The organism is Clostridium tetanomorphum, assembly GCF_017873215.1.
In the GTDB taxonomy this organism is placed as follows: Bacteria; Bacillota; Clostridia; order Clostridiales; family Clostridiaceae; genus Clostridium_AO; species Clostridium_AO tetanomorphum.
Map to the genome: position 1 here is coordinate 1 of NZ_JAGGKA010000011.1, position 56,731 is coordinate 56,731.

At 28.0% G+C, this 56,731-nt stretch carries 68 protein-coding genes, 1 pseudogene and 1 riboswitch (1 of these 70 cut by a window edge); of the genes and pseudogenes, 30 read left to right on the forward strand and 39 right to left on the reverse strand.

Features of this window, described 5'->3' with window-relative positions:
* Window positions 1–520, forward strand: a 520-nt coding sequence (locus tag J2Z24_RS11465; RefSeq protein WP_209795123.1) for an Ig-like domain-containing protein, incomplete at its 5' end; no start/stop codon positions are given.
* A 253-nt stretch (window positions 521–773) separates the two neighbouring features.
* Here J2Z24_RS11465 and J2Z24_RS11470 read toward each other — a convergent pair.
* Both J2Z24_RS11470 and J2Z24_RS11475 read right to left on the reverse strand, forming a co-directional pair.
* The gene (locus J2Z24_RS11470; protein WP_035147144.1) at window positions 774–1,448 is read right to left on the reverse strand and encodes a class I SAM-dependent methyltransferase; all 675 of its coding nucleotides are present in this window, start codon (window positions 1,446–1,448) and stop codon (window positions 774–776) included.
* 534 nt (window positions 1,449–1,982) lie between these two features.
* Window positions 1,983–2,624 (reverse strand): cupin domain-containing protein, encoded by a 642-nt coding sequence (locus tag J2Z24_RS11475; RefSeq protein ID WP_035147141.1) that lies wholly within the window; start codon window positions 2,622–2,624, stop codon window positions 1,983–1,985.
* A 249-nt stretch (window positions 2,625–2,873) separates the two neighbouring features.
* On the opposite strand from J2Z24_RS11475, the gene J2Z24_RS11480 reads away from it, so the two are divergent.
* Window positions 2,874–3,260, forward strand: a complete 387-nt coding sequence (locus tag J2Z24_RS11480) for a hypothetical protein (RefSeq protein WP_035147138.1) — start codon at window positions 2,874–2,876, stop codon at window positions 3,258–3,260.
* A gap of 176 nt (window positions 3,261–3,436) precedes the next feature.
* Here the strand turns inward: J2Z24_RS11480 and J2Z24_RS11485 are convergent.
* Window positions 3,437–3,658, reverse strand: a pseudogene (locus J2Z24_RS11485) (DapH/DapD/GlmU-related protein); the annotation flags it as partial.
* Window positions 3,659–3,778: 120 nt separating this feature from the next.
* On the opposite strand from J2Z24_RS11485, the gene J2Z24_RS11490 reads away from it, so the two are divergent.
* Together J2Z24_RS11490 and J2Z24_RS11495 are read left to right on the forward strand one after the other, a co-directional pair.
* Window positions 3,779–4,105, forward strand: a complete 327-nt coding sequence (locus J2Z24_RS11490) for a PadR family transcriptional regulator (RefSeq protein ID WP_035147136.1) — start codon at window positions 3,779–3,781, stop codon at window positions 4,103–4,105.
* Complete coding sequence (locus tag J2Z24_RS11495; protein ID WP_035147133.1) at window positions 4,098–4,718, forward strand: DUF2812 domain-containing protein; 621 nt, start codon at window positions 4,098–4,100, stop codon at window positions 4,716–4,718. The genes J2Z24_RS11490 and J2Z24_RS11495 overlap by 8 nt, the downstream gene beginning before the upstream one ends.
* A 72-nt stretch (window positions 4,719–4,790) precedes the next feature.
* Here the strand turns inward: J2Z24_RS11495 and J2Z24_RS11500 are convergent, their stop codons facing one another.
* A complete protein-coding gene (locus tag J2Z24_RS11500) occupies window positions 4,791–5,060 on the reverse strand; it encodes a hypothetical protein (RefSeq protein WP_035147131.1) in 270 nt (89 codons plus the stop codon).
* A gap of 34 nt (window positions 5,061–5,094) precedes the next feature.
* Window positions 5,095–5,817, reverse strand: a complete 723-nt coding sequence (locus J2Z24_RS11505; protein WP_372440084.1) for a YoaK family protein — start codon at window positions 5,815–5,817, stop codon at window positions 5,095–5,097.
* Between the two features lie 310 nt (window positions 5,818–6,127).
* Between J2Z24_RS11505 and J2Z24_RS11510 the strand changes: the two genes are divergently transcribed.
* The gene (locus tag J2Z24_RS11510) at window positions 6,128–6,682 is read left to right on the forward strand and encodes a sigma-70 family RNA polymerase sigma factor (protein ID WP_035147129.1); all 555 of its coding nucleotides are present in this window, start codon (window positions 6,128–6,130) and stop codon (window positions 6,680–6,682) included.
* A 4-nt stretch (window positions 6,683–6,686) separates the two neighbouring features.
* Window positions 6,687–7,721: a DUF4179 domain-containing protein gene (locus J2Z24_RS11515; protein WP_035147126.1), complete on the forward strand. Its 1,035-nt coding sequence runs from the start codon at window positions 6,687–6,689 to the stop codon at window positions 7,719–7,721.
* A gap of 82 nt (window positions 7,722–7,803) precedes the next feature.
* On the opposite strand, the gene J2Z24_RS11520 is transcribed toward J2Z24_RS11515, so the two are convergent.
* From J2Z24_RS11520 to J2Z24_RS11530, 3 genes are all read right to left on the reverse strand, one after another.
* Window positions 7,804–8,718: a penicillin-binding transpeptidase domain-containing protein gene (locus J2Z24_RS11520; protein ID WP_242990671.1), complete on the reverse strand. Its 915-nt coding sequence runs from the start codon at window positions 8,716–8,718 to the stop codon at window positions 7,804–7,806.
* A gap of 138 nt (window positions 8,719–8,856) precedes the next feature.
* Entirely contained in the window at window positions 8,857–9,105 is a 249-nt protein-coding gene (locus tag J2Z24_RS11525) for a hypothetical protein (RefSeq protein WP_035147119.1), read from the reverse strand.
* Window positions 9,106–9,593: 488 nt separating this feature from the next.
* Window positions 9,594–10,889, reverse strand: a complete 1,296-nt coding sequence (locus tag J2Z24_RS11530; RefSeq protein ID WP_035147116.1) for a Na+/H+ antiporter NhaC family protein — start codon at window positions 10,887–10,889, stop codon at window positions 9,594–9,596.
* Between the two features lie 148 nt (window positions 10,890–11,037).
* Here J2Z24_RS11530 and J2Z24_RS11535 point away from each other — a divergent pair, with 148 nt between their 5' ends.
* The gene (locus J2Z24_RS11535) at window positions 11,038–11,973 is read left to right on the forward strand and encodes a LysR family transcriptional regulator (protein WP_035147114.1); all 936 of its coding nucleotides are present in this window, start codon (window positions 11,038–11,040) and stop codon (window positions 11,971–11,973) included.
* 309 nt (window positions 11,974–12,282) lie between these two features.
* Here J2Z24_RS11535 and J2Z24_RS11540 read toward each other — a convergent pair whose 3' ends face one another.
* Together J2Z24_RS11540 and J2Z24_RS11545 are read right to left on the reverse strand one after the other, a co-directional pair.
* Window positions 12,283–12,834 (reverse strand): sugar O-acetyltransferase, encoded by a 552-nt coding sequence (locus J2Z24_RS11540; RefSeq protein ID WP_035147109.1) that lies wholly within the window; start codon window positions 12,832–12,834, stop codon window positions 12,283–12,285.
* Between the two features lie 169 nt (window positions 12,835–13,003).
* A complete protein-coding gene (locus tag J2Z24_RS11545) occupies window positions 13,004–13,243 on the reverse strand; it encodes a PF20097 family protein (protein ID WP_035147106.1) in 240 nt (79 codons plus the stop codon).
* 870 nt (window positions 13,244–14,113) lie between these two features.
* On the opposite strand from J2Z24_RS11545, the gene J2Z24_RS11555 reads away from it, so the two are divergent.
* Window positions 14,114–15,214, forward strand: a complete 1,101-nt coding sequence (locus tag J2Z24_RS11555; protein WP_051593214.1) for a PocR ligand-binding domain-containing protein — start codon at window positions 14,114–14,116, stop codon at window positions 15,212–15,214.
* Between the two features lie 341 nt (window positions 15,215–15,555).
* Here J2Z24_RS11555 and J2Z24_RS21940 read toward each other — a convergent pair whose 3' ends face one another.
* From J2Z24_RS21940 to J2Z24_RS11570, 4 genes are all read right to left on the reverse strand, one after another.
* On the reverse strand, window positions 15,556–15,795 hold the full coding sequence (locus J2Z24_RS21940) for a hypothetical protein (protein ID WP_338078424.1): 240 nt from the start codon (window positions 15,793–15,795) through the stop codon (window positions 15,556–15,558).
* Window positions 15,744–16,142: an alpha/beta hydrolase gene (locus tag J2Z24_RS11560; protein WP_338078435.1), complete on the reverse strand. Its 399-nt coding sequence runs from the start codon at window positions 16,140–16,142 to the stop codon at window positions 15,744–15,746. Before J2Z24_RS11560 ends, J2Z24_RS21940 begins: the two co-directional genes overlap by 52 nt.
* Window positions 16,143–16,494: 352 nt before the next feature.
* The gene (gene lepB / locus J2Z24_RS11565) at window positions 16,495–17,046 is read right to left on the reverse strand and encodes a signal peptidase I (protein ID WP_278320926.1); all 552 of its coding nucleotides are present in this window, start codon (window positions 17,044–17,046) and stop codon (window positions 16,495–16,497) included.
* A 166-nt stretch (window positions 17,047–17,212) separates the two neighbouring features.
* Complete coding sequence (locus tag J2Z24_RS11570; RefSeq protein WP_035147104.1) at window positions 17,213–18,262, reverse strand: MerR family transcriptional regulator; 1,050 nt, start codon at window positions 18,260–18,262, stop codon at window positions 17,213–17,215.
* A 193-nt stretch (window positions 18,263–18,455) separates the two neighbouring features.
* Here J2Z24_RS11570 and J2Z24_RS11575 point away from each other — a divergent pair, with 193 nt between their 5' ends.
* Both J2Z24_RS11575 and J2Z24_RS11580 read left to right on the forward strand, forming a co-directional pair.
* Window positions 18,456–18,758, forward strand: coding sequence for a DUF2089 family protein (locus tag J2Z24_RS11575; RefSeq protein ID WP_035147101.1), 303 nt, complete (start codon window positions 18,456–18,458; stop codon window positions 18,756–18,758).
* On the forward strand, window positions 18,751–19,041 hold the full coding sequence (locus J2Z24_RS11580) for a hypothetical protein (protein ID WP_035147098.1): 291 nt from the start codon (window positions 18,751–18,753) through the stop codon (window positions 19,039–19,041). The genes J2Z24_RS11575 and J2Z24_RS11580 overlap by 8 nt, the downstream gene beginning before the upstream one ends.
* Before the next feature lie 220 nt (window positions 19,042–19,261).
* Here the strand turns inward: J2Z24_RS11580 and J2Z24_RS11585 are convergent, their stop codons facing one another.
* From J2Z24_RS11585 to J2Z24_RS11610, 5 genes are all read right to left on the reverse strand, one after another.
* Window positions 19,262–19,975 (reverse strand): histidine phosphatase family protein, encoded by a 714-nt coding sequence (locus J2Z24_RS11585; protein ID WP_035147095.1) that lies wholly within the window; start codon window positions 19,973–19,975, stop codon window positions 19,262–19,264.
* Window positions 19,976–20,445: 470 nt separating this feature from the next.
* Window positions 20,446–21,165 (reverse strand): polyprenyl diphosphate synthase, encoded by a 720-nt coding sequence (gene uppS / locus J2Z24_RS11595; protein ID WP_035147093.1) that lies wholly within the window; start codon window positions 21,163–21,165, stop codon window positions 20,446–20,448.
* A 272-nt stretch (window positions 21,166–21,437) separates the two neighbouring features.
* The gene (locus tag J2Z24_RS11600; protein WP_035147089.1) at window positions 21,438–21,626 is read right to left on the reverse strand and encodes a hypothetical protein; all 189 of its coding nucleotides are present in this window, start codon (window positions 21,624–21,626) and stop codon (window positions 21,438–21,440) included.
* A gap of 109 nt (window positions 21,627–21,735) precedes the next feature.
* A complete protein-coding gene (locus tag J2Z24_RS11605) occupies window positions 21,736–21,918 on the reverse strand; it encodes a hypothetical protein (protein ID WP_035147085.1) in 183 nt (60 codons plus the stop codon).
* 88 nt (window positions 21,919–22,006) lie between these two features.
* Entirely contained in the window at window positions 22,007–22,999 is a 993-nt protein-coding gene (locus J2Z24_RS11610) for a hypothetical protein (RefSeq protein WP_035147082.1), read from the reverse strand.
* 257 nt (window positions 23,000–23,256) lie between these two features.
* Here J2Z24_RS11610 and J2Z24_RS11615 point away from each other — a divergent pair, with 257 nt between their 5' ends.
* Together J2Z24_RS11615 and J2Z24_RS11620 are read left to right on the forward strand one after the other, a co-directional pair.
* A complete protein-coding gene (locus J2Z24_RS11615) occupies window positions 23,257–23,409 on the forward strand; it encodes a TetR/AcrR family transcriptional regulator (protein ID WP_085059035.1) in 153 nt (50 codons plus the stop codon).
* Window positions 23,375–23,488: a TetR/AcrR family transcriptional regulator gene (locus J2Z24_RS11620; RefSeq protein ID WP_085059034.1), complete on the forward strand. Its 114-nt coding sequence runs from the start codon at window positions 23,375–23,377 to the stop codon at window positions 23,486–23,488. The genes J2Z24_RS11615 and J2Z24_RS11620 overlap by 35 nt, the downstream gene beginning before the upstream one ends.
* A 341-nt stretch (window positions 23,489–23,829) precedes the next feature.
* On the opposite strand, the gene J2Z24_RS11625 is transcribed toward J2Z24_RS11620, so the two are convergent.
* Complete coding sequence (locus J2Z24_RS11625) at window positions 23,830–24,459, reverse strand: CatB-related O-acetyltransferase (RefSeq protein ID WP_035147080.1); 630 nt, start codon at window positions 24,457–24,459, stop codon at window positions 23,830–23,832.
* A 114-nt stretch (window positions 24,460–24,573) separates the two neighbouring features.
* Between J2Z24_RS11625 and J2Z24_RS11630 the strand changes: the two genes are divergently transcribed.
* The 3 genes from J2Z24_RS11630 to J2Z24_RS11640 all read left to right on the forward strand — a co-directional run bounded on the left by J2Z24_RS11630 (window position 24,574) and on the right by J2Z24_RS11640 (window position 26,274).
* Window positions 24,574–25,170, forward strand: a complete 597-nt coding sequence (locus J2Z24_RS11630; protein ID WP_085059033.1) for a TetR/AcrR family transcriptional regulator — start codon at window positions 24,574–24,576, stop codon at window positions 25,168–25,170.
* Window positions 25,171–25,187: 17 nt separating this feature from the next.
* Window positions 25,188–25,388, forward strand: a complete 201-nt coding sequence (locus J2Z24_RS11635) for a hypothetical protein (RefSeq protein WP_035147076.1) — start codon at window positions 25,188–25,190, stop codon at window positions 25,386–25,388.
* 79 nt (window positions 25,389–25,467) lie between these two features.
* Window positions 25,468–26,274, forward strand: coding sequence for a flavodoxin family protein (locus J2Z24_RS11640; protein ID WP_051593213.1), 807 nt, complete (start codon window positions 25,468–25,470; stop codon window positions 26,272–26,274).
* 86 nt (window positions 26,275–26,360) lie between these two features.
* Here the strand turns inward: J2Z24_RS11640 and J2Z24_RS21405 are convergent, their stop codons facing one another.
* The 8 genes from J2Z24_RS21405 to J2Z24_RS21420 form a co-directional block, all read right to left on the reverse strand.
* Window positions 26,361–26,573 (reverse strand): hypothetical protein, encoded by a 213-nt coding sequence (locus J2Z24_RS21405; protein WP_241392954.1) that lies wholly within the window; start codon window positions 26,571–26,573, stop codon window positions 26,361–26,363.
* Window positions 26,552–26,776, reverse strand: a complete 225-nt coding sequence (locus tag J2Z24_RS21410; protein WP_241392955.1) for a hypothetical protein — start codon at window positions 26,774–26,776, stop codon at window positions 26,552–26,554. The genes J2Z24_RS21405 and J2Z24_RS21410 overlap by 22 nt, the downstream gene beginning before the upstream one ends.
* Before the next feature lie 380 nt (window positions 26,777–27,156).
* The gene (locus tag J2Z24_RS11650) at window positions 27,157–28,305 is read right to left on the reverse strand and encodes a Coenzyme F420 hydrogenase/dehydrogenase, beta subunit C-terminal domain (protein WP_241392956.1); all 1,149 of its coding nucleotides are present in this window, start codon (window positions 28,303–28,305) and stop codon (window positions 27,157–27,159) included.
* Window positions 28,259–28,753 (reverse strand): GNAT family N-acetyltransferase, encoded by a 495-nt coding sequence (locus tag J2Z24_RS11655; protein ID WP_035147070.1) that lies wholly within the window; start codon window positions 28,751–28,753, stop codon window positions 28,259–28,261. Before J2Z24_RS11655 ends, J2Z24_RS11650 begins: the two co-directional genes overlap by 47 nt.
* 334 nt (window positions 28,754–29,087) lie before the next feature.
* Complete coding sequence (locus tag J2Z24_RS11660) at window positions 29,088–29,957, reverse strand: CPBP family intramembrane glutamic endopeptidase (protein ID WP_035147067.1); 870 nt, start codon at window positions 29,955–29,957, stop codon at window positions 29,088–29,090.
* Window positions 29,958–30,056: 99 nt separating this feature from the next.
* Window positions 30,057–30,818: a class I SAM-dependent methyltransferase gene (locus J2Z24_RS11665; RefSeq protein ID WP_035147065.1), complete on the reverse strand. Its 762-nt coding sequence runs from the start codon at window positions 30,816–30,818 to the stop codon at window positions 30,057–30,059.
* A 610-nt stretch (window positions 30,819–31,428) separates the two neighbouring features.
* Window positions 31,429–31,554, reverse strand: coding sequence for a response regulator transcription factor (locus J2Z24_RS21415; protein WP_162175679.1), 126 nt, complete (start codon window positions 31,552–31,554; stop codon window positions 31,429–31,431).
* Window positions 31,499–34,066, reverse strand: coding sequence for a winged helix-turn-helix domain-containing protein (locus J2Z24_RS21420; protein ID WP_035147062.1), 2,568 nt, complete (start codon window positions 34,064–34,066; stop codon window positions 31,499–31,501). Before J2Z24_RS21420 ends, J2Z24_RS21415 begins: the two co-directional genes overlap by 56 nt.
* A gap of 439 nt (window positions 34,067–34,505) precedes the next feature.
* Here J2Z24_RS21420 and J2Z24_RS11680 point away from each other — a divergent pair, with 439 nt between their 5' ends.
* Window positions 34,506–34,676, forward strand: coding sequence for a carbon storage regulator (locus J2Z24_RS11680; protein ID WP_035147058.1), 171 nt, complete (start codon window positions 34,506–34,508; stop codon window positions 34,674–34,676).
* 142 nt (window positions 34,677–34,818) lie between these two features.
* Window positions 34,819–36,453, forward strand: a complete 1,635-nt coding sequence (locus J2Z24_RS21640; protein WP_035147055.1) for a flagellin N-terminal helical domain-containing protein — start codon at window positions 34,819–34,821, stop codon at window positions 36,451–36,453.
* A gap of 159 nt (window positions 36,454–36,612) precedes the next feature.
* Here the strand turns inward: J2Z24_RS21640 and J2Z24_RS11690 are convergent, their stop codons facing one another.
* On the reverse strand, window positions 36,613–37,170 hold the full coding sequence (locus tag J2Z24_RS11690) for a GNAT family N-acetyltransferase (protein ID WP_035147051.1): 558 nt from the start codon (window positions 37,168–37,170) through the stop codon (window positions 36,613–36,615).
* An 890-nt stretch (window positions 37,171–38,060) separates the two neighbouring features.
* Here J2Z24_RS11690 and J2Z24_RS11695 point away from each other — a divergent pair.
* Window positions 38,061–38,465 (forward strand): GNAT family N-acetyltransferase, encoded by a 405-nt coding sequence (locus J2Z24_RS11695; RefSeq protein ID WP_035147049.1) that lies wholly within the window; start codon window positions 38,061–38,063, stop codon window positions 38,463–38,465.
* 220 nt (window positions 38,466–38,685) lie between these two features.
* On the opposite strand, the gene J2Z24_RS11700 is transcribed toward J2Z24_RS11695, so the two are convergent.
* The 3 genes from J2Z24_RS11700 to J2Z24_RS11710 form a co-directional block, all read right to left on the reverse strand.
* On the reverse strand, window positions 38,686–39,381 hold the full coding sequence (locus J2Z24_RS11700; protein WP_035147047.1) for a TraX family protein: 696 nt from the start codon (window positions 39,379–39,381) through the stop codon (window positions 38,686–38,688).
* Between the two features lie 144 nt (window positions 39,382–39,525).
* Window positions 39,526–39,687, reverse strand: a complete 162-nt coding sequence (locus J2Z24_RS11705; protein WP_156950212.1) for a hypothetical protein — start codon at window positions 39,685–39,687, stop codon at window positions 39,526–39,528.
* 314 nt (window positions 39,688–40,001) lie between these two features.
* The gene (locus J2Z24_RS11710; RefSeq protein ID WP_035147042.1) at window positions 40,002–40,322 is read right to left on the reverse strand and encodes a TfoX/Sxy family protein; all 321 of its coding nucleotides are present in this window, start codon (window positions 40,320–40,322) and stop codon (window positions 40,002–40,004) included.
* Between the two features lie 214 nt (window positions 40,323–40,536).
* On the opposite strand from J2Z24_RS11710, the gene J2Z24_RS11715 reads away from it, so the two are divergent.
* Window positions 40,537–41,379: a TraX family protein gene (locus tag J2Z24_RS11715; protein WP_035147040.1), complete on the forward strand. Its 843-nt coding sequence runs from the start codon at window positions 40,537–40,539 to the stop codon at window positions 41,377–41,379.
* Window positions 41,380–41,696: 317 nt separating this feature from the next.
* On the opposite strand, the gene J2Z24_RS11720 is transcribed toward J2Z24_RS11715, so the two are convergent.
* On the reverse strand, window positions 41,697–42,857 hold the full coding sequence (locus J2Z24_RS11720; protein WP_051593211.1) for a zinc metalloprotease: 1,161 nt from the start codon (window positions 42,855–42,857) through the stop codon (window positions 41,697–41,699).
* Window positions 42,858–42,928: 71 nt separating this feature from the next.
* A complete protein-coding gene (locus tag J2Z24_RS11725) occupies window positions 42,929–43,588 on the reverse strand; it encodes a DUF6518 family protein (RefSeq protein ID WP_051593210.1) in 660 nt (219 codons plus the stop codon).
* 256 nt (window positions 43,589–43,844) lie between these two features.
* On the opposite strand from J2Z24_RS11725, the gene J2Z24_RS11730 reads away from it, so the two are divergent.
* The 5 genes from J2Z24_RS11730 to J2Z24_RS11750 all read left to right on the forward strand — a co-directional run bounded on the left by J2Z24_RS11730 (window position 43,845) and on the right by J2Z24_RS11750 (window position 49,501).
* Window positions 43,845–44,336 carry a M26 family metallopeptidase gene (locus J2Z24_RS11730; RefSeq protein ID WP_035147037.1) on the forward strand — a complete coding sequence of 164 codons (492 nt, stop codon included), beginning with the start codon at window positions 43,845–43,847 and terminating at the stop codon, window positions 44,334–44,336.
* A gap of 262 nt (window positions 44,337–44,598) precedes the next feature.
* Window positions 44,599–45,312, forward strand: a complete 714-nt coding sequence (locus J2Z24_RS11735; protein ID WP_035147036.1) for a response regulator transcription factor — start codon at window positions 44,599–44,601, stop codon at window positions 45,310–45,312.
* Window positions 45,313–46,557, forward strand: coding sequence for a sensor histidine kinase (locus tag J2Z24_RS11740; RefSeq protein ID WP_035147033.1), 1,245 nt, complete (start codon window positions 45,313–45,315; stop codon window positions 46,555–46,557).
* A 65-nt stretch (window positions 46,558–46,622) separates the two neighbouring features.
* Window positions 46,623–47,306 carry an ABC transporter ATP-binding protein gene (locus tag J2Z24_RS11745; RefSeq protein ID WP_035147030.1) on the forward strand — a complete coding sequence of 228 codons (684 nt, stop codon included), beginning with the start codon at window positions 46,623–46,625 and terminating at the stop codon, window positions 47,304–47,306.
* A complete protein-coding gene (locus tag J2Z24_RS11750; RefSeq protein ID WP_035147026.1) occupies window positions 47,303–49,501 on the forward strand; it encodes an ABC transporter permease in 2,199 nt (732 codons plus the stop codon). The genes J2Z24_RS11745 and J2Z24_RS11750 overlap by 4 nt, the downstream gene beginning before the upstream one ends.
* A gap of 200 nt (window positions 49,502–49,701) precedes the next feature.
* Here J2Z24_RS11750 and J2Z24_RS11755 read toward each other — a convergent pair whose 3' ends face one another.
* From J2Z24_RS11755 to ribB, 3 genes are all read right to left on the reverse strand, one after another.
* A complete protein-coding gene (locus J2Z24_RS11755; RefSeq protein WP_035147025.1) occupies window positions 49,702–50,280 on the reverse strand; it encodes a GDSL-type esterase/lipase family protein in 579 nt (192 codons plus the stop codon).
* Window positions 50,281–50,585: 305 nt separating this feature from the next.
* Window positions 50,586–50,771 carry a CPBP family intramembrane glutamic endopeptidase gene (locus J2Z24_RS21945; RefSeq protein WP_085059031.1) on the reverse strand — a complete coding sequence of 62 codons (186 nt, stop codon included), beginning with the start codon at window positions 50,769–50,771 and terminating at the stop codon, window positions 50,586–50,588.
* A gap of 49 nt (window positions 50,772–50,820) precedes the next feature.
* Complete coding sequence (gene ribB / locus J2Z24_RS11765) at window positions 50,821–51,459, reverse strand: 3,4-dihydroxy-2-butanone-4-phosphate synthase (RefSeq protein WP_035147023.1); 639 nt, start codon at window positions 51,457–51,459, stop codon at window positions 50,821–50,823.
* A gap of 351 nt (window positions 51,460–51,810) precedes the next feature.
* A riboswitch (FMN riboswitch) is annotated at window positions 51,811–51,924 on the reverse strand.
* 246 nt (window positions 51,925–52,170) lie between these two features.
* Here ribB and J2Z24_RS11770 point away from each other — a divergent pair.
* Both J2Z24_RS11770 and J2Z24_RS11775 read left to right on the forward strand, forming a co-directional pair.
* On the forward strand, window positions 52,171–52,812 hold the full coding sequence (locus J2Z24_RS11770; protein ID WP_035147021.1) for a DUF4878 domain-containing protein: 642 nt from the start codon (window positions 52,171–52,173) through the stop codon (window positions 52,810–52,812).
* Window positions 52,813–53,160: 348 nt separating this feature from the next.
* Complete coding sequence (locus J2Z24_RS11775) at window positions 53,161–53,517, forward strand: helix-turn-helix domain-containing protein (protein WP_035147018.1); 357 nt, start codon at window positions 53,161–53,163, stop codon at window positions 53,515–53,517.
* A gap of 102 nt (window positions 53,518–53,619) precedes the next feature.
* On the opposite strand, the gene J2Z24_RS11780 is transcribed toward J2Z24_RS11775, so the two are convergent.
* Window positions 53,620–53,916: an HTH domain-containing protein gene (locus J2Z24_RS11780; protein ID WP_051593209.1), complete on the reverse strand. Its 297-nt coding sequence runs from the start codon at window positions 53,914–53,916 to the stop codon at window positions 53,620–53,622.
* Between the two features lie 150 nt (window positions 53,917–54,066).
* Here J2Z24_RS11780 and J2Z24_RS11785 point away from each other — a divergent pair, with 150 nt between their 5' ends.
* The gene (locus tag J2Z24_RS11785; protein ID WP_035147015.1) at window positions 54,067–55,086 is read left to right on the forward strand and encodes a DmpA family aminopeptidase; all 1,020 of its coding nucleotides are present in this window, start codon (window positions 54,067–54,069) and stop codon (window positions 55,084–55,086) included.
* Window positions 55,087–55,197: 111 nt separating this feature from the next.
* On the opposite strand, the gene J2Z24_RS21440 is transcribed toward J2Z24_RS11785, so the two are convergent.
* Window positions 55,198–55,338 carry a hypothetical protein gene (locus J2Z24_RS21440; RefSeq protein WP_241393073.1) on the reverse strand — a complete coding sequence of 47 codons (141 nt, stop codon included), beginning with the start codon at window positions 55,336–55,338 and terminating at the stop codon, window positions 55,198–55,200.
* A 239-nt stretch (window positions 55,339–55,577) separates the two neighbouring features.
* On the opposite strand from J2Z24_RS21440, the gene J2Z24_RS11795 reads away from it, so the two are divergent.
* From J2Z24_RS11795 to J2Z24_RS11805, 3 genes are all read left to right on the forward strand, one after another.
* A complete protein-coding gene (locus J2Z24_RS11795) occupies window positions 55,578–55,718 on the forward strand; it encodes a hypothetical protein (protein WP_156950210.1) in 141 nt (46 codons plus the stop codon).
* A gap of 188 nt (window positions 55,719–55,906) precedes the next feature.
* Complete coding sequence (locus J2Z24_RS11800; RefSeq protein ID WP_035147012.1) at window positions 55,907–56,206, forward strand: Dabb family protein; 300 nt, start codon at window positions 55,907–55,909, stop codon at window positions 56,204–56,206.
* 38 nt (window positions 56,207–56,244) lie between these two features.
* A protein-coding gene (locus tag J2Z24_RS11805) for a sensor histidine kinase (protein WP_035147008.1) crosses the window boundary here: on the forward strand, window positions 56,245–56,731 show its start. Its footprint extends 698 nt past the window's final position; only the first 487 of its 1,185 coding nucleotides appear in the window; its start codon is at window positions 56,245–56,247; its stop codon lies off the right edge, out of view.

Here is a 56,731-nt window from a genome sequence, read left to right on the forward strand (position 1 = left end):
TGAGGCGCCAGCTACACTAGAAGATGGAAGTAGAATAATGGTAGGAATAACCTGGGATACAACAAGTTATGATGGAAGTAAAGCAGGAACATATAAAATAGAAGGAACATTAACACTACCATCAAATGTGACAAACAGTAAAAACTTCAAGGCTGTGCAGAATATAATAGTAGGGAATGCAGAGCCAACACCAGAAAATGCTTCATTAGATAATTTACCAACAGCAGCACCAACAATAAGTGGAACAACAACAGTAGGGGAAACACTAACAGCAATATCAGGATATGCAGATACAGATGGAGATGTAGAATCAGGAACAACCTATGTATTTTACAGATATGATGCAGATGGAACATCAAACGAAACAGAAGTGCAAATAGCATCCACAACAGCAACCTATGTGATAAAAGCAGCAGATGTAGGAAAAGTAATAAAAGTAAAAGTAGTGCCAAAGAATGCAAAGGGAACAGGAGCTCAAGCAGTAAGTGTAGCAACAGCAGTAATTACAGAATCAGTATAAATGAAGAATACAGTATATATGTTTTAGATATCTGGAACATTATTCATATGTAAAATATTTTGACCTAAATTTCTCATGTTATTTATTCCCTCTGTATTATTTAACACATCACCAATATCTTTACCATATTCCAATATGTAGAACCTGCAATAATTACTTCTTTGTTTAGAAAAAAGTGATTCATTGTATCAACTGCTGTCATTACCAAGAAAATTATGTGAAATAAAGTGTTGACTCAAATAAAATATTTGGTCTATTTTTTATGAATAATAAGAAAAACGCTTGATTCATCTACCTCTTGAATTTGATATTTATATCCTGATAAATCTCCAATGATTTTCAAATCTTCTGGAGTATGGGTAATTGCTTTAAAACCGTCTTTACAAATTATAACTCCATCCTTTGTTTTATCTAAATCAAGTTCACCTAGTAAGCCCTTGTCAGCCTGTTCTTTAAACCACATTAATCTATATTCCCAAAATTTTTCACTGTAAGTGCTGAAATAGACTTTTCCACCATCTACAACCATATCCAAAATCTTTTTAATTAAATCTGATGATGTTATCTTCATTGCAGACAAACCGTTTTGGAGGCAAATTATTACATCGAATTTTTCTTCAAATGTAAGATTATTTACGTCCATGGTGATAATTTCTGAATTGAGAGTATCCTTTAAATATTCCTTGCCTAAGGAAACACTTTCATTGGAAATGTCAATGCCAACAATTGATCTACAATTATCTGCTAATTTTTTCACAATACGTCCATAACCTGCCCCTAATTCCAAAACTCTTTCACTACCTGTGAGATTATCTCTAACAAAAGAGATTTCTGCATCTAGATATTGTTTTACTCTGGGAATTTTGGTTTCGTACACATCAAAAAGCTTCTGTGAATTTAATTTTTGTGCATAATAATTTTTTTTCATAATTAATAATCCCCCTTCATAAACATCCAATTTAATTGATTTAGTTTGTGATTTAATACTTTGCTTAATAGAGTACAGTTAACTTATATAATAATTATAGCAGTACTTTTAATATTTTAATATAATGTACATAAAATCCAATTATTTATTTAGTTATATTTTTTAATATTGATGATACTAGGGATTTTTAAGAATAATATAATACTAGAACACACCATAAACAAAATTTATGGCTTCTGTATTAGCTTTAAATTTCGTTTGAAAAAATTAAGTAATTTATTCCTGTTAGCCATAAAATGATAAATGAAGCAATAAATATAAAAAGTAAAGAAAAAATATCAGTAAGTCCTTTATGAATATGTTAATTATAGCAGTATTTTAAATATGATGTATATGAGGGTCATGTGAATACTTAGAATTTATACCATATAGTTGAAGTGATATGAAAAACACTGCAAAATTCAAAGTTAAATAATGCAGTGTTCAAATAAATTAATTTTTTCACAGTAGCTTTTGATATTAGTGTATGAGACTTCATTCAGCAGCTTCTGCATCTGCTTTAGTTTGGTGAACTGTACCATATGGATGCTGAGGTGGTGCGTAGATAGAGTACAATTTAAGTGGTTCATTACCGGTGTTAATTATATTGTGCCATTTACCTGCAGGTATAATAATGGCAATATCATCATAGACTTTTCTTTGAAAATTCAAATTATTTTTTCTATCACCCATTTTAACAAGTCCTTCACCTTCTTCAATACGTATAAATTGATCAAGGTTAGGATGATTTTCTAAACCTATATCTTCCCCAGGTTTAATACTCATCAATGTAAGCTGTAGATGGTCTCCTGTCCATAAGGCTGTACGAAAAGTATCGTTTTGCTTAGTAGCTTCGTTAATATTAATTACAAAGGGTTCAGGGCCATAATCCTTTAATTGAATTAAACAATCACTCCTTTCAGACTTCAAAGAATCAAATCTTGAATAACACTCCATTTCATCAGTAAAAGGAACATGCTCATTAGCAAGTTCATTGAAAGAGTTTTGAGTATACATTGGTGTGTTAGCACAGTAAGGGCATGAATATCCTCTATAAGTATTATACATATTGTTTAAGTTATACATTGGCGTACTCATAAAATAAGGGCATGGATATGTCTCGTAAACATTATACATACTTGCTTATTCCTCTCATAATTATTCATAACATTATTATATGTTCTATAGCTATATAACGTGATTCAACTCACAGAAATGATATACTTTTATATGTTAATATTTAGATTAATACAACATTATTCCTAAATTTGTAACAAAAATCAATAAAGAAGTATTAGTAGTAACATTTTTCTCAATATAGAATATTCTATATTAGAGGTAAGGACATGCTTCTTATCTCCAATATAAAAGTGGATGGTGGATATAATGAATGTATCAGAATATAACGATATAATTGATGATGATATGATGTGTGAAAATGACCCTGTTAGAATTGGAGCAACATGTGTTGCTGAATTAGCTCCAAACGTTTTTGTATTACTTGTTGAAATAGAGATAACTGTATTAGGTGAAGAAATACAAGAAGTACTTGTAATAAGAATAACACCTGCTCAAGCAGCAGAATTAATACAATCAGTTGGACGTTGTCTAATAGTAGGACCAGATGAAATTCCAACTCCAGCACCTGGAAGAGAAGTAAATCTTATTTGTGCATTTGTATTTGGCGAAAATGCATTTTTGGTATTTAACATTGAAACCAGCTCAAGAGATGAGCTTGTTTTAGTTAGAGTTCCTTTATGCCCAATCGTTTAGAAATAATAAACTGAATTGTATCAATATAATATTAAGTAGGCAACATCTATAAAAAAGCAAATATTTTATAGTATCAAATAAAGAGTCAGTGTACTGAGTATAATTCTCAGTATACTGACTCTATTTTAAATTTCTCAATGTTTTAGTGATTGCTAAAATATACGAATAGTGTAACATCAAATAGTTTTAATAGCTCTACAAGGATTTCCTACGGCAATTACATTATCAGATATATCTTTAGTTACGACACTGCCAGCACCAATTGTTACATTATTTCCAATTGTAATCCCTGGTAGTATAATGCTTTCGCCACCACTCCAAACATCATTACCAATTATAACGGGAGCAGTAATTGTTTTAGAAAATGAAAACCCATGGGAAGTTTGTTCGCCAAATCTATACTTAATATAATGATTATAACAATATTTTTAATATAATAGATGAATATTTAGTTGACAGTTATTACGTTTAGTGATATATTTATATTACAGTAAACGTAGTAAACAAGAGGTGAAAATATGAGGGACAACGTAAAAGGTGGTGCTTTAACAGAAACAACATTATTTGTGTTGTTAGCAGTGTATCAGCCCAATCATGGATATGGGATAATGCAGTTTATTGAAGACAAAACAGCAGGCCGCTTATCTTTAGGAGCTGGTACACTTTATGGAGCCATCAATACTTTGGTGAAGAAAAAATGGATTGTTCTTCATGAGGAAGATAGTAGAAAAAAAGAGTATGTTATAACAGAAGAGGGGAAAAGAATTGTTGAACAAGAAGTGGATAGGTTAAAGGAGATTCATGATACTGCTTTAAAGATTATTGGGGAGGGAAGCCATGAATAAGAGGATATATCGTTATTTTGGAGGTTTTTTAGAAAAGCAGGGGAGATTTTTAAATGAAATGTCTGCCAAAGGTTATCGTCTGGTAAAAACAGGGGAATTATTATATGAATTTGAACAGTGTACTCCAGGAAAATATGAGTATTGTGTTGAATTTGTAGCCGATAAATCTTATAAAGAAATAAAGGAATATCAAAGGTTTTTAGATTCATTGGGTTTTAGAAGTTTTAATAAAAATTTAAATTTAAGGTATTCATATGGCAAAATAAAATGGCGACCTTGGGCAAAAGGTATGAGGCAGATTGCTACAAGCCCTGGAAGTTATAACAAAGAAATATTAATTCTTGAAAAAGAGAGAAATGGAAAGCCTTTTAAACTTCATACAGATTTTAAGGACTTGGTAAGTTACTATAAGTCTATTCGAAATATGCATTTAACAAATATAATATTAGTAATAGCTTTTATAATAAGCAGTTTTCTTCCGTATTTTAGAACTAATAATATAATTGCATTTAGAATAGCTATGGCTATATTAGGAGTGATAATTTCAATTCCTACTATTATGTATACAAGAATAGTTTTAAAATATAAAAATGAGTTAAAAACTTATGAATAATAAAAAAGTTAAATGTATTTTTTTAGAGTGCAGAGTAAAAGTGTAGATTTGAACATTGTACTAATGAAATTACTATTTGTCCAAATTATTATTCATTAATTCGTTATATTTTCTTTCATTCCTAGGCCAGTTTATAAGTCCTGCAATTAATCCTCCTACAAGACCTCCGAAAGAAAGTGATAAATGAGAATCAATGTAATATTCATTTCCTCTAACTAATGTGACAATTGTAGGGATTATAGACATTCCTATAGCTATAAAAATACTATTCTCTAATATATATCTTTTCTTACCTTTGCGTCTATATTTTTTCCAATTGCTAATAAACTTTTTATTATTCATTAACTAATCCCTCCAGGTAGACTTATTTGTTTGATTAACATTTGTTCTTCTGTTTGCCAATGCTAAATAATATAGCTGAACAGATCAATATAATGGATGCAACCCATATTGCCTTAACTCCCATAGCTAATGTAGACAATCCACCTAAAAATGCTCCCAGTATAAAGGATAGAATTACCGTAAAAAAACGTACAGCACGTATGGCTGATTCATGGTCCTTTTTTGAGAAGGCAATATAAGCTGCCTGTGAAGCTGTACGCAAGTTTCCTGTGGACATTGTTGTAGCATATGGAGAATCAACTAATTTACGGAAGGAAGTAGACTGAATAGAGGCAACAAAGGAAACTGTAACAGTTACAACAATATTAGGAATAGTATTGGGTATAAATCCTATAATAATAAGCACTATAATTTCAAGAGTTAAGATGGTTTGTGGCCAATCCTGTAAAAATAAACATGATTGTTTATTTCTTATCCATTCAGCAACAATTACCCCAACTATGAAAGCAAGTATAGGTGGAATATGGATTAGTGCTTGCCTCCATTCTTTTTTTGAAGCATATATGCCTAAAAGTACAATATTTCCAGTTTGGGCATTGGCAAAAACACCACCTCTTCCTATGAATGTATAAGCATCTAAAAATCCACCAACAATTGCAAGAAGTATACCAAATGGGACAGATTCATGTATAGCATGGTTAAAAAATAGTTTTTCTCTTTTTTCTTTCACTAAGTAGAAAACCTTGCCAATCAAAATTTAAATCATCCTTTCATAGTCATATAAATTCACCAACACCACTTATATTATGAGGAGAGTATCTTCTATGATTTTACTGATTCTATCATAATTTCTTCCCTTAAAATATAACTCATAAATTTATTAAATAACTCTACAATCATAACTTAATTATAACATATTGCTAAAGAAAAATATGGAAAATTAGTATATGATTTATGAAAAAATATGGATTAAATTTAAACTATTGATAGATATACCAGTCTAACACTCGAAGTATTAAGTGTAGGGGACAAATCAATGCAAGCTTGCTTTAGAAAGAAGGTTAAAAATGAAAATTGATGAAGGAAATTTTATATCTCAGTTAGTAAATAAGAATGAAAAAGCATTAGATTATGTTATAGATAGCTATGGATGGATTATAAAATCTATTGTAAAGAAGCAACTTTATAATTTGCAAAGTGTTCAAGAAGAATGTATTAATGATATACTTCTTGGTATTTGGAATAACATTGATAGTTTTGACGAAAGTAAAAATGAATTTAAAAACTGGGTAGCTGGCATAGCTAAGTTTAAGTCTATAGATTATAAAAGAAAGTATTTAAAAAGTCTGTGGCATGAGAATATAGATGATTTAGAAATAGGGGTCCCAGATACAACTCATGAAGAAGTTGTTAAAAATGAATTAGATGATGATGTGAATGATATATTACATTGCTTAAAGGAAAGGGATAGAGAATTATTTTATAAGTTATATGTGGAAGAAAAGGAAATAGAGGCTGTAAGTAAAGAGACGGGATTAAAGAGAGAAACTATTTATAATAGGTTATCTAGAGGAAAGAAAAAAATAAAAAGTATGTTTAAAATTATGGAAAGTAGGGGGTAGTAATATGAAAAATGATATATATACTATGCTAAATGATGCATATATAAATTTGGAACAGTACAAAAAAGATGATTTTAATGATATTGAAAAGAAGAATCTAAAGGTTAAGTTTAGAAAATCAATTAATAGTAAGAAACTTTATAAAAGAAATATAGCAGTGGCAGCTGCAGTAGCTTTAGTATTAACTGTAGGAATATTAGGTAGTAATGCTTCCGTATATGCCACAAGGGTAAGTAACATTATTGGCAGAGATATAGGTAGTCTTTTAGGAATACAAAAAAATTTAGATGAGTATAAAACTGTTGTAAATAAATCTGTAACTAATAAAGGGATAACAGTTAAGCTAAATGAAGTTATACTAGATGGAAATCAGTTAAATGTTTCTTATAATATAAGCTCTAATGAAAAATTAGAAGATGGTAGATCTTGGATGCCTTTCTTCACTGTCTATATAAATGGTAAGAAAGCAAGTAATGGAGCTGGCGGAAGTGATACAATTGTTGATGACTACACTACAGAAGGAGTAATGACTTATGATTTAGATAAAGTTAATTTAAGTGGAGATTTAAATATAAAAATTTTATGTAAGTCTATGATATTAGATAATAAAGAAAAAAAGGGAATATGGAGTTTTGAGTTTAAAACTAATGGGGATCAGTTAAAAATTGATACTAGAGAAATAGCGCTTATCAATAAATTTACACTTGAAAATGGTAAAGAATATACTTTAACTAAGTATACAGATAGTGCACTTGGTCAAAAAATTTATGCTTTCTCATCAACAGCTAATTTAAAAACAAAATCCGCATATGATATAGAGTTAAGAGGAAATGATGATTTAGGTAATAAAGTTTCGTTTTATATGAACTATGATATAAAAAATGAAGCATTATTTAAAACTGGAAAAATTAATGGAGGTGCCAAGACGTTAACACTAACTCCATATGCAGCTAAATATCCAGAGAAAAGTGGTAGGATGGATGGTGAATATAAAAAGGTAGGGGATAAATTTACTATAGATTTATCAAAACTTAAATAATAAAGAAATTCCTAGAAGTTATAGTCATTGGGGAGCATATATAGATTTGATTTACACAAATTTATATATGCTCCCCAAGTGTCTAATTATTATAGTATCGGTTAATAATTTTAAGTGCAATTTCCCTGGCCGTTGGTCCAGATATATTTTTATTATTTTTATCATTCAAATGAATTGCAAAGAAATATTTTTGTGTATTATGCTCAAGCATTCCTACAAACCAAGCATTATCTGTATACCCTGTACCTGTTTTACCATAAATAGAAATATGTTCATTTTTGTTTACTAGCATTATATCTTTAAGAATTGCAATATTTTGTTTTGAAAAATCTGTTTTACCATTAAAAATATTTGCTAAAACTTCTACTTGTTCTTTAGGTGAAATTTTTAAAGAAGATTCTAACCAAAAACCATTTAGTTCAGGTAATGGATTGATATTTTCGCCGTTCCATTGGCTTACATCACAGTTACCATATGAAAGTTTTTTTAGTGACTTTTCCATGTCATCTTTGCCTATTTTATCTATAACTTTTTTAAAGTACCAAACACAGGATGTTTGAAAAGCTTCTTTTAAAGTTAAATCTTTGTTCCAAGATTTTATAGGATAATCAGTTCCATTATAATTCATTTTTGATTCAGTAGAAGTAAGTACTCCTTTTTGAAGTGCAACTAATGTTGATATTATTTTAAATGTTGAGCAAGGAGATGCCTGTTTTTTACATAATTGTTCATTATAAAATTTATATTCTTTGATATCACTATTATAAAAAACAGCACATCCATCAATACCATTAAAAAATTCACTATAGTCAACAACTTTTTTTGATGTAGAAATGTTCTCTACAGCGTTTTCTTTTGATAATGTATTCTTGTTTTCTGTAATAACTGAGGATGTAGGTTCTTTTTTATGCTCAATTGATTGTTGATTTACATTATTGCATCCAATCATGTAAATATATATGATACAAAGCAAAACAATACCTATAATTTTTTTCACTATAAAACCTCCTTACAATTCAAGATATAAATTAAGAATCAATGTTTAAAATGTTCTTATTTCTTTATATATCAACTTCTTATAGTAACAAGAAATAATATGGAAATACTGCCAAATTACTGACTTAGTTATTATAGATTACGTTAACTTCCTTGTTATAAAAAGTATGAAGTCGATTAAGGCTGAAATGCAAAGCATTGAAAGTCCAATTATTAAAATTTTAATATTTTTGTTTACTACTATTTTTTCACTCTCTGATAAGTAATCATCATTACTTGTTTTTTTATGGTCTTTTTGAAGTTTTTTAAATCTCCAAAATGCAATACCAACTAAAATAACTCCAAAAAGAGTATCAATTGGTAATATAAATTTAAAAACATTTTGCACTATTATTCTCCTTCTATATTTAAAATCTTATATAAAGGGCAACACAAACCATGGCCAATAATAAAATATTCCTATTCCCTTCATTAATTCAATTAACATTTTATTTTCCCACACTAAAATGTGTTTTTGATGCTTCAATCCCATTTAATCTGTAACCTATTCCATATAAATAAACAGATATTAAAATAACTAAGAATACTAAATTAATTATCAATCTTTTATTTATTTTCTAAAGTGATTTCATATTTGCTTAGGTCTGTATCATCTATATATCCAAAATGAATAAAATAATAATTTACAAGTATACCTGTATGTTAATTATAACATTATTTTCAATATAATGTATGAAAATTTAATTGACAGCTATTTTACAATTTAATTAGGAAGCATTTTTGAAGGGGATAACTATTGATTAACACTGAAAAAAGAACAGATTCTGAAAGCAGATTCCGTTCTTTTTTCATTTACATGGCTTTTTTATATTGGTATTATGCTTCCATATATATAGCACGTTTTGTTCTTGAGCGAAAGAAATTATACACTGGCAATATATATAAATAACAAGCAGCTAAAATACAACTTGTCGGTGCTGATATTGTAGTTAATGGTACAGCTGCTGCAATAGACCATGGTATAAGTGGTGCAACAACAACCGCTGTATTTTCTAATGAATTTGCCAGTTGGTAATTATCAGATACAACTTTATTACATAACTGATGAGTCAATATGATAGTCAAAGTTTGATTACAACTTATCAAGCTTGTGAAAAATGAAGTTATAGCAATACTACCAAATGGAGTAATTGTGTTTGAAAGATTATTAATATGTTTTTTTATGCCTTCTAATAATCCTGTTCCTTCAAAAATACTGGCATAAGAAGATGATAAACATACAATGGCAGAAACTTTTAACATAGATTGAATACCTCCACCATTTAACATGATAGATGAGTGATACCCTGTAATAAACATTTTAATGAGTGAGGTAAATTCAACTTTTTGAATGGAAATACAAATAATACTACTGACTATGATACTTAAAAGCATTGTAATTTTTACGTTTACCTTAAATATAGAGGTTACGATGATTAGAATAGCAGGTAAAATAGTAAGCCAATGCAAGTTGAAATTATCTGCAAATAAGGTTTTAATTTCAAGAGAGGCACTTTTACTCTCTAACAAAAAACCAGAAATTAAATAAATTGCACATGTGAATATAAATGGTATAATTGAAGTTTTAATCATAAGCTGAATGTTTTTATAAATATCTGTTTCTGTTAGTTCGCTTATTAGCAATGCACTTGTTGACATGGGAGAACATCTATCGCCAAAATAGATGCCAGATAATATAGCCCCGCCCACCAATATTTTGTTTGCACCTATGGCATTTGATATGGTCATACAAATTATGCCAATGGTAGCAGCTGTGCCAAATGCAGTTCCTGTAAGTATAGATAATATGCAGCAAAGTAAAAATGTTATTAGAATAAATGCTTTTGGAATAATCAATTTTGTAGAATAGTAAACAATAAAGGATATTGTTCCTGATGCACGCCATACTGCTGTAAGCATGCCAATCATGAAAAATATAATTAATATATTTTTAACTGTTTTTATACCTTTAAAACACATTTGTATCATATGTTTTACTGAATTATTCTTCATTAGGCCATATAAGAAGAAGAGAGTAAAACCAAATAATAGAGCATACAGAATGGATAAATTACACCATATACAAACTAAGAGTCCCATAATAAACATGCCAAGAATTATTGCTTCTAACATGTAGCTTCCCTCCATTTATTAGAATAATTTTCTTATAATCACAATGATACAATATGAGAAAAAGCTTGTCTAACTATTGTTTTCAGTTTATAATACAGTAAAAATACTGTTATTTATATATATTATAACAGGAAAAAGAGGTGTAGATTTGAATCTCTTAAGTATGAAGTATTTTCTGGCTGTTTATAAAGAACGTAACTTTACAAAAGCAGCTCAGCATCTATATATTACCCAGCAAACCCTTAGTGCCCATATTGCTTCACTTGAAAAAGAACTAGGGTGTAAACTTTTTATTCGCAGTACTCCATTGAAACCAACTTTTGCAGGAGACATCTTTCTACGTTATGCCAATGAATTTAATACTCTCTATACTTCCATAGAAGAGGAATTTTTAGATATTTGTGATGAAAAAAAAGGTTTATTACGAATAGGTATTGCACATACAAGGGGACGTGTGTTGATGCCAGATATTATTGCAGAATATAAAAAAGATCATTCTGATATTACTATACAGATTATTGAAGGTGAAAATGATGATCTACCATCTTTTCTTATTAATGGAACAATAGATTTAATGATTGCAAATTATTCACAAAATCATCCAGATATTAAATTTGACAATTATTATGAAGAAGAAGTTATTCTTCTTATTTCGGATAAATTGCTTGAAAATACATATGGAAAAAGAAAGAATGAAATTGTAAATATGTTGCACCAAACCTTAAATTTATCTCTGTTGAAAGAGTGTCCCTTTCTACTGAGTAGTAAGGATGATATTGCAGGAAGAATCAGTAGTATATTTTTATCAGAGGTGAATTTTGATTTAAAAGTAGCTGTAGAAGCAAAAAATATTGAAACATTATTGGAAATGTGCTGTAAAGGAATCGGGGTATGCTTTTGCCCAAAAATATTAGTTCACAAGACGCTTGATAATAAACAAATTTCTGCATTACATTTATTTCAATTAGATGAACGTGCAAAATATATGATTAGCTTTGGCTTTATTAAAAAACCTTACTACTCAAAAGCGGTTCGAGAATTTGTAGAAGTTGCAAAAGTATATAAAAGCAAAGATGTTTTTTAAATAGCAGTATCTTTTCAAAGCAATTAAGAGAACTATGGTTGTTGAAATCATGTTGTAATATATTTGAAATGCCACGTAAAAGCACCCCAAAATTCAATCCGTAAATAATGCGGTGCTTAAATAAATTGTTTATTTTTTCTCACAGGAAATAGAATTAGTATCATTCATATATAGTTTCCTTTCACAATGCCTATATGTTATTCTTACTTCGTCCTATTTTACTATTGTAAATTAATTATAACATATTACTAAAGGAAAATATGGGAAAGTTATACATAACAAAACTTTTGAGTTTCAAAGGTAACAATATCAAATACTTTTAATAACTCTACAAGGATTACCTACAGCAATTACATTATCAGGTATATCTTTAGTTACAACACTGCCAGCTCCTATAGTTACATTATCACCAATTTTTACTCCTGGACATATTATTGTTCCACCACCTATCCAAGCATTGTTTCCTATAACAATTGGTTTAGCATATTCCTTACCAGTAAGTCTTTCAGTAGGATTAATAGGGTGAGTAGCGGTGTAGATTTGAACATTTGGTGCTAAAAGTACGTTATCTCCGATTTTAACCTTAGTTACGTCTAATATAGTACATCCATAGTTAGCATAAAAATTTTCACCAACCTCAATGTTATAACCATAATCACAGTTAAATGGTGGTTCAATATAAAAAGAACCCTTAGCAATAATCAATTGTTTTAAAATTTCCTGTCTTTTTTCTTTTTGAGCTGGAGGTGTATGATTAAATTCAAAAGTTAAATTTCTGGCATAATCCCTTTCTTTAATCAACTCTTCATCACCAGCATCATAAAGTTCACCTGCTAACATTTTTTCTTTTTCAGTTTTCATTATTTTTGACCTCCTTTTTATTATTTGGTATATATACATATTAATTTATTTTACTTATCTTATGTATAGATTATATACAAACTACGTAGTTCATAATTTAGTATTTTTCTTATAGCTTTTGATTCGTTAAACAAGAATAATATATCTAAAATATAAATATGAATATTACTTATTTTGTTTGGTTCATATCACAACTACCATCTTTATAATCTATAATAATCTTTTCGCATTTATGGCAGCAGTTGGCTATTACTGTTGAACCTTGGAGCATATATAACTTCGATAAAATAATTGACCCTTTATGGAATTTTGCTGTTCCAATGTAAGATTTTTTATTTTTCCACGCGATTTCATGGGGGCTTTGTATAACGCCTTGTTCCATTTCTTCACCACAATACGGACATTCCATAATTATACCTCCCTCTATAATCTTTACTACGCATATTTTTACTATCGCGAATTAATTATAACATATTACTAAAGGAAAATATGTAAAAGTAATACATTTCGTAATATTTTTTATTAAGATGCAAAAACACAACAAAATTTAATTTCAATAATGTGGTGTCATAAATAAATTGTTTATTTTCTCTAAATTTATTACTTTTTAAATTGGTCTATAATACTATGTTCCGTTAATTCAGAAAGTTTTTCAATCCTTTCATTAATCATGTTTCTAAAACAATTAGGAAGATGGTCTTTGTGTGCTCTATGTATAGCGACACATTCCATACATTTTCCATGATACTTACATGCTTTTTGACATGAGCAATGATCTTCTCCTTTTTATTTACTTTCTCTTAATTCTTATACAAATTCATCTTGAAGTTTATATCCAAGTTCACGTTCACCTTTGTGAAATGCCTGCATGGCTTCCTTTTCTTTTGGATTGTTATCAATAATCATTTTATATCCTCCGTATAATATAAATTTTTGCATATATTTCTTAATTTATTTTACAACATTTTTTCATTAATCTTAAATAAGTAAATTCTCATATTGTTGATGTTTTATTATGATTTCGTTACAATCTCTTATAAATAGAGAGAGATTTATAGGTTTATTTCAATGACAGTAAGTTTATTTGCATACTTTATTACGAATTGGTGGTGAATGAAATGATTTACACTTTATGAATATTAAGTCATATTTTAAATTAGTTTTATGATATTTGATTTATAGAAATAATTATCATCATTGATTGTATAAAACAATTATGGTATAATTTTAAAATACAAATTATATCTTTAATCGACAATAAATGCTAGGGGGAGTACCTATGATAAAAACAGATAATAGTAGTAATTTATATTCAAATATCATCAATTTAGATTCATTAGAAATAAAGGATGTTATTGATATTGATTTACTTCAGAAGTTTCAAGATAACTTTGCTAAAAGTATGGATATTGCTAGCATAACTGTAGATATTAATGGAAAACCTGTAACTAAACCAAGTTCATATACAAGCTTTTGTATGGATCTTACTCAGTCTAGTAATATTGGTACAGATAGATGCGCTCAGTCACATAAAAGGGGTGGAGAAGAAGCTGCAAGAATAGGGAAACCTTATATTTATACTTGTCATGCTGGCCTTGTAGATTTTGCATCACCTATTATAGTAGATGGGAAGCAAATTGGTACAATTTTAGGTGGACAAATTTTAACTTCTACTCCACAAGCATCAGCATATAGAAAAACTGCAAATGAAATAGGAGTTAATGAAGATGCATATGTAGACGCAGTAAATAAAGTGAAGATTGTAACAGAAAAAAATGTAATGGCTGCTGCTGAGGTTTTGTATATTGTTGCAAATTCGCTTTCAAGAATAGGATATGAAGAACTAAAACTTAGAAAAGCGTCACAAATACTTTCTGAAAATTTTAGCCAGATTTCAGCGACAATGGAAGAGCTGTCAGCATCCTCAATTGATGTCACAAACAATCAACATGATTTAGGTGAAGAAATTATTAATGTTAAGAAAATATCAATAGAAATTAATTCAATATTAGACTCAATAAAAAGTATAGCTGATCAAACAAAAATGCTTGGATTGAATGCTGCTATTGAAGCGGCAAGAGCTGGTGAGGCTGGAAGAGGCTTTGGAGTGGTTGCAACAGAAATAAGGAAACTATCAGAAAATTCAAAGGATACAGCTTTGAAAATAGTAGATCTTACTAGTAAGATACAAAATTCTGTAGACAAGACTGTTGAGAAATCAAATGCAACACTTGAAACTACTGAACAACAATCTGCAGCACTTGAAGAGATTAATGCAACTATGCAGGATGTTACCATTTTAGCTGAACAATTATCAAAATCATCCAATCAACATTCCCATCACAATTATGCTGGCAGCACCAATGATAATACTTATTGATTCTATGGTTTACATAATGATATCCATCTCCATGATTTAGCAGAAACAATTATACTTTACATATAACCATTCACAATGAATTCCAATTTTATACTAAGGAAAGTATGTCTATAATATAGTAACGATTGAGAATTAATTATACAACTAGACTCCATTAAATTGCTACTTTTTGAAAGAAACTTTGTAAGTATATTAATGTTGATAAAAAATAGGGGTGTTGTTTGTGTAAACACTCCTATTGATAGTTGCCTTAGCTATTGTTGCTGAATGTAAAATTATATAGTATATTGGTCCCTTTCCCATTGTTTTACATTAACTGCAATTAATGATTCAGCATTCTATTATTTTTCAATAATATCATTTATAAAATCTATCATTCCATTCTCAATTTCATCACTAATATCCCTGTAGTTATGTATTTCATGTCGCCTTTCTGGATAAACTTTTGTTTTTACTTTATGACCTGTTTTGGCAAGCCAATTAGATACAGCATAAACACCTTCTCCTTTACCTTCAGCTATTAGCTTTTTTAAACAGGTATAAGTGGACCTGCATTTGGAAATACACCACAGGTTCCACATAAAATCAAGCGGTAAATTCCTTCCCTGTAAGTAGCAGCATAGCATCTAACAATCATGGATTCCATACTATGTCCATACATGAAATAAGGTAAAGTGGGGTATTCTTCTTGCACAATTTTACGAAGAGTATGGTCATCTTCTGCCATTGACATATAACATTTATGGCTCCAATCACTCCAATTACCTGAATCGTACGCTGTCTTTCCATGTCCTACATGATCATCTGATGCAACTACAAAACCTGCCTCATTTAGCTTTAATATCATATACAGATATCGACGTGGATGCTCACCAAAACCATGTACAAGCTGAACGATTCCACGGGGTTTACGAATTGGGGTGTAAATCTAGGCTTGGATTATATCCTTTAAAAAGAGGTATCTTACCAACAGAGCAATTTAATGTTTTGGCAGAATCTGTTGGATGAGGACATCCTACTGAGAAATAGCACTAAAAAATTCACTATATACTGCTTGTGTGGTAGATGGTAATAAAGTTGTTGCAATAGGAAGAGTGTTTGGTGATAACAGTATGTCTTATTTTATAAAAGATGTAGTAGTTATCCCTGAATATCGAGGCAAAGGCAGTGAGAAGCTTCTTATTAATGATAAATAATATGTAATATTCTTAAACTACAAATTAAGGGAACTCCTTTTAGGAATTCCCTTATAATATTCTATATTATAAGTAATTAAATATTTAAAACATTTTTAACTTGTCAAAGGGTAGAAATCTAATCACAACATGTCCCTTTATATCACTCACATTAATAGGACCTAGCATTCTACTATCAGTACTATTGGTTCTGTTATCTCCTAATACAAATACATATCCTTCTGGAACTATGTATTGTGTTGTAGCTGTAGTAGGTTCCGTAATAGTTTCTGGGGCTAAGTAATCTTCCTTTAGAAGTTTACCATTTAAATATACATGACTATCTTTTAGTTCTATTTTATCTCCAGCTACACCTATTATTCTTTTTACATAGTATTCATGGTTTTCATTTTTAGAATCAAATACAATAATTTCTCCTCTTTTAAAATTTTTCAAGTTTGTAGTTATTTTTTCAATAAAGATGCTATCTTTATCTTGTAATGTAGGCTGCATAGAAGGACCGTCTACATTGGCTCTAGCAAATACATAACTATGAAAAACTAATGCCATAAGGAGAGCCATTCCTATAGAAAATGCATAGTCTTTAATTTCTTTAAATAAATTTTCGTTACGATTTTTTGTTTCATTATTATTCACATTAAACACCCCATCTATATAATATTATTTTTAATATAAGTTCTAAACATAATTAACCATAAGTTAATAATATATTAAATTTATGAAATAATTGTGTAGTTTTTAAAAACATTTTGCTAATAATTGTGAGTAGTAAGTTTAAAATTAAGTGATTCCTAGTTTTATGCTATTTTTTAATTTCTACTATCCATGTAAAATTTACAATATGTTCACTATGGATTTTATAATTTAACGAACTAACATATCGTTTTAATTCCTCTAAATTAGTATAGTATTTGTTATTAATTACATTCCATAGATCTTGTCTACCTTTATCACATAGACTATTTTTATATTTTTCTCTTTCCCCATCATTTAGGAACATAAAATCTGCAATAATAATTTTTCCGTTATCTTTTAAGTAATCTAACATGTAATTAAGAGCTTCTTTTTTTTCATTATGATTTAGACTATGAAAAGCATAGGTGGTTACAACAATATCTATATCATTTTTTCTAAAAGGCTTATCTAAAAAATTACCTAATTTAAATTTCATTTTATTATATTTCTTTTTTGCTTGTAGGATCATTTCTAAGCTTTGGTCTATTCCTAGTATATCTATTTTCTCACTTAAATCTCCACATAGATTACCTGTTCCACATCCTATATCAATTACATTTACAGCCCCGTGATTAATTATTCTACTTCTTATTTCAAATAAAATTTCATCATATTTTTCAAATAAACCTAGTTCATCATTTGATTTATCTCTAACCATTTTATCAAATTTTATTGCCTTATTATCAAAACCCCACATATCTATCCAGCTTATTCTATTAGTTTTATTTTCTTTTAAACTTATATCAATGTTATCAACAAAATGATCATAATCTAGTTTAAAGTCATGTTCAAGCATTTTATCTATACTTGTTTTTAATGTATTCTTTACATTATTTAATTCATCAATTTTTCTTTCTACTGCTCTCAATTGAAGATAAAGACTTCGTGTAAACTGACTATTTCCATAGTTATTTTTATCTATTAAATTTTTTATATCTTTAAGTGAAAAACCCAGTTCTTTTAACAAGATAATGGTTCTTAATTTGAATAAGTCATCTTCACTATAATTTCTATAATTATTTTTTTCTCTTTTAGGAACTACAATCCCATATTGCTCGTAAATTATTAAGGATTTTAAAGTTATATTAAGAATTTTACACACTTGATTTGTAGTCATTAAATCACCCCTAAGAAAAGTATAAACTCTATCCAAAGGGCAGAGTCAATAGTTACTTAAAATTATTATTTCTCTGTCCATGAACAATTATATATTTTTTATTTTACTATTGACTTTAACAATATTAAGGTTATAATTAATATTATTAAAGAATTTATTTAGTAACTGTTGAATAAAGTTAAGGAGGTATAGTATGAAAAAACCACCTAATTGGGTGTTGAATTTAGGCAGTGAGGATTTGGAGTTTATTAAAAAGTTTATACTAGCTTCAGGCTCATTAAAAGAGATTGCAACATTGTATGAAGTATCTTATCCTACAGTAAGACTTAGACTAGATCAGCTTATTCAGAGAATAAAATTATATGATAAGGAAGAATCAGAGCCATTTACTTCTTTTGTTAAAGAATTAGCTTTAAATGAGAAAATAGATTTAGAAACAGCAAAACTAATTATTGAAAAATATAAAAAAGTAAAGGATGGGAAGAAAAATGAATAACACTATTTGGATTTTTATTACTGTAATTATAATAGCAATAGCACAGGTTGTCTTAAGTAATACTAATAAAAGAAAGTATTGGTTTTTAGGAGGAATTATTCCTTTAGCACTATTAGCAGTTGGAATTTATGGAGTAGTGTGTGGTAAAATTGATTCTTCACTTTTATCTATTGTTAAAATAATTGTATTTCCAATTATCATTTCATTACTAATATGGGCAGACGGATATGCAAAAACAAAAAAGAAAGAGTTAGAAAAAATGTATGCTAAAGATATTGACTAAATAAATTATAAACTAATCTAATATTTATTATTGTAGGGAATGGGATTATAGAATTAAGAACTTGAAATAATTTAATAAAAGATGAAGGAATGCTAAGTGAGCACTCCTTTTTTCTTTATATAATATCAGATTAATTATGACAACAGTATGTCATAATACATAAGATGTTAATATAATTAGGGAAAACTATACCATATAATTTAAATTTGTTTATTATTAACTAACTAATTTTTCTTTTTATAGCTTTACCTTTTTCACTATAACTATTATCATTTATAGATTGAACCTTAAAGTTTCCATCTTCATATATAATCTTAGATATGCTTGAATTATCCATATGCCTTACATTAAAACTTTTATCCAAATAATCAATAATCAATCTAATTATTCCTCCATGGGCTACTATAAGCACATTTGATATATTGCCATCAGAATTTTCTATACATATATCTTTTAAGCTTTTCATAACTCTTTTTATTACTGTATCATAATTTTCTGCTTGTTTTGTTTCATCTAGAGCGTAACATGAATTACAGTATTCCTTTTGAAAATTATATTTTTCGTCTGCTTCTTCAAAAGAACTTACATTAAGATAAGAAAGTATATCTCTAAACATTATTTTTTCAAGCTCACCTTCATATTTACCAAAATGTACTTCTCTTAAGTTTTCAAGTTCTTTTAATTGTAAATTGGTACTTGCCTTATTTTCGTTTATAACAATTCTTGCAGTCTTTATTGCTCTACCTAAATCACTACTATAAGCTGCTTTAAATTTAATATCACTAAGCCCAAGAGCAGTATTTACAGCTACTTCAATTCCTTCCTTAGTAAGAACTCCATCGCACCATCCTTGAGTTCTTTTAGCTTTGTTTAAAATGGTTTGTCCATGTCTCATTAAATATAAAATAACTTTTCCTTTATTTTTAGTGCTCATTTTTTCCCTCCATATTCTTTTTGCATGATTTGATATTTCAATTACTTATTGAATTTATAATATTTTTTAATGTCAAATTATCCAGTTCTGAAAGAAGATTGTTTGTATTCTACACACTGTTATAAATTACACTTAATGTATATAAAATTATAACATAAGTTATAAATATATCACATGTGGAGGGATTAATATGAAGGATAAAAGAATTAGTTTAAAAGTTTGGATGTCAGTAAAAATTGTACCAGCATTATTATTACTAATACTATAATTATAGGATATGGTATAGTTGGAGGACTATCTATTCTTACTATTTTAAGGAGTATTATATTTTGTGTCCTTGATGCTAGGGGATTTAGAAATGGTAAGATTGAAAACTAAAGTAAAAGAATATAGAGAAAATGCAGGAATGAAACAAAGTGAATTGTATTCCATACGACAGTAGAAGAATTATTTGAATTTCAAGATTAATATTACATATCTATGTTATTGTAGTACTCAATTGCTTCTTTTAAGTGAGAATATTTAAAATCCGGCCAAAAGTCTTTAGTAAACCATAACTTGGCTTTTGCAGATTGCCATAATAAGAAATTACTTATTCTCATTTCTCCACTTGTTCTAATAATTAAGTCAACATCAGGCAACCCTAAAGTAAACATATAATTATTAACTAAGTCCTCATTTATTTTATCAGTATTGATAATACCAACATCTAAATCATGTACTATGTTTTTTATAGCATTTGTTATCTCAGAGCGACTTCCATAATTTAATGCAATATTCAATAACATACCTGAATTATTTTCTGTTAAATTTTCTGTTTTTTTAATTTCATTTATTAATTGAGAAGAAAGATTATCAGTGATACCAATATGTTTTACCCTAATATTTTCACCGGATTCATTACGTAATTTTATGAAGAATTCTATAAAAAGTTTCATTAAAAAATTTACCTCTTGAGCTGAACGGTTCCAATTCTCAGTAGAAAAAACATAGAAAGTAAGGACTTCAACTTCTAATTCAGAACAAGCTCTAGTAATATTTTCAATAGGCTTTGTACCAGTTTTATGACCAAAAGTTCGAGGGAGACCTTTCATTTCAGCCCATCTACCATTCCCATCACAAACTATGGCAATATGCCTTGGTATCTTAATTCTTTTATCATCTAATAAATTCTTAATTATATTATTCATTTTCCGCAGCCTTTCTTTTATTATATAGCTACCATCCGCAATATTTTCTAATTCTACAGGAGTGAGATTTGAGCTTTCCCATTACAAATGTATTAAAAAGAAAGAAGATAATTGCCAATAGAATGACTATAGTTAATTTATTAATAGCCTAACAACACACTCTAATTTTTAAACAATAATTTATCTATATTACTATTATAATTTAATTATAACATAATAATAGTTGCATAAAAAAACAAATCCCGGATATTTGCCGGGAGGAGTTTTCTATATTATAAGCAACGTTGTTTGAAATATTGCCAATATAGTTTATTAACTTTTGCTGTAATATCCTCTCCAGACCTCCGAGGAATAGGAGGATTTATAATTGCATCTACATTTAAATGCGGTTTCTGGTTATCTGGATCAGCTTCTTTTCTAGCCACTATAGTACGAAGAATATGGATATTTTTAAATTTCATCAAGTATCACCTTAATATAGTATTTACCTAAATATAGTATATTCATAAAACACATCAAAATGAATAAATAAAAAAGGACCATGAATAAAAAACACGGTCTCAAAAATCACTATCTTTTAATAAATTTATAATATAATCTATTAACCCTTTCTGTAGCATCTATTCCTGCTCGTTTAGGTACTCCTGGGCTAATGACTCTATCTGAGTTTAAATATTGATCACTCTTATTATTAATTTTACGTTGATCCTTAGTAATTGCAATTTCTCTTAAAATATCAAATTTCTTTCCCATATGATTCCACTCCTATTTAACTGTATTTTATAATTAATATCATAGTTAGTCAAGTGTTGAAGTTTTTTTACCTTTTTTTCACTATAGTTTAATTATTCAACTTTTTTAGATGCTTAGAATAACTTGTTTCTAAAGCAACAATATATGAATATAATAGTTCTCCTAAACCTGCTGGATAAGTTTTTAAACAATCAATAATAATGGTAATGTAATCACCAAATAAACTGAGATAATATTTTACAAATATCTTGTTTTCGTATGCATATACATAATTATTCTGCATATTTGTTTTTACTTTTTTTAAAATAAAAGCATTATATGATAATTCATTTGTTAAAAATTCATCGAATTTATTATATGGAAGTAAAACAATACTTAAGTCTGTATTTTCACATATAAATAAACTTAAAAATCCATCAAGCAAAAGGATAAATTCATCAAGAGTATAATCATCTCTTATCAAATTATCATCTTCCAATTCTGTCATTAATTTATCAATATCACACATGTTTTTTGAGAAGTCATCTATTATGGTTACATATTGATTAATAAGTTCATTTTGTATTTCTGCTATGGATTTCTCTGTTTCAAACTCCACTCCATCTTTTCCTATTTTTTTGATAGAATATTCCTTAAAAATAATAGAGTATATTATGGTAGTAATTATAAAATATCCAATAAAGTTTATTATAAATATATATTGAGATTGAGCAATTCCAAATATATTTAAAGAATAGGATTGAAAGAAATATTCTTTATTTAAATTATAATATAGGGCAAAAATGAAAAAAGATAGTGAATAAAAAATATATTTAAAAGATGTTGTATCAATATCTAAATTTATATGAGACATTATACATTTATGCCTATAATAAATGTATACATATGTAATCAAAATAATACCAATAGAAATTAATAATAATACTTGTCCATCATCTTTATAAAATTCCAAATTGAATCCGTTAGAAAACTTTAATCCGAAACAGAAGCCAACCACCATAGAAATTATCAATGTTATTAGGGAACTTTTCCAAGGTTTAATATAGTGCTTAAAAAACTTAATAAAATTCTCCTTTATCATTGTTATACCTCCCTTGTTAATATTTATTTTATTTGCCCTAATATTGCTATGGCAATTTGTAAAATCAATTGATGAAAATCAAATATCTTATTCTGTTATAAAGTAATGGTTAAAAGTAGAAATATCTATTTGTATTATTTTACTATTATTAGTTAATTATAACATATTACTAAAGTAAATTATAAATAAGTTAACTATTAATTATTGTATATGTAAAGTTTTGAACAAATATTTGTTTTTATTGAGATATTTATGATATGGATAATGTAACTAAAATCAAAGAAGCTGCAATTGATGTATTTTCTCAGAAAGGATATAAAGAGACAAAAATTACTGATATAGCAGAGAAGGGAGAAGTTTCAGTAGGAACTATATATGCAAATTTTAAAAATAGCATTATCAGTTTTTAGAGAAAGCGGATATAATGCTACTTCTATGAATCAGATTGCCTCAGAATGTGGCTTTACAAAGGCTGTATTGTACCCATAATTATGTATAATTATGGAATGAATAAAGTTGCAGAAAAATTTTCTAAATATCTTAAGATATTATTTGAAAAGGGAATAATTAAATGTACTAATCCAAGGATTACTACAAGGTCATACTATAACAGTATAATTAAAGCCAATCTCTAATTTTGAAAGAGATTGGCTTCAATCAAGAAGCTTTATTCCATTGGAGATTTTAAAGCTTTCTACCTGCATGGCAGGGGGTCATGCTACTGAATAAGTTCTATAAGGTTTAAATGGAGAAAGTATTTTTCTCAAGCAAATTTCACCTGAACCTAAGAATCACTTGATGATATAGTTAAAGTAGGTTACAAAATATCACTATAACTTATCAATGTTTCCTGATTGAATGTGTTGAATATTTGCTTGGATTTTTTCATATGGCCAATCCCACCACTTAATTTTCATCAACTTAAAAATTACGCCATCACTAAACCTTTTTTTTATAGCTTTTGCTGGTACTCCTCCAACAATAGTGTAAGGTGGAACATCTCTGGTAACTACTGCTCTAGTTCCAATAATTGCACCATCTCCAATTTTTACACCTGACATAATTATAGCATCATATCCTATCCATACATCATTGCCAATTAGAATATCACCTTTATTATCCCAAGCATCTGTTATATGGCTGATGTTTAAACCCCATTCCTCATAAAATATTGGAAATGTGTAAGTGGATAGTGATCTCATTGAATGATTTCCACTAGTCATGAGAAACTTTGTTCTACATGCAATTGAACAAAATTTTCCTATTATTAATTTATCATTATTTACAGGATAATGATATAATACATTATTTTTTTCAAAATCCCTCGGATCATTATAAAAATCATTGTATATTGTATAATTTCCAACTTTTATATTATCTTTAGTAATTACATTTTTAAGATATACTGTTTGATAATCATTACTTCTTGGATACACTTTATTTAAATTTGGAATAGTCATATTTAATTATCTCCTTTATATTATGAATTAATTATAACATATTGCTAGATATATATTGACATTGTTTAGCGGATTTGCTATACTGAACATGTTCAAATTTGGTTCAGTTTATGTATGATTTTTCATATAAGGAGATATAAAATGTTTAATAAGGATATTAACGCTAAAGATAAAATAATCAAAGTAACTATTGATATGTTGAATGAGGTTGGTGAGCCAGATAAAATAACAATACGTGAAATTGCAAAGCGTGCAAAGGTAGGTGTGGGATTAATCAACTATCATTTTCAAACAAAAGAAAACTTACTTTACAAGGCAGTTTCTCATACCATGAGTGAGATGGCAGTACAGCTACAAAAGTTAAATGATAGTGAAGATAAAAATCCAATTCAAAGATTAAAAATAATGCTTAAAGAGCTTTCTGATTTTACTGTACGCTATAGTAAACTTAGTTTGATATTAGCGTCATATGACATACAACAAGGGGATATGCAAACACCACTGTATTTGATACCAGTATTAAGAGAAATATATAAAGATACCAAGGATGAGATAGAAATGCGAATAATTGCTCTAGAGATAATTGCAACTCTTCAAGTTACTTATATACGTTCTCAAGCATTTCAGATATACACTGGCATAGACATTAATAATAAAGCTCAAAGGGATGAACTTATTGATATCATAGTAAATAGTGTAATTAATAAATAAGGATGAGGGGATTTTAAATGAAAGTAATATCTTTAATAACAGGAATTGTAACTATATTGCTTCTTTTATCAACATTGATTTGTGGATTATGGATTAAGTCTCATGATCTTGTAAATAATATTGATTCGTTGGCTTTCCATATGAGAATAGGTATTGCATCGGTTATATTCGGATTGTTTTCTACTATACTCCTAATTATTCAAGTAATAAAACATTAAATATTTTTTAGTTTTATTGCAAGCATAATTGTAAAATGAAAATTTGAAAATAAATTATAATATTTGGAGAGTATTAATCATGAAGATACTAACAATTATAGGAAGTCCAAAAGGAAAGGGTAATACTTATGAGGTAGCAAAAAAGGTAGAGGAAAAAATCTTAAAAATGAATAAAAATATTGAATTTGAGTATTTAATGCTTAAAAATACTAATCTTGAGACATGCAGAGGGTGTTTTCAATGTCTTGAAAAAGGAGAGAGTCATTGTCCATTAAAAGATAACCGTGAACAAATTGAAGCTAAAATAAAAGAAGCAGATAGTGTAATATTTGCTGCACCTGTATATGTTTATAATGTTCCTTGGATTATGAAAAACTTTATCGATCGCTTTGCATATATTAGCCATCGACCACGTTTTCATGGTAAACGGGCTATGATCATTGCTACTACTGGAGCAGTTGGATTAAAAGTGGTATTATCCATTGTTACTTTTGCAGTAAGCACCTGGGGTTTTAATATATCACAAAGACTAGGAGTAATATGTCCACCTGGTAAAATCTTAGAGAATGAGAAGAAAAGACTAATTAAAACCACTGAAAAGAATATTATTAAAGCTTCAAAAGCATTTTATAATTCACTTATAGATACTAAGCCTGAAAAACCGGGGCTTATTAAGCTCATAAGTTTTAATCTTCAAAAATATGCTTTTTATGGTGCAGAAAAAGGTTTAGCAGATTATCAATATTGGAAAAACAAGGGTTGGCTTGAAAAGGGCACAGAATATTATTACAATGTAAAAATAAACCCTTTCAAAAGAGCATTATCAAAAGCTGTGGTAAAAATATGGTACTTTAATATACCTAAACCAATCAACTCAAAATATTAGTTTAAAAACTACATAGTAATTATATATAAAGTTTTAAACTTGCCATTTTAGTGGCAAGTTTATTGTTATACTAAAACTTATGAAAGTTAATATCCAAAAAGTTTCTTTGAAGTGGTTGCAATACCTACATTTCCTTTTAGAATATTCATTACTTCTTGTAAATTTTTTCTGTGAGTTGCTTCCATGTGCATTTCTTGTTTATACTGAAAAGCTGTACTGTGATTTTTATTTGCATTATAATGACAGGACTTTGTTTCACCAGAATCCGTTGAATTTTCTAAGACTTTTTGTTTTTCCATTTGAGAAATAGAACTTTGTTTAATAAAACTTTCTGACCTTTTTCATCCACTACATATGTGCAGTAATATTTTCCTTGTTTTTCTGATATAATTTGTTTCTTTTTTTTCAACTTCTCTGTATCTTTATCCTTATGTTGATTTTCTGATGTTATAGAAGAATTATAAGATTTGCTATTATAAGCATTATTTATATAGAAATTCATTTTTACATCTCGCTAATATAATTCTTAGTCTATAACTTATATCGGCAAAATATTGTAAAACTTAACCTATTCTGGAATCAAGTGTTGTGTAATAACTGTTATAAGGTGGAATAAACTTTTTGAAATAAAAATGAATTGCCCAATTTACAAAGTTTTACCAAATGCAATTGAAAATACGTTTCCTTCTATTACTTAAGGATTTGTTTTATTATAATAAATGCATCCAAGCATATCATATATTTTTTCATCCTTTGAATTAATATTTCCTTATAATTATAACTTCCTGTCTTAGTATTAAAAGTTATGCTTTAAATATTATTTATTTAGGACTTTTTTAGTGATCTTAGATGCTTGGATGATTTTACAAAATTCTAGCAGTGTTATTTGGTTAATTGTTCAATGATATACTGAAAGCCATATTTTCTATAATCCTCCCAGAATTTCTTACGGCTTTCTGGAAATTTTATAGGTTCACTTAAGCGTTGTTGTTCTGTAAGGGATTCTTCTTTTGGGCGCTTCTCATATTTCAATTCTTTACTACATTCTTTGAAAAGCTCAGCTCCTTTTTTGGTATTTATTAAGACTACAGAAACTCCTCTTTTATCCATCCATTCAGGAGCATACTTCTCAATTCCCCAATAATCCGCAATGGTAATATCTGAAGCACGATGTATATCCGTAAATCGGCATTGTTCACAGGAAGGACGCATAATAGTCTTTTTTCCAAAGAAAAGCTTATAAAATCTTTCATCGTTATGGATCTCTTGACTATTTGAAGTAGTAAATAAAAATGTTTTATTACTATTTTCACGACTCCAATCAATTATCTTAGATCGAAATTGAATACTAGTTAATTTCCCACCATATTCTTTTTGTAATAATCTTTTGTAATCCTCCCAAACTAGAGGACTTGGAATACTATGGCAAATCACATCACATACATATAGATTTTCCGTAAGTGGTGAATTATCCATATATCCACGTAATCCTGCGGTTTGACAAGGTGTTCCTGTAAATAAGACTTTTCTTTTATTAATTAAGTCCTTTTTTATTTGTTGGAAAATATTACTTATATTGCTTTGTACATACTTAGATATTCTCATTCGGTTTCGGTCTTCAAAAGTTTCAGCCCTTTTATGCAACACATGGAATTCATCATCGTAGTCAACTCCATAAACAACTCCGCCTTCCCTAAGTATGGCATCGGAAAGTGCTGTAAAAGCTCCTCCAGATGTTGATTTCATGAGAACCTCTTCTGACTTATGTTTGGCTACTAAAAATTCTGGCACAGTTATTTCTTTATAATTTCCATCACAAACTAAAGGACAAATATTTATGCATTTATGGCAGTCTATACATAGGCGTTGGTCTATAGTTGGGTATAAAAATCCCTCTTCATCTGGCTTCATATTAATTGCCTTTGTAGGGCAAGTATTATAACATGCACTACAACCTGAACAATTCTTTTTGTTTGAATAAATTTTATCCATGATAAATCTCCTTCTCAAAGATGAAAGATTTACTACCATTAGCACATATGTTTTCTCTACAAAAAATAAAGCCGCATTTTTTAGTGTAAAAGTGATGGTTTCTTTTTGAATAATCGGGAGTTTCAACAGTCCATTTTTTAGCATCTTTGTATTTTTGTTCTATGTCCTTCCATACCATAGTTCCTAGATGATCTTTTCGATAATCTGAGTTAATAAATAATAGTTCTAAGGTATATTCATTATTTTCCTTTATTCCAATAGTGTAAGCACCAACAATATTATTTTTATAAATTATTTTATAACTTTCAAAGTCTTTATGCTCATTAAGTTTTTTAATTAAACTACCATCACTATATCCAGTAGGACCGTCCTCTTTCAAATCAGTATGCATTGATGTATCTTCATTAAATGCAGAAGTCATTATTCTTGTTAGTATCTCATAATCAACTGGATATATTTTCTCATAGGATATTTTATTGTTTATCATAAATTTCTCCTTTATTGACGCATTATCTTATAATATATGAAATAATTATAACATATTTCAGAAAAGATTATGGAAAATATTCAAAGTTCAAGGTGGCAGGAGACTTGTATTGGATACAATTGTAATAGGGGAGACTTGAGGCAAGGTAATAATAAAGCTAGGAATGTTATGTTAGCACTCCCAGCTTTATTGACAAGAGATTATTTAAAACTATTACAATGAATCATAGGACCATTACATACTTCATTTCTAGTCATCAAATCATCCCTAAGAAAAGTATAAACTCTATTCAAAAAGTAGAGTCAACATATAATTTACCAATATGAGAAGTTTATTATTCAACAGGTAATTGTGATGATGAGCTATTTTTCTCAAAATTAACATTAGTAGATGGTAATTTATTAATATGTTTTATAAAAAATATTCCTGATACTATAAAGATTACTATACCTATAAGAAGACTTATAGCATCAAACTGGAAATTTACAAAAATTAAAGCAATAGCAAATAGGTTGTTTAACGCATGAGATACAATACATAGTATTAAAGATTTTGTTTTATAGTATATTATTGCTAAAAACAGTCCTAAAAGTGTAGAATTAATAAATTGAGGAATATTTAAATGAATTATTCCAAATATAAGTGATGAAACAATTATGGCAGTTGATGCCTTATACTTATTTAAAAATCCTTCTAGGATAATTCCTCTTATAAGTATTTCCTCGAAAATAGGTGCTACTATTATAATAGAAATAACTACTACAATGAAAGCAACTATTAGAGAAGGAGTGGCAGATAAAGATAAGTTTTCAAATTTCTCTTCAATAAAATTGGGTAGGGGTATTTTTTCTACTAAATGACCAATGGAACTTTGGCGACATACAAAGAAGCCCAAAAATAGAAGAGCTGTGTATAATAATAGTTTAAAATTAAATTTTTCAATATAATGTATCTTAAAATTAACTTTAAGTTTATTTCTTATTTTATTTAAAGTTAATTTTACTCCTACAATATTTATTATTATATCATTTAATAAAACTATAATTAGCGACAAAGTTTCATAGGAGCCAAAGGGCATATTTATTACAATTAATCTAAGAGGAAGTCCTACAATAAGTGGTATTAAAATATAGTACATGAGTATGATTTTAAAAGAACCTAATACGGACAATTCAAATTTATTCTCAACTATTTCATTTTCCATAAATCAATTACCTACTTTCTTGTAATTTATTACTAATTTAGATAAGTGGAATATACTCAATAAATTCATTTTAATAAAAAATAAATAATTTTTAGATTATTACTCTTTTATATTTCTAGATACAATAATAAATCTATGTTCATAGCTTTCAATGTAGTGGGATGTTTTTAATTCTTCATATATTTTGCATAACTCATCAAAACAACTATCTACAGAAAAGTAAGGGAACTCCCATTGGATGATTTTAGCGAAGTACACAATAGCTCCAACATCATAAAATCGTAAATATGGGAAATATTCGTTTTTGTATAAAATCTCAAATGAATTTCTTTTAAATTGTTTTAATGAATAATTCAAATTAAGGTATGAATATTGTGATACAAAATTTTTAATCAATCGTTTAGAAAGAAATTCATTATTCTTTCCACCTACTTGCTGTGTAATAAATATACCATTAGGTTTTAATATTCTTTTAACTTCTTTTACATTATAGGATTCATGCCTATTAATGATTATATCAAAAGAATTTTCTTCAAAGGGTAATTGGGTATCTTCATACACTTGACGAACACAAATACCTAATGGTGATAACCTGTCATTACATAATTTAACATTAGGTTCCCAAGCTTCTGTAACGGAAGTTTTTTCATAAGGATGGTTTAAGGATAATAAAAACTCTCCACCACCTGTGCCCATATCAAGCAACTGATAATTAGATTTTAAATACTTTTTTAATATATCTTTATAGTCCCAAGGTAAATGTTCCTCTTCCCATCTGTTTTTTAAATAGGAAAAATTCCATCCTTGAAAGCTCATTTCTTCATCTTTTTTCCATAGATTTTTTAATTTATCATAACTCATAACTGTTCTCCTTTTAATATTATTATTTAAAATAAAAGCAGTGCAGTTAACTGATAGCAAGTATATTTTTACTCGATACAATCTGCTATCAGATTATATTAACTGCACCGAGTAGTTAATTCGTTTTGCTCTCATTATAAGTTCACCTACTTTCATATCAATTTATTATAGTTTTAGTACCTTTAAATCCTAAAGAAGGTATGTAAATAATAATTTATTTTACTTAAAATACCATTGTGAAATAATTATAACATATTTTTAAGAAAATTACGGAATGTTAGACAATAGATTGCAGGAGAGAGGACTTAGAATTTATTAATTAGAAAGATAGGAATGTTAAGTTTAGTTGACAAAGTTCCATTCTATTAAGTCAACTCTACAATGTAAGTTATGACTATCTTATTAGTGAAAGCCATATTGATGCATTAGGTGGAGAAATTATGCTTCCATCTGGAGGACTACCAAGTGTAGCTATTCAGGGTAAATATTCTATTTAGAGAATCCTTAAGAAGAAGAAACGAAGTATTAACATATAAAAGCAAATTATGAGCTATACACTTAGCTCATTAACTGCTTTTATGTGATGTTAACAAATTACGTCTATAATTTATTATATGAAATATGCATTATAAAACTTTATTGCTTGAGCTCTGTTTTTAACATTAAGCTTGTTGAAAATATTATTTATATGCTTTTTTACTGTGCTTTCTGAAATATATATTCTTTGATATTTCAATATTAGATAATCCTTCTGCTACCAATCCAAGAACTTGTTGTTCCCTTCCACTTAAAGAGTTATCTACTCTTAATTTCTTAGAAGTGGAATTAGTATTTGATTGTGTATACTTAATAAGTTCAAAAATATAATTATTTGTTTTACCTAATGATATGTTATGATTATTTAAATCTATAAGTATATTATTTATGTAGTTAATACAATCTAAAAAAATTCTGCAATAATAATTTTTATGTCCAAGTTTTATTGCTTTTTCTAACTCGAGCATAGCACCTTCCTTATTACCATTATTGTATTTAACAATGGCAAATAAAAGTAAAAATTTTATCTGACTTTCCACTCGTTTAGAGTTAAATATAGGTTCCTTCATTTTATCTAATAAAGTTATTGCTGAATCCAATTTATCTTCTTTAAAAAGAAGAAATATCTTTGAAAAATGCTGAGGTTCATAGGCTAAGTATCCTATACTTTTTTTACTATAAAAAAACTTAATCATTAATTTTTTAGCCATATCTATTTGACCTATTTTATCTAATATAATTACAATATCAAAGATACATAAAGAAAGAATAAATGTACTATTGTACTTATCAACCAAATTATTTATTTTAATTATGATATCAAAGGCTTCATCAATTTTATTTTTTTCAACTAGTATTTTTGCAAATGTAATATATTCAAAAATCAAATCATCATAGCCATCTCTATTTAAGGTTAATTCAATAGCTTTATTTATATAATAGAATGATTTATCTAAATCATTTAATTCATAGTATACATTAGCTAAGCCCGCATAAAATACATCAGTTATATAGATTAGAGGCTTATCATTATGAGATATTTTATTAATATTATCCTTATATATTTTACCTGCCTCATATAAATTTCCAGTTAAGTGTTTTATATATCCAAGCCTATATTGAGCTATAAAATAAAGGTAAATATTTTGGTTTTCATGAAAAGATATATTATATTTTTTATAGTATGTTTCAGATTTATCAAAATCACCTATAAAGAAATAAAGTTCTCCTAAATTTGCATTAGTAATTTCTTTAAATAATTTAATTTTAGATTCTGATTCACAATAATTCTTAGTAAGGGATAAACCATAATCTAAATCAAGACGTACTATAGCACTTGTAATTCTAATAAAAAGTATTTCATGGGAAAAATCTTTAAAATGTTCACTGTTAAGATTAATTCCTTTTAGGAATAATATAGATTCTTCTCTATCTAATTTTCCTGTAAGAGCCAAACAAATACAATAGTAAACTACTATAACTGGGTTTTTAAGAAGTTCATTTAAGGGCAGTTTTTCAATAATATGTACTAATTTTATAAATTCTCCATTGGATAAAAATGAATTTGAATTTTTCTCTACAAGTTTAAGACATTCTGCATATTCATCAATTTTTAAATAATATTCAAAGGACTCCTCTATCATATTATTTTTATTAAACCAATTAGCGGCATGAGTATATAAGTCATTTACAATACTGGAATTATTTTTAAAAAGTTTGTTTTTTAAAAAAGATCTTAATATTTTAGGATATTTTAAAGAGCCAGTTTTTTTACATTTAGTGAGAACATTAGCTTTGTATAATAATTCAAGTATTTCTGCTGCATTTTCTTTACCTGTTAAGAACATACATAATCTATAATCTAATTCATCTAATATAGATGTTTTAAGCATAAACTCCTGCAAATCATCATTAAAATAATGAAATACCTCTCTATCTAAATATTCGTAAACGTAATAGTTATACATGGTTAGGTTTTCTAAATTATGTCTTATTGAAGCTGTTTCTTGTATAGTTAAGGCTATTAGCTTTAGGATGCTTGGCCACCCTTCAGTAAAAGATAAAATATTTTCAATTTCCTTTGTATTTAAGTTTAATTCATATATTTTGTTAAAAAAGATTTCTGTGTCTTCCATTGTAAATTTCAAGTGAGATACACCTATTTCAAAAAAGGTATCATTTAGTTTTAGCTGACTTAAACCTATAATTGGAAGAGTTTTTGATAACAAAATAAAATGAATATTATCAGGTATTGAATAATACTCACATAAAACTTTTTCAAAAAGATTTTTATCTTTAAGTAATTCAAAGTTGTCAATTATTATAAATATATGCTCATTCATATTTGAAAGAGTTTCCATAAGTTTTTGTAACTTTGTAAATAACAAATTTGTATTATTAATACATTTATCTGTACTGCTTATACTTGCTGATATATATTTCTCTATTGATATTATAATAGAGTATAAAAAGCTATTTTGATCCCATTCATCATTAAGTGTATTTATGTATATTGTATCCGAAGTATAATTGTTAATTTCAATCCAGGTCGAAATCAATGTAGTTTTACCATAACCAGCTGGTCCATGAATATAGGTTATTTTTTTAGAAAGAATTTGATTAAGAATCTCAAACAGATCATATCTTAATATCACTTCATTCTCATAAGATTTTTTTTGTTCTTTATTACAAATAGTTATTGTTGAACTCATGCTTTTCACCTCTGTAGCTAATATAATAATTAATTTTTTATTATTTTAATTTTAAATTTTGCCACGTCTATAAAATTTCAATACTTTTACAATATCGGTAAATATCATATTCAATTTATCAGCACGTAATAAAAAGCCTTTTTTATGTAACAAATAAATTTTTTTACTAATCTGACTTAGCATTTATTCGGATGATTTTATAAAAAGGTTTTATACATTTCCTATGTGTTCTAGTATACCAAGGATGTATCCTCTTTAAAATAGAACCAATGATGTACTTTTCCATATACCTATTTAGAGTTATATAGAACTTTTGTATAAATAGGAAAATTAAATTAATTATACCTAAAACTAAACTTTTGGGTAATATCCTGTTTTTAGATGAGATGTTATCATGGGCATAAGTCAAAAGCGATAGGATTTCAAGGAGGGAAAAAACATGCTAGTTGTAGGAAGAAAACATGGGGAATCAATAATGATTGGTAAGGATATAAGAATTACAGTAGTAAAAAGCGAGACGGGTAAAACTAGACTTGCTATTGAAGCACCAAAATATATGCCTATTTCTCGTGAGGAAGTATATGAAGAATACAAGAACAAATTTGACTAATTTAAACAAATCATATATAAGCAATGGATATTTTAAAGATCCATTGTTTACATATAATTTGTTCTAAATAACAAATTATAAATTAAAACAACTGTGGAACAGGGAAGTCCACAAGATTTAAAATTACAGGGAGGGTTTTATAATGATAATTAATCACAATCTTAATGCAATGAATGCCCATAGAATGATGAATTCTAATATAGGTGCAACAGGAAAGTCAATGGAAAAGTTAAGCTCAGGTTTAAGAATAAACAGAGCTGGAGATGATGCAGCAGGTCTTGCTATATCAGAAAAAATGAGAGGACAAATCAGAGGGTTAGATCAAGCTTCAAGAAATTCTCAAGATGGTATTTCAATGATACAAACTGCAGAAGGTGCTTTAAATGAAGAACATAGTATTCTTCAAAGAATGAAGGAGTTAGCAACTGAAGCAGCAAATGGTACAAATACTAAAGAAGATACCAGTTCAATTCAACAGGAAATAAATCAATTAACTTCTGAAATTAATAGAATAGGAAATACAACTGAATTCAATAAACAAAAAGTTTTACAAGGTGGAGATGTTGATACAAGCAAGTTAGGAACAACAATTGCAGGAGCAGGATCAGGAACAAAGGGAACACCAGCAAAGTTGGAAGTAGCAGATGTTAGTGGTCTTTATGGTAAAAAAATGACAGATATTTTAAGTGCTACACCAAAAATAACATTAAATGGAAAAGATATAGATTTAACAAATACAAAAGCATTAGACGGAAGTAGCGGTACACAACTTACAACTGATGAAATTATGAGTGCAATACAAAGCGATATTGATGCTGTTTATGATGGAACTGCTAATGGAGGAGTTACATTTAAATTAGCTAAAACAGATGATGGTAAAGGCTTTACAATAGAGTCATCTGAAAAGGGTTCAAAGTCAGCTGTTACTATTACAGCAAATGCAGATTCAGCAGCACTTAAATTAACAAAAGATGGAAGCACTGACTCAGAAGCTAAAGGAGCAGATGAAGTAAAGGGTTCAGCATCAGCACCAACAGTAGCAGTAGCAGCAACTGCAAGCGGTGTAAAAATAGGTGCTAATAGTTTTACAATTGATGCAGGTAATGGTAATGGAGCAAATGGTAATATTACTATAGAAATTAAGCAATCTGCAAATGCTGGAGATGCTTCAACAGCAGCATTTTCTAATGATGGTAAGACATTAACTCTTACTTTGGATAAAGGTAAGAATTTCACTTCATCAGACATACAAAAACTAATTGCATCAGCTAACAATGATGATAACAAGCCAACATATTTAGATATGACAAAGTTTACTGTAAAAGCAGATGATGCTGCAAATGATTCAATTGATGCATCAACATTATCAGATACTGCAACAGCAAATTTAAGTGGTGGAGTAAGTTTACAAACTTTCACTTCTGATTCAAAAGCTGGAGTAACCAATGGAACAGATGATGTTGTAGTAGAGTCAGGATTAGATGTGTCAGATCATGACCATGCAACACATGCCATATCTGTATTAGATAAAGCATTAGCAATGGTTTCAACTGAAAGAGGTAAGCTAGGTGCAATGCAAAACAGACTTGAGCATACAATAAATAACTTGAATACATCTTCTGAAAACTTATCAGCAGCTGAATCAAGAATTAGAGACGTAGACATGGCTAATGAAATGATGAAATACTCAAAGTCTAATATACTTACTCAGGCTTCTCAAGCAATGATAGCACAAGCTAAATCACAACCTGAACAGGTCCTTCAATTATTGAGATAATTTCACACATTGGTTCTTCTAAAAAGAGAATGCATATGGGTTTTGTATAAAATTTAATAGATGAGCTAAGCAGTGATTGGAGATTACCACAGGGGTTATTCCTTGTGGTAATTTTCCATATAATAGATGTATCCATAATTTTGTCAGTTATTTTTGACATTACATCGGTAATATATCCATTAATCTCCCCATTATAACTGTATTATAATAGTTTCCATCTTTATGAATACGGTCCTTTATTAATAATCCCTCTTCTACAAATCCGTACTTTTTATATAATTGAATTGCTTTTGTATTTGTTTCTACCACAGTTAATGAAATTTTTTCAATTCCAACAGTATCTGCCCACATTAAAATATTTTCTAGTAGTACTTTACCAATTCCATGTCCCCAATATTTTTTTGATATACATATTCCAAACTCTGCTTTATGTCTGAATCTACTTAACTTATTTCTCTCACAACGAGTAAATCCAACAATTTTACCATCTACTTCTGCAACTAAAAATAAAGTTTTTTCAGCTATTGAATCTTCATAAATAAGTTTTTCAAAATCTTTTGGCGTTAACAATGCTTCACCAAATTCTCTATCAAGATTTTCTGTTTCACCATCAATTTTAACTCTTAATTTAGATAATTCAATTGAATCATCTTTTGTTGGACAACGAAGTATCCATGTTAGATTTTTACCTTCTATTCTTTGGGTTTCAATAATCATATGTTACCTCCAGCAGTGTTATTAAAATAAGTGGTAATTTTTACCGTATTCATTTAACTAATGTTAATTATATCATATATAAATTTCAGAAAAGAAATAAGTTAAGAAGGCTAGGAACTTGTGGGGGAGGAGATATACAGATTGTGTTAATAGTCTTACCTAAGAAATATGATGTTTTTTAGTGCTATATGTATTAGCGGAACATACATAAATAATAGTGATAAACGTTGCCAAACACCCTCATTTGCTATAATTGTCTGCTGAAATTTAGGCTTGTCTGACATAATAAATAATACAAAGAAAATTAGTGCAAGAATAAAGCATATTAAACAAATGATAGCAATTTTATTATCTTTTATTTTAAATGATAAAATGCTTAGAAGCAAAGGCACAAATAAAAGGGACATAAATCCCAAAGCTGAGCCTATGCCATGAATTTTTCAAGCTATAGTTTCTGTTTTTTTATTCTGATTTACACTAAAAATACCTGCTAAAATACCAGCACCAATTGCAAATACAATTATTAAAATAAAAATTGCTATACTCAATGGCTTTGAAATTGAACAATATTGTTTATATAAGCTAACAGAACTGATTATCAATAATATGCTTAATATTTCAAGCCATATATTATAGTATATTCTTACAGGGCTGTTTGGATTTCCTAAAGAACTTATAACCATTTTTTTATGAGTTAATTATAACACATTGTTAAGGGAAGTCACTCTTAGACTTTTCTGAAAAATATTTTGGACATATTAATATTTATATTTGTGAAGGGAAAGCTAAAAATGTAACTAACATAGTATTTAAAGTAATGTTTTTATTTTTATGGATTAACAAGTGTAATTCAGTATATAAAGCAAAAAAACGAAAGGAAGAGATTTGACTTGAATATAGATATTTCATATGAAATCCCAAATGCAAAAGAATATAATAATTTAAGGATAATTTCAGGATTGAGTCCTAGAAATGAAGAAGCATCAAAAATAGGGCTAAAAAATTCTATGTTCATGATTACTTTAAGAGATTCAGATAAATTGGTTGGCATGGGAAGAATCATAGGAGATGGAGGATGCTGCTATAATATAGTAGATATTGCTGTAGATCCTTCTTATCAGGGCAATGGATTTGGCAATTTAATTATGTCCCAAATAACTAAATATCTAGATGATCATGTACCAAAAGGTTCTTATGTAAGCTTAATTGCTGATGTGCCAGCAGATAAATTATATAAAAAGTTTGGGTTTGATTACTCAGCACCAAGGTCTGTTGGTATGGCAAAAAGATATTAAAATAATATTATTGTATTTATGATAATTGCTAAATTAATGCATATATCTAAGTATGAACAGTGCCATCTAATGCCAGAACGGTAACAAAATTTAGTTAAATATTGAGAATCTGTTTTAAACATAAATGCATTGCATGATTTAAGTTTTAATTGACATACTAAAGTGCTATTTTTAGGTAAGTCATATTTTGCCGCACTAACACTGCTTAGCCTAAATCCTGCTATTTAAATGCTATATAATTTCCAATTATATATAAAATCCATATATGCACTGGATAGAAAATGTAGAAGAAGTATTTTGATTTTCTTCCTCTTTCTCCGTTATACATAAGCATAAAAGGAAGGGCAAAAACCATCATCCATTGATAATTTACTATAAATAAATTATTATAAATACTTTCTGATGGATTAGTTAATACAATTAATGATAACAAAATATAAAAAATAGACATTTTAACTTTGCTATCTCTATTATAGTAAAAAATTAATACTATAATAGTACTGAATATACTTCCCTCAGTAAATAGCATGACTATACATATTACTATAATAGTTAAAATAGATGAGGTCTTATCATCACTTTGTTTTTTACCTTCAATAGCAGTAAGAAGGGCTATACTAAATCCCATTGAAAGAAATATATTATTGGTGATTCTTACTGGTCTTTTAAAGATATACATTAATATAGTTGAAACTAAAAGCATTATTACTCCACCAATAAATAACCTTTCCATATACTTTTTTCTACTGCTTGTATGAAAAAATCCTTCTACTAGTAAATAAAAAAATACTGGTGCTGCAAGTCTTCCAATATAACGTAACCATAAAGGGGAGCCTACAATAAATTCACCAACGTGGTCTATAAACATTACAATTACCATTATTACTTTTAGTTGAAAGCTATTAAATATTTTCATATTACTCTCCTAATAATTTAGATTTTTAATGTTAGCTACTTATATTATATTGTAAATAGGGAAGCATTACCAAATGCTTTAATAAAATTTATTGGGAATTGTATATATTTAAATGGAATGGATAATGAAAATTCATAATAGAAATTACAAATATTCACTATCCGTCCCACAGGTTTTTATAAAATTAACAAATGCATGACCTATAGGAGTATTAGTCACATTTATGCTTACTGCTGTAATTATATCTATTATAATAGATAGAGCAATTCCTAATAATATTATTTCTCCAGAATATTTTTTATCCAATGCTATACCTTTTTCTCCGTTGTATCCTCCTCGTAAATAACATATCATCAGCTTCTTATTAAACAATTTTTATAGTTACCATAATATCTTGTTCTAAATCATTAAGATGGACTAATCTTTTCTTAGTTAAATATTTAATGTATCTATTTTCTTCATTAGGATATATTTTTTCTGTGAAGAGATCTTTCAAGTAAGCTATATTCTTTAAAGGATATAGTTATTTCTTTGCTTTCCATTAAATTCACCACCAAATTTTATATTTGAAACAAAAACAGAATTTTTATATTGTAATTCTACTTTTAAAATAATCTTGATTATTTTTTCTTTTTGGGTTTTGGCATTGGTAGTTCTTTATAAGTTGCAGACACAACTTCAGACAAATAGTCTCTATCATCTAAACATTCAATTAGAAAAGATGGTTTTGCACCTTTATAGGCAGGGGCTTCTACTACTTCATGTAATAGATTTTTACCACTTTCAGTTTTCTTTAGAAAAAATTGATCATCACATATTAAGCCTATTATTTTTCCATTACAGTACACTCCATAATCACCAAACATTTTTCTGTAAGTTATATTGCCAGCACCACTTATTTGATCACAAACATATTCTACAAATTCTATATTTGAAGCCATATTTTTTATACCTACTTTCATATATTATAATTTTTTATTTGATTTTAATTATATCATAATTTATAAATACAGTTATTTATTTGTTTCCTATGAAATTTACTACTAACTTTTATTTTTTTGGACAAACTTTATAAAATTTTTATAATTAGATGCTAGATTATATATAGAAGTTATCAGATAACTACTAAGAATCATTTGATATGGAGGAATTAAAATGACTTTAGAAATAAGCAAAAAAGGATTTACAGGATTTCAAATTAAATTATTAGCTCTTATATTTATGGTATTTGATCATATTCATTATTTTTTTGAATTTACAGGTAAGGTACCTGTTATATTTTCTTGGATTGGGAGATTAGCTGGGGGATTATTTTTATTTATGATGATAGAAGGATATACTCATACTTCTAATAAGAAAAAATATTTCTTAAGAATTTATTTAATATCAATTGGCATGGGAGTTGTAAGATTTCTATTGGAAACTATTCCACAACTTCGAAGAGGAGATGGTTTTTATGCTATGAATGGAATACTCTCTACTTTTGTTATACTTATGGTTATGTTTATGGGTATTGACTATTTCAGGGAAAAGAAAATATTTAAAGGATTGCTATTTTTTATGGCACCTTTTGTTATACCATACATTATTGGACCATTTTTAGCTTATATTTTAACAGATTCTCTAAGAATTTATGCGAATATTTTATTTTATACAGTTTTACCAGTGCCTTCTATAGTTGAAGGGGGTATTTATGTTATTATATCTGGACTTATATTATATATTTTTTACAAAAATAGAAAGGTACAGATAACAGCTTTTGGACTATTTCAGTTTTTATGGATGACTATATTACCAATTTTATTTATAAAACCTATTACTTTAAAACTTATGTTTACAGACTACTACGAATGGATGAGTGTGTTTGCTGTAATTTTTATGTTTTTATATAATGGAGAAAAGGGTAAATCCATGAAGAAGTTATTTTATATATTTTACCCAGCTCATATTTATATATTGTATGGATTATCTATTTTACTTTATAACTTGAGATATTGATTAGGAGGAGTACCATTTAAAGACGTTTCGAAATTAGATGATGAAAGATTCAAATAGTCTCCATTTAGACTAGAGATACTTGACCCCAAAAGCAGAACTGGACAAAATCCCAGAGGTGTGGTAAAGAATGAAAATTTTATTTTTACTACATTTCTAGGATTTTAAATTTTTATAATTAAGCAGATTTTGTAAAATTATAATCGGAATAGAATTTATTCCACCACTTATTTAATCACAAACATATTCTACAAATTCTATATTTGAAGCCATAGTATTACCTCCATGGTATATAATCATAATTTATTATATTATCGTTATTATTTATTATTATATAAATATTTTTGTTTTATAAAGTCTATTATTTCCAGTTCACTCTCAATTTCAGCTTTAGCAGGGTAAGTTTTTTTAACTATATCAATTTCCTTCAATAATTTATCTGCATTTGCTGTATTTTTTTCAATTATAACAGAGTAAGCATACATAAGACGTTTTCTTGATATATAGCAATTCGTTAATTTTATATATTTTTTTAATTCTTTATTATATAATTCATCAATTATATTTTTCCTACATTCATCCATAATTTCATAGAAAAGAAGCTCACAATTGATTTCATTTTTAAATAATTTAATTAAATTAGGAGAATTATTCAGTAAACTTTCATAACATTCTCTTGCTTTAAGAAACTCTTTTCTATCATGGTAATAATTAGCTTCTAAACATTTTATACTGCTAATCAATGAATCGTTTAGGTCAGCTCCAGAAGGAAGCTTAAACCAATGAAGAGGCATGTCTTTCATTCGTACTCCTTGATGAAGAAGTCCATTTACTCTAAGTTGTATATAAAATGAGTACCTTGAAAGCTTATCATTTTTCATAGAAAATATATTGTGTCCATCATTAGCAATACCGTTTATTTTCATAGGTATACCATTTACAATTAAATCATAGATTCCGCTAATAGTAGTAAAAATTAAAAATGCTGCTATTAATCTTGGTATAGGGAATAATATATAAAAAACTATACACAAACATGATACTAAAAGATTTATCAATATACCGCCTAAATTATAAAGGATGTAGGGACAATCATATCCATTTCCTTCTGGTGGCATCATAAGACACTGACCACCAGTACCCATAACTTTGAATTTTTTTAGTGTTATTTTGCCCTTTTCTTTTATAAATGTTAGGCTTCCAACCCTGAAAGATATGAATTCATATCCAGACCAAATTCCAAAAAGTAAATGTCCTACTTCATGTAAAATCAATTGAAGTATAAATGTACACACAAAAAGAACAATTAATATCATTATTGTAAAAATAGTATCTTTAGGTGTGTTTATATTATTAAATGTATGTTTAACAAACATGGCTATAAGTATACCAACTATGCCACCTATGCCCATAGATAGTATAACAAGTCCTATTTTTTTAAAGTAATTTTTAAATTTATTCTTCTGTAATTTTTTATTCATAAAGGTTATCTCCAATATATTAAAAATAAATGTTTGTTTTATTTTATAACTACATTTTATTTTAGCGCTACTTACAAGCCACCAAATATGTAATTTAAAATGCTAGAGTATCTAATGATATAAGTAATCACAATTGCACATGATAGAATCTTAAAAAGTTGTTCTTTGGCAGTTGGCAAAATAAAATATAGAAAAATTGCTGCAAGAATATCAAAACCAGATGTGGCATTAAATAAATATAAAAATCTATAACCATTGGACATAAGCAATCCAATAGGAAGAGCTGTACATATTGCAGCTATCCAGCCTTGTCCGCGGCTGTACCATGTTACATATGCTCCAAAAGGAGATAATAAAGCTATCATCCACCAGCGAATAAAGTAGTACATTGGGAAAAATCCAAATAATTTCATTGAGTAAATATAGTAACTTAGCACCATTCCGCAGAAGAATATAAAAACATTTAATGCTGCGGATATAGGTGTTTTGCTCCAAGCAGAAATTATTGTAGCAATAAGAACCCATACTCCAATTCGCGAGAATATATTTCCAATAATACTTATAATCCTACTAATGACATTATTTGATGATACAGTGTCCATATATTTTGCTGCAATTCCTGAAACAATACCAATGACAAGAAACAAAATAATATTTATAATCATTTGTTTTTTGCTTAAACTATGTTCTTCGTAAGGTCGGATTCTATTTAGAGTTTCTTTTATATTCATTTTATTACCTCAACTACTCATTTATATAATAATTATAGCATAGCATTAAAGAAAATTATGGAGAATTGTTAGATTTAAGATATTCCTTAATTCTGTTAGTGTGATTTAAGAAATTATTGGACACATAACTATATAAATAATTGGATGTTTTCCAAATAATATGACAAAGATATATATAAAATACTTCATTGACATAATCTGTAATGGTAATATATAATGAGTTTGTTACTAATTTATTTTATGGAAGGTGTATAATATGAAATCATTATTTAGAGGAGTACTAGTACTATTACTAGGAATTATGATAGCTGTAAGCACTGAAGTAGTAAGTGCTAAAGCATTGAAAACTACAGATATGCAAACTACAACTATAGGTAAAAAAACTTATTATATTATTAAAACAGAGGAACAACTTCGCTCAATTGGAAAAGGTAAATATGCAATGTCATATAATTATATCTTAGATACAAATATTTCTTTAACACAAGAGTGGGTAGCTATTGGCGATGATAAGAGTCCTTTCACTGGTTCCTTTAATGGTAATGGTTTTACAATTAGTAATTTGAAAACTAATAGTAAAACAGCAAAATATATTGGTTTATTTGGATATGTTGAAGAGGGAACTATTTATAATGTAACTCGTAAGAATGTCCATATTGATTCTGCTGGTGGCAAAGGGAAGCATGTTGGTGCAGTTGTAGCTTTATGTTTAGATGGAAAAGTATATGACAATGTGGTAACTAAATAAATTGATTATAATATATAATTAAAGAGAAATAGGAGCGTTATGTGAACACTCCTATTTTTTATTATGTGAATAAATGAACAGAACCTATTTAGCATTTACAATGTTGAATGGAGTAATAGTGGATTGATATTATCTGTTTCACCGAATATAATAAATGGTAAAAAGGGCTTGTTAGAATAGAATAAAATAGTTTTGAAAAGTTAGATAATTACTTAATGTTCAGAGAAGCTCAAGGATAAAACATATAAAAAGGTGGATTAAAATGAGAGAAACAAAATGTATAAGTATATTGCTTGTTGAAGATGATATAAGTTTAATTGATGGTTTGGAGTATTCTTTGACAAAGGCTAGATTTAATTTACATATTGTGCGAACTGTTGCTGAGGCATTGGATTCATTATCTAAAAGTAAATTTGATTTGCTCATTCTAGATATTACCCTACCAGATGGTACAGGTTATGATATTTGCAAAAATGTTAGAAGAAATTCAACTGTTCCAATTATTTTCTTAACCGCATTAGACGAGGAGATTAATGTAGTTAAAGGATTAGATATTGGCGGAGATGATTATATTACAAAACCCTTTAAATTAAATGAACTTATTTCTCGAATTAAAGCATTAATAAGGCGTTCTAACGCTTTTCAAGCAAAGCCAACTATTCTTGAATCTAATAATATTTTAGTAAATTTATTAGAAAATAGCGCATTTAAAGATGGACAAGAAATTGAGATCACTTCTGTTGAGTATCGTCTATTGTGTTATCTTATGGAAAATGAAAATAGGATTTTGACCCGTCAGCAGATACTTGATTATCTTTGGGATAATAATGGTGACTATATAGATGATAATACTTTATCCGTATATATTAGAAGATTAAGAATGAAGATTGAGAAAAATCCATCCAACCCTAAAATATTACTAACGGTGCGTAGAATGGGTTATAAATGGAAAAATGAAAACAATGAGGTGAAGTAATTGGACTTCATAAGAGATAGAATTAATAGATTTTTAGTAAGTAGTATTTTCATTTTAGTTATTTTTTTATGGAGTGGTGGATTTTTTATTCTTTCACAAAATGTAAATAGTATGAAGGAGACAATAGTGAATAATGATGCTGAGATAGCAGGGTATTTATTAGAACAAGGCATGTCTCCAGCTGATGTGGCTAAAGTTATTACTTCCAAAAAAAGTGAAGTACAAACTGAAAAGGGAAAAAAGTTATTGAAGTCTATAGGTTATAAAAATGATATGAGAAGTACATATTTATCTAGTATTAAAGAATTCAATAAAAATAATAAACATAATTTGTTTTGTTTTTTTGGTATATTCTCTATTACTCTTTTAGCTTTAATAATAACTTATTTGAATATGCAAAGAAAGTCTATTATTAGAGCTTCAAATATAATTCATCAGTATATAGAAGGGGATTTCTCAGTTAGACTAGATAGTGAGAAAGAAGGTCGGTTTTCTCAGTTTTTAGGGTCTATTAATGAAATGGCTACTATGCTGTATACCCATCTCCAAAAAGAAAAACAAATGAAAGAATTATTAAAGGAAATAATCTCAGATATTTCTCATCAATTGAAGACACCTATAGCTGCATTAAAAATGTATAATGAAATTATAATTGATGAATATGATAATGCTGATATAATCAAAAAATTTACTATGAAATCCAATCATTCTATAGAGAGAATGGAATTATTGGTATTAAATTTATTAAAAATGGCAAAATTAGATACTGGAATTATGGATTTTGAAAAAACAAAAGAGAATGTTTTATATATTATTCAAGATGCAATTGAACCTCTCCAAACACGAGCTGAAAATGAGCATAAGAAAATTTTCTATAATGGTGATAGTAATATTTCATTAACATGTGACCGTCACTGGATGGTTGAAGCAATAGGCAACATAATCAAGAATGCACTGGATCATACAGTATCAGAAAATACCGTCCATGTTAGTTGGAAGGAAACCTCCATTTTTATAGAAATCAATATTGCGGATAATGGTAAAGGAATTTATCCAGAAGATTTACCTAATATATTTAAACGCTTTTATAGAAGCAAATATTCAACAAATTCTCATGGTACTGGATTGGGATTATCATTAGCTAAGTCTATTATAGAGGCTAATGGAGGTACTATAACAGTTAGTAGTAAATTAAATCAGGGAACAGAATTTACTCTTACATTCATCAAGCTTACAAATAAGTAAGATTACATACACTTGAGAGTAAGGATAATTTGTTATTCTACCAATGAAGGAAGGTGGAATTAAGAATGGATATATTAGAAGTAAAGAATTTAAGCAAAGTATATGGAAGTGGTGAAAATAAAGTTCAAGCTTTAAAGAATGTGTCATTTAAGGTTGCAAAAGGAGAGTTTGTTGCAATTGTTGGTGAATCTGGATCAGGTAAAAGTACTTTATTAAATGAAATTGGTGGATTAGATACACCAACTTCAGGAAAAGTAATTATTGATGGAAGAGATATATTTTCTATGAAGGAAAAGGAGTTAACTGTGTTTAGGCGTAGAAATATAGGATTTGTTTTTCAAGCCTTTAATTTAATTCCTGAACTGAATGTGGAACAGAATATTATTTTTCCACTACTGTTAGACTATAAAAAGCCGGATCAGCAATTTGTAGAAGAAATATTAGAAATATTAGGGTTAAAAGATAGAAGAAATCATCTGCCTAATCAGCTTTCTGGTGGACAGCAGCAGAGAGTAGCAATTGGCAGGGCGCTAATTGAAAATCCAATGCTTATTTTAGCAGATGAGCCTACAGGTAATCTTGACACTAAAAACAGTAATGATGTTGTTTCTCTGTTGAAATCTATGTCTCAGCGTTATCAACAGACTATTTTAATGATTACACATAATGTTAATATAGCTTCTGCTGCAGATCGTATTCTCCGTGTAACAGATGGGGAACTTTCAGATATTGGAGGTGCTTTGAAATGACACATTACCTTCATTTGGTGAAAGAATATAATAAAGTGCATAAAAGAGAAAATAAAATGACACTTGTAAGTATTATAATTGCTGTATTTCTTGTAACAACTGTTTTTGGTATGGCGGAAATGGAGATAAAAGCTCAAAAAACTAGCATAATCAAGCAATATGGTAATTGGCATGTAATGTTTAAAGATATAACAAATGAGCAGGCAAAGTTAATTTCTGCACGTCCAGAAACTGCTTATGCAGGGTGGATTTTTAGTATTGGTAAAAGCGGTGGTTATACTTTAAAGGGAAAACCAATATACCCTAGTGGAGCTGATAAAGAAATGGCCAAGCAATTTGGCATACAAGTTCAGGAGGGGAATTATCCTACTCATCCAAATGAAATGTTAATTAATATTTCAGCAAAAGAACGTCTTAAATTAGCTATTGGTGATGACATAACAATTAATACTGCTGATAAGAAAATAATCACATTTAAAATTTCAGGATTTTCTAACGATGTATCCAGTTTGCTTAAATTCGATGGATATGGCTCTATTTTAACACCTGAAGGTATGAAGAATAATTTTCCTGAAAACAGTTATCCAAAGAGATTTTATCTTCAATTTAAACCTCACAAAAATATGCAAAATACAATTGATGATATTTTTAATGAATTATCTATTGAAAAGAATAAAGTACAGCAAAATAAATATTTAATGGCAGCTCTAGGACAGAGTAAGGATAGCTATGTTACCCAACTATATTCCATAGCGGGCGTTCTTTTTATACTGATTTTAGTTGCTGCAATTTTAATGATAGCAAGTTCCTTTAATACAACAGTTATGAAGAGAATTAGATTTTTTGGATTGATGAGGTGCATAGGAGCATCTAAATCTCAGGTGAAAAGATATGTACTTTATGAAGGTTTGAGATTTAGCTTTAAAGCTATTCCAATTGGTTTATTATCAGGAACAGTAACTGTTTGGATATTAAGTGCTTTTTTAAGGAATGTAAACCCAACTTATTTTAGTGAAATGCCTGTATTTAATATAAGTTTAATTAGTTTAATATCAGGTGCAAGTGTAGGATTTCTATCTGTTATTCTAGCCTCTTTTTCTCCTAGTAAAAAAGCATCTAGAGTATCTCCCTTAAGTGCTATTAATGGACAAATTAATCAATCGAATAATCAAGTATATAAAAAGTCTGCAAACATAAAGGGCAAAAAAGTTGAAATTGCCATGGGTATGTATCATGCCTATATGAGAAAAAAGAATTTGTTTTTGATGGTAGCATCATTTTCTATAAGTATTGTTTTATTTTTATGCTTTAGCGTTGAAATTGATTTTATGAATCAGGCTATTAAGCCAGCAAGACCTTGGACTCCAGACCTGTCTATAATTAGTAAAAATAATACACAATCTATTCCAACTGACATGTTAAATAAAGTTATGGCTAATCCAGATGTTAAGAGGGCATACGGACGAGCTTTTTCTTATAGTGTTCCTGTTATTGTGGACCAATGTAAAGTCGGTGATAAAATTAAAATTTTCACGTCACATGGAACTAATACAGTTAATATAGTAGGAATATTAGCTACTAGTCCTTTTGATAAACAGAAGGGCAAGCAGACAGTAATCTGTAATGAGGACACTTTTAAGGGGATTATAGGTAAGTCCGACTATACCATTATTGATATTCAGCTTAATAAAAATGCAACTAAAGAAAATATAATAGCTATTCGAGATTTAGCTAAAGATTATGTTTTTTCAGATCAACGTAGCAACAATGAAGAAGTTAGAGCGGCAAGATTTTCATTTTCAGTTTTTGTTTATGGATTCCTTGTTTGTATTGCCTCTATTACTGTATTTAATATAATCAATAGCATGAATATGAGCATTTCAGCTAAGAGGAAAGAATACGGCTATATGAGGGCAATTGGTATGAGTATAGAACAACTTAAAAGAACTATTATTGCTGAAGCTGCCACTTATGCTATTTTGGGATGTATTGTAGGCTGTATAGTAGGGCTGCCACTTCATAGATCAATTTTTATACAAGTTATAACTGCAAGGTGGGGGTTACCTTGGGTAATTCCTATTCATGAATTAATAATTATAATTTTCTTAGTGATAATAGCAACATATGTATCAATTATCGGTCCAATTAATAAAATACGAAAACTAGATATTGTTGCAAACATTACTGAATATTAAATTTGAAAAGCTATTATTTACATTGCAAATTTATCAGTCAAATAGATATGAGTGTATGGTTAATACTCATATCTATTTCAATTGAAATGTGAAAAGACTATGAAATTCAATCTATTAGCATTGTCCATAAGGAGAAGTAAAATATAAGAATTTACTTTTTTAACTTTAAAATTGTATATAAAACCCGATTGTTGATTTAATTAGCATAGTAAGTTTGGTTTTGAAGAAAATATAAATTCAGCCATTTCTTTATGTATATCCCTTGATATATGTATTCCATCATCTAAAAAATATCTTTCTACATTTTTCTTTTTTAATAAAAGATGGCTTAAATCAATGCAATTAATATTTCTTATGTTAGCAAATTCAACCAAGAGTTTTCTAAACTTAGTTAAACTAACATTCACCTCTTTATAGTCTCTATCTTTAAACCATTGTTTCACTGAAATATTTTCATTAACAATTAATGGAGTTAATAGTAATGGTTCAATATTATTGATATTACATAGTTTTATCATACTTTCAATATTTTTTAAAATAGTATTAATATCTTTTTTTAAGAAAATATCATTTTTACCACCCATGATTAAAACCTTTGATGGATTTTCATTAATAACATCTTGAATAAATCTATCTTTCATCTCAAAGGTTGTATTTCCAGGGATACCTTTATTTATAAATTTCTTTTTTGTTTTTAAAGATAATATATTGACCCAATTATCTGATTCCTTGACTCCATATCCAAATGTCAAACTATCTCCAATGCATACTATACTCATCTTATTTTCCTCACTCTCTTCTTTAGTACATGTTTTCTATAATTGTATACTAAAATACAATTTATTTATGAAATAATTATAACAACATTTACAATGGTTTGCTATATAATCGTCTAATATTCAATCTATGAAACACATTTAAAGATTTACATATAATATAAGTTATAAAGATTATAATAGCTAAAATTCCCAAACGAGTAAATATAAATTGATTGGTACTCATAGCTGTAAATAATAATAGTATAATATAATTAATAATTTGAAGTATCACATCCACATAAAAATAGGATATATTAGATTTCCTGTTATAACAAAATATATCTAAGCATTATTCCAGCTATAAATGTATCAATAAAGCGAATATGATGCATAAATTCAAATAAAACTGATGATGATATTATTGAAAAAACATTATCATGATTTTTTAATCTTTTTAAAATAATTCCTCTATATAATATTTCTTCAAAATAATTATTAAAAACTGAGAACACTTTTTAGTATTCTCAGTCCTTAATTAAAATATTTTTTTATTTTAATACATTATATGTTTTGTTTATATTGAACAATGTCTTCAATGGAAACAACGTTTATATTATGTTTTTTAGCAAAGTCAACTATTTGTGGTAGGCGAGCCATGGTTCCATCGGGATTTGTAAGCTCACATAAAATTCCTGCTGGTTTATATCCTGCTAAACTCATAAGATCAACAGTACCTTCTGTATGTCCACGTCTGGCTAAAACACCACCTGTACGCGCACGAAGAGGGAAAACGTGACCAGGATGACATAACTCTTCAGGTTTACAGTCATCCTTTACAGCAGTAAGAATTGTGGTAACTCTATCAGCAGCAGAAACGCCTGTAGTTACACCTTCTTTAGCCTCAATTGAGATAGTAAATGCAGTTTCATACTTACATGTATTATTAGGAACCATTTGAGGCAAATCTAATTTCTTAACTTTTTCATCTGTTAAACAAAGACAAACAATACCACTGCATTCTCTAATTAACATAGCCATTTGAGGTATTGTAATGGTTTCAGCAGGAAAGATAAGGTCTCCTTCATTTTCACGATTTTCATCGTCAACAAGAAGTATTCCATTCCCTTGTTTAAGAGCATCCAAAGCTTTTTCTACACGTTCTAAAGAGTTTCCAAACTGAGTTAATAGTGATTCATTCATTAAAATTTCCTCCAAATTATAATAAATTTTACATAAAGTATCTCAGTTTTTTATTGCATGTATATTATTTTTTGCGTGAAATTTAGTTGTGACATAATAGATGCTTGTACACCCACTTTGTATATGCTAAACTTTATTAAATAAACTTTCTTTTAATTATATAATGATGGCTTGGACACTAATCATTATGCAAGAAAGATAAGTTTTTATATTTTTCTGGAACCACTCGTTTATTAACTAGTGGTTTTATTTAAGCATTTTTCTAAATTGCACATAAAAAACCCCTTAAGTAACCTTAAGGGGTTTAGAAAACACAACAAATATACATAACAAAAAAATACGTATAAATGTATTCACCTTCTTTCATCCAGACTATACTGTCGGCCTCGGAATTTAACCGAATCTGCCTAATGGCTTGCGGGCTATACCGCCGATAGGGAATTTCACCCAACCCTGAAGGATACTTTATATAACTTTATTAACAATTTAACACTCTAATTTTCTTTTGTCAAGTAAAAGTTCTAGCTCATTTTTCCTGTTATGCTATAATTTTTTAATATTTTTATTTCATATGCTTAAATATAATAAAAAATATTCATTTGCAACCAGAGGTTGACAATATTTAATCACTTGTTGGTGGTGTGCAACCATGTCTATATGATATATTTATCTACAGAAATGACAACATAAAATGTGAAAGGAATGATATAAATGATGAAAAAAATAAAAAGTTTATTGCTTCTACTTATGATAGTTATTGTCACTTTCCTTGTAGCCTGTAGTGGACAAAAACAAGTTAATAACAAAGCAGAAATAACACAGGATACATCCAGTATTAATTCAAGAAAAAATATGTCACCAAAAGAGACAGTAGAAGCTATGTTTAATGCTTTGACTTCGCTAAATATAAGAGAATTTAATGAATATATTAAATATGAGGATACTGTAAGGAATGGAATTAAATTTAAGAATAATGTGTTGTTTGGTGATAACATTGATGGTGAAGGCAAAGATTATATGGAAAGTATTGTATCAAAACTTTCTTATAGAATCATTCACAGTGAAGAAAAGGAAAATACTGCAAAAGTAAAAGTACAGATTACTAATCGTGATTTATCAGATATAGATAAACGACTTGAATCAGAGGCTCTTAATGAAACTTCTGGAGATGAAGATAATTTGCTTATAAGTTTAATAAGAAGTACAAATAAAACAAAGAACTATGATGTGACACTTTTACTTGAAAAAAGTGATAGTGGATGGAAAATTAAAATGACTAAAGAATTTGCAAGAGCTATTTATGGGGGTATGCCAAGTTTTATAGACAATCTATTGCCATCAAGCGATTCTTAAATTTAGGAGAATATTTTCTTATACTAAAAAATTACATGAAGAAAGATTATAAGACGGTTTTGACATAAAGATCAAAGCCGTAGTTTCTTTTTTGAAAAATGAATTTACTAAGGAGACTGAATAATTAATTTTATCACGTTGGATGATATTTCATATTATGCTATAATTTTTAGTATATCTCTATAGCATATTTTTTAATTTAATTAAGAAATATTGATTTGCAACCAATTGTTTACAGTATTTAATTAGTTGTTGTTGGTATGCAACTAGAGGAAAAACTTATCTAGGAGCTACTTTTATCGGTAGTATTAGAGCAGGTAGCCATCAGATAAAGAGGAGGTAGCGGGTATGGAAATATCCCAAAGATTACAGCAACTTAGAAAACTGGCCAACTATTCACAGGAACAATTAGCTGATATGCTTGGAGTATCCAGACAGGCAATTTCAAAATGGGAAAGTGGACAATCTAACCCTGATATAAATAATGTTATAAAATTAAGTGGCATTTATAGCGTAAGTACTGACTATATTTTAATGGGTAAAGAATCTAACATTAGCATAACTGAAACTAAATGCCATACTGAGAAAAAAACACTTGACCCTACATTCAAAAAAACAATAGCAGTAATTGCAATAATAGGAGCAACTGCAATTATTACTGTTTTATTTATTGCTGGATTAACTGCTATATCTTTTTTTATTTAAAGGAAGATAAGGAATATAGAAAACAAAGAAAATGAGTCTTGTGTGTCATTTTATAGAGTAGATTGAACATTTTGAGAATGGCACACAAAATAATATTTTTTATTATAATTTAGGCTCAACAGCTTTAAATATAAATCTTAATGTCATGATGACGGATGCAAGCTTGTACTTTGTTTCAATTGGGACTTTACTACTATCATTCATGAAATCTAAAACATCCTGCTTTTGGATTTTTGCAAATTTGGCAATAGTGTCAACACTAATTTTATGTACATCAATTAGCACTTCTAAAAATGCCTTGAATTTAAAATCTGGTTCTTCATCTGGAATAATATTTAGCATTAGTAATAAATTCATAAAGGAACAATATTTTTGAAATTCTATATATTTTAATAACATGTTCTCTTCAAATAGTAAAATTTATTTGCGGAATTGGAGTTGGTAATATAGACTATGCATTATTACATTTACTAGGATGTATATTGGGTTATTTAATATTTTACAGTTCATCAAAAATCATTAATAACGTTAAAAATTTGGGGTGATTGCATGAAAAGAATAAGAGATTATGGAATAAACATAGGTAAATTAAAAACTGGGGAAAATAATTTAATAACAGATGTTAAAGGGGTAAAAATTGGGCATGCTACCCTAAAAAATGGTGATGTTAATACTGGAGTAACTTCTATAATACTACATGAAGGAAATATATTTAAACAAAAGCTTTATGCTGCAGTTCATATAATGAATGGCTTTGGAAAAACTATAGGAACAGTACAGATAGAAGAATTAGGAACTATTGAAACTCCTATAGTATTAACAAATACTTTAAATGTAGGTAAAGTGGCTGATGCATTAGTTGAGTATATGCTTTCTTTAAATGAAGATATAGGACTAACCACTGGAACAATAAATCCTGTAGTTTGTGAGTGTAATGATGGATTTTTAAATGATATAAGAGGTAGACATGTAGGAAAAGAAGAAGTTTTTCAAAGCTTAAATGAGGCTTCAGAAATCTTTGAAGAAGGAGTCGTGGGAGCAGGAACAGGCATGAGTTGCTTTGGATACAAAGGAGGTATCGGATCTTCTTCAAGAGTTTTTAACATTGGAGAAGAAGAATATACAATAGGTGCATTAGTTCTTTCAAATTTTGGATTAAAAGATGATTTTACTTTAACAAAAGAACTTAATGATAAAATTACTATGCCTGAAAAGCTAGAATTAGAAAAAGGCTCAATAATAGTTGTATTAGTGACAGATGCACCAATGTCAGATAGACAATTAAAAAGAGTTGCTAAAAGGGCATCTGTAGGGATAATAAGATTAGGATCATTTATGGGCAATGGAAGTGGAGATATAATTATAGCTACAAGTACTGCAAATAAAATTAATCATTATGAAGACAAGCCTACAGTAAACATAAAAGTAATAAATGAAAACTTTATTGATATGGTATTTAGAGCAGCGGCAGAATCTGTAGAGGAAGCAATCTTAAATTCTATGGTAACTGCTGAAAGTTTGATAGGAAGGGATGGCAACACTAGAATATCACTAAAAGAACAACTTTAGATATTAAAATGTAATTTACTAGTTTTATAAAACAATATTTTAAAAATCCAAGAACAGTAGGAGCTATAGCACCTAGTTTAGAGAAATTAGCATATAAAATGATGGAAGATATTAATTTTTTAAATACTTCCTGTATTGTAGAATATGTAATTTATCTAAATGAGAAATTACATATTTAGAATATATATAGTCTAATGCTTCCTCATTTTTACACTTTAGTTCATGAATAAAATTATTTTCAGTTACTTTCATTTCGCATACCTCCTGAAGAGCTCTTCACTAAATAAGTACGAAAGTTTATTAAATTTCTGTCATAAAAAATAAAAGGATTTAATAAAAAACTTTTAATATATATTTATAGCCATTATAAATCTTACTAAAATGTAATATTAACACTTAAAACTGTAAGGCTACTGATATGGCAGTTAAGTATGATATCTTCTATAATTAAATCATAAGGTTAAGAAAAGTAAATGAGGAGTGATCTGATTATGAAAATATTGAAAAAGGTTTTTGAAAGATTAATCAATTTAGAGGAAATACCAGAAGAAAATGAAAAAAGTAGTATTGAAGACAAATCAAAGGAAGCAATAGAGCTTAAAATGATGCTTCAAAATACAATAATGTTATAAAAGCACATGAGTCTAACTCCTACAACTTAGGAAAAGACATCATGTGCTTTCTTTTTTATATTTAATTAATGCTATATTGACTTAATTCAATTTTATCTAAGAGGAATTATAAAAAATATATAGAAATATGTTATTATAAATATTGAAAAGAAAGAAGTATATAACATGGGAAATAAGGAGGACTTTGTATGATAAAACATATTGTAATGTGGAAATTAAAATATTTTAATGGAGATGAAAAAATAAAAAATTGTGAGAGGGCAAAAAGAGATTTAGAAGGACTACAGGAAATGATCCCTGAACTTAAGAGTATTGAAGTAGGTATAAATATTAATAAAACTGATGCAGCTTATGATTTGGTGCTTTACTCTGAATTTGAAAATGAAGAAGGATTAAACACATACCAAAACCATCCAGAGCATGTTAAGGTAGGACAATTTATAAAAGGAATAGTTCAACATAGAGTTGTAGTAGATTATACAGTATAGATAATGTAACAAACTACAGTACATGTTTAGGAGAAATTATGTGGAATAAAACTTTGCTTATTTCAATAAGATATTTTTGTATTTTAGCAATAATAGCGGTAATAGGTATAAATAAGATAAATTTAACAACATTCATGGTAATATTTATATTTATATTTTTAATAAATAATCAAATAAGATTTTTTTCATTGGATAAAAACCTTCATAAAAGCATATCTTTTATATTGGAAATTATATTTACAGTTATTGCCTATGAATGGATTGGTGGGCATCTTACAATATATCTTATTTTAGCAGCTATAGACAGCAACACATTGTTTAGAAAACCCATAAAGCATATATTTAATATAGTAATAATTCTAGAAGGAATAATACTTTTATCTAATGAAACTTTAGAATTTAGATTTATAAATATAGTTTTATTAATAGCTTTTATTGGAATATTATATTTAATACAAGATGAAAATGACAAAAAGATTGAAGCTCAAAAACTTTACGATAAGCTTAGAATATCAGAGGAAAAAC

Excerpts from the sequence above, each read along its gene's own strand:
- J2Z24_RS11795 (WP_156950210.1), top strand. The coding sequence starts at position 55,578 with ATGAAAATATTGAAAAAGGTTTTTGAAAGATTAATCAATTTAGAGGAA.
- J2Z24_RS11660 (WP_035147067.1), bottom strand. The coding sequence starts at position 29,957 with ATGGAAAATGAAATAGTTGAGAATAAATTTGAATTGTCCGTATTAGGT.
- J2Z24_RS11655 (WP_035147070.1), bottom strand. The coding sequence starts at position 28,753 with ATGATAAACAATAAAATATCCTATGAGAAAATATATCCAGTTGATTAT.
- J2Z24_RS21420 (WP_035147062.1), bottom strand. The coding sequence starts at position 34,066 with ATGAGTTCAACAATAACTATTTGTAATAAAGAACAAAAAAAATCTTAT.
- J2Z24_RS11600 (WP_035147089.1), bottom strand. The coding sequence starts at position 21,626 with ATGAAATTTAAAAATATCCATATTCTTCGTACTATAGTGGCTAGAAAA.
- J2Z24_RS11745 (WP_035147030.1), top strand. The coding sequence starts at position 46,623 with ATGGATATATTAGAAGTAAAGAATTTAAGCAAAGTATATGGAAGTGGT.
- J2Z24_RS11680 (WP_035147058.1), top strand. The coding sequence starts at position 34,506 with ATGCTAGTTGTAGGAAGAAAACATGGGGAATCAATAATGATTGGTAAG.
- J2Z24_RS11665 (WP_035147065.1), bottom strand. The coding sequence starts at position 30,818 with ATGAGTTATGATAAATTAAAAAATCTATGGAAAAAAGATGAAGAAATG.
- J2Z24_RS11610 (WP_035147082.1), bottom strand. The coding sequence starts at position 22,999 with ATGATAAAGGAGAATTTTATTAAGTTTTTTAAGCACTATATTAAACCT.
- J2Z24_RS11570 (WP_035147104.1), bottom strand. The coding sequence starts at position 18,262 with ATGACTACAAATCAAGTGTGTAAAATTCTTAATATAACTTTAAAATCC.
- J2Z24_RS11630 (WP_085059033.1), top strand. The coding sequence starts at position 24,574 with ATGATTTTTCATATAAGGAGATATAAAATGTTTAATAAGGATATTAAC.
- J2Z24_RS11615 (WP_085059035.1), top strand. The coding sequence starts at position 23,257 with ATGGATAATGTAACTAAAATCAAAGAAGCTGCAATTGATGTATTTTCT.
- uppS (WP_035147093.1), bottom strand. The coding sequence starts at position 21,165 with ATGAATAATATAATTAAGAATTTATTAGATGATAAAAGAATTAAGATA.
- J2Z24_RS11735 (WP_035147036.1), top strand. The coding sequence starts at position 44,599 with ATGAGAGAAACAAAATGTATAAGTATATTGCTTGTTGAAGATGATATA.
- J2Z24_RS11540 (WP_035147109.1), bottom strand. The coding sequence starts at position 12,834 with ATGAAAACTGAAAAAGAAAAAATGTTAGCAGGTGAACTTTATGATGCT.
- J2Z24_RS11475 (WP_035147141.1), bottom strand. The coding sequence starts at position 2,624 with ATGTATAATGTTTACGAGACATATCCATGCCCTTATTTTATGAGTACG.
- J2Z24_RS11635 (WP_035147076.1), top strand. The coding sequence starts at position 25,188 with ATGAAAGTAATATCTTTAATAACAGGAATTGTAACTATATTGCTTCTT.
- J2Z24_RS11690 (WP_035147051.1), bottom strand. The coding sequence starts at position 37,170 with ATGATTATTGAAACCCAAAGAATAGAAGGTAAAAATCTAACATGGATA.
- J2Z24_RS11530 (WP_035147116.1), bottom strand. The coding sequence starts at position 10,889 with ATGTTAGAAGCAATAATTCTTGGCATGTTTATTATGGGACTCTTAGTT.
- J2Z24_RS11620 (WP_085059034.1), top strand. The coding sequence starts at position 23,375 with ATGCAAATTTTAAAAATAGCATTATCAGTTTTTAGAGAAAGCGGATAT.
- J2Z24_RS11545 (WP_035147106.1), bottom strand. The coding sequence starts at position 13,243 with ATGGAATGTCCGTATTGTGGTGAAGAAATGGAACAAGGCGTTATACAA.
- J2Z24_RS11775 (WP_035147018.1), top strand. The coding sequence starts at position 53,161 with ATGGAAATATCCCAAAGATTACAGCAACTTAGAAAACTGGCCAACTAT.
- J2Z24_RS21410 (WP_241392955.1), bottom strand. The coding sequence starts at position 26,776 with ATGAATTTCTATATAAATAATGCTTATAATAGCAAATCTTATAATTCT.
- J2Z24_RS11800 (WP_035147012.1), top strand. The coding sequence starts at position 55,907 with ATGATAAAACATATTGTAATGTGGAAATTAAAATATTTTAATGGAGAT.
- J2Z24_RS11785 (WP_035147015.1), top strand. The coding sequence starts at position 54,067 with ATGAAAAGAATAAGAGATTATGGAATAAACATAGGTAAATTAAAAACT.
- J2Z24_RS11715 (WP_035147040.1), top strand. The coding sequence starts at position 40,537 with ATGACTTTAGAAATAAGCAAAAAAGGATTTACAGGATTTCAAATTAAA.
- J2Z24_RS11770 (WP_035147021.1), top strand. The coding sequence starts at position 52,171 with ATGATGAAAAAAATAAAAAGTTTATTGCTTCTACTTATGATAGTTATT.
- J2Z24_RS11710 (WP_035147042.1), bottom strand. The coding sequence starts at position 40,322 with ATGGCTTCAAATATAGAATTTGTAGAATATGTTTGTGATCAAATAAGT.
- J2Z24_RS11720 (WP_051593211.1), bottom strand. The coding sequence starts at position 42,857 with ATGAATAAAAAATTACAGAAGAATAAATTTAAAAATTACTTTAAAAAA.
- J2Z24_RS11700 (WP_035147047.1), bottom strand. The coding sequence starts at position 39,381 with ATGAAAATATTTAATAGCTTTCAACTAAAAGTAATAATGGTAATTGTA.
- J2Z24_RS11625 (WP_035147080.1), bottom strand. The coding sequence starts at position 24,459 with ATGACTATTCCAAATTTAAATAAAGTGTATCCAAGAAGTAATGATTAT.
- ribB (WP_035147023.1), bottom strand. The coding sequence starts at position 51,459 with ATGAATGAATCACTATTAACTCAGTTTGGAAACTCTTTAGAACGTGTA.
- J2Z24_RS11490 (WP_035147136.1), top strand. The coding sequence starts at position 3,779 with ATGAGGGACAACGTAAAAGGTGGTGCTTTAACAGAAACAACATTATTT.
- J2Z24_RS11605 (WP_035147085.1), bottom strand. The coding sequence starts at position 21,918 with ATGGGAAAGAAATTTGATATTTTAAGAGAAATTGCAATTACTAAGGAT.
- J2Z24_RS11730 (WP_035147037.1), top strand. The coding sequence starts at position 43,845 with ATGAAATCATTATTTAGAGGAGTACTAGTACTATTACTAGGAATTATG.
- J2Z24_RS11650 (WP_241392956.1), bottom strand. The coding sequence starts at position 28,305 with ATGGTAGTAAATCTTTCATCTTTGAGAAGGAGATTTATCATGGATAAA.
- J2Z24_RS11580 (WP_035147098.1), top strand. The coding sequence starts at position 18,751 with ATGAATAACACTATTTGGATTTTTATTACTGTAATTATAATAGCAATA.
- J2Z24_RS11555 (WP_051593214.1), top strand. The coding sequence starts at position 14,114 with ATGATAAAAACAGATAATAGTAGTAATTTATATTCAAATATCATCAAT.
- J2Z24_RS11640 (WP_051593213.1), top strand. The coding sequence starts at position 25,468 with ATGAAGATACTAACAATTATAGGAAGTCCAAAAGGAAAGGGTAATACT.
- J2Z24_RS21640 (WP_035147055.1), top strand. The coding sequence starts at position 34,819 with ATGATAATTAATCACAATCTTAATGCAATGAATGCCCATAGAATGATG.
- J2Z24_RS21405 (WP_241392954.1), bottom strand. The coding sequence starts at position 26,573 with ATGGAAAAACAAAAAGTCTTAGAAAATTCAACGGATTCTGGTGAAACA.
- J2Z24_RS11500 (WP_035147131.1), bottom strand. The coding sequence starts at position 5,060 with ATGAATAATAAAAAGTTTATTAGCAATTGGAAAAAATATAGACGCAAA.
- J2Z24_RS11585 (WP_035147095.1), bottom strand. The coding sequence starts at position 19,975 with ATGAGCACTAAAAATAAAGGAAAAGTTATTTTATATTTAATGAGACAT.
- J2Z24_RS11750 (WP_035147026.1), top strand. The coding sequence starts at position 47,303 with ATGACACATTACCTTCATTTGGTGAAAGAATATAATAAAGTGCATAAA.
- J2Z24_RS11755 (WP_035147025.1), bottom strand. The coding sequence starts at position 50,280 with ATGAGTATAGTATGCATTGGAGATAGTTTGACATTTGGATATGGAGTC.
- J2Z24_RS11510 (WP_035147129.1), top strand. The coding sequence starts at position 6,128 with ATGAAAATTGATGAAGGAAATTTTATATCTCAGTTAGTAAATAAGAAT.
- J2Z24_RS21440 (WP_241393073.1), bottom strand. The coding sequence starts at position 55,338 with ATGAAAGTAACTGAAAATAATTTTATTCATGAACTAAAGTGTAAAAAT.
- J2Z24_RS11480 (WP_035147138.1), top strand. The coding sequence starts at position 2,874 with ATGAATGTATCAGAATATAACGATATAATTGATGATGATATGATGTGT.
- J2Z24_RS11515 (WP_035147126.1), top strand. The coding sequence starts at position 6,687 with ATGAAAAATGATATATATACTATGCTAAATGATGCATATATAAATTTG.
- J2Z24_RS11495 (WP_035147133.1), top strand. The coding sequence starts at position 4,098 with ATGAATAAGAGGATATATCGTTATTTTGGAGGTTTTTTAGAAAAGCAG.
- J2Z24_RS11780 (WP_051593209.1), bottom strand. The coding sequence starts at position 53,916 with ATGTTATTAAAATATATAGAATTTCAAAAATATTGTTCCTTTATGAAT.
- J2Z24_RS11575 (WP_035147101.1), top strand. The coding sequence starts at position 18,456 with ATGAAAAAACCACCTAATTGGGTGTTGAATTTAGGCAGTGAGGATTTG.
- J2Z24_RS11725 (WP_051593210.1), bottom strand. The coding sequence starts at position 43,588 with ATGAATATAAAAGAAACTCTAAATAGAATCCGACCTTACGAAGAACAT.
- J2Z24_RS21940 (WP_338078424.1), bottom strand. The coding sequence starts at position 15,795 with ATGTGGAACCTGTGGTGTATTTCCAAATGCAGGTCCACTTATACCTGT.
- J2Z24_RS11470 (WP_035147144.1), bottom strand. The coding sequence starts at position 1,448 with ATGAAAAAAAATTATTATGCACAAAAATTAAATTCACAGAAGCTTTTT.